This window comes from Methylophilus sp. Leaf414 (assembly GCF_001425425.1).
GTDB lineage: Bacteria > Pseudomonadota > Gammaproteobacteria > Burkholderiales > Methylophilaceae > Methylophilus.
Map to the genome: position 1 here is coordinate 114158 of NZ_LMQQ01000005.1, position 57671 is coordinate 171828.

The window sequence follows — 57671 nt, forward strand, 5'->3', positions numbered from 1 at the left end:
TGGCCAGCTGGTATTTGAACCGGGAGTTTCCGAAGATGCTGTGATGGAAGCTGCCCTGGAAGCCGGTGCTGAAGATGTGATTACCGATGAAGATGGCAGTATTGAAGTCATCACCGCACCGAATGATTTTGTGACGGTAAAGGAAGCATTGGAAGCCGCCGGCCTGAAAGCAGTGATGGCGCAAGTGACCATGAAGCCACTCAATGAAGTGGTATTTACCGGCGAGGATGCGGTGAAAATGCAAAAAATCCTCGATATGCTGGAAGACCTGGATGATGTGCAGGATGTCTATACTTCCGCAGTGATTGAAGAGAGCTAGTTGACTTTTCCAGCGGCACATCTGCCATGACCATGCAGCGTATTCTAGGCATAGATCCCGGCCTGCGCGTCACTGGTTTTGGCGTGATAGAAGCCGTTGGTGGCAAGTTGAGTTATGTCAGCAGCGGCGTGATTAAAACGGCATCTGCCAAAAAGAGTGTCGCTGGCGAAGCAGAAAAAGAAGCTTTGCCGGAGCGCTTGAAGGTAATTCTGGATGGTTTGTTTGAAGTGATCGATACCTATCAGCCCACCCAGGTGGCGATTGAAAAAGTATTTGTAAATGTGAATCCGCAATCGACGTTGTTACTTGGCCAGGCGCGTGGCGCGGCGATTTCAGCAGCGGTCATTAAACAACTGTCTGTTGCGGAATATACCGCATTACAAGTGAAACAATCTGTGGTCGGAAACGGGCACGCCCAAAAAGAGCAGGTGCAGGAAATGGTCAAGCGCCTGTTAAAACTCCCTGCAAACCCAAGCCCGGACTCGGCGGATGCGCTGGCTTGTGCCATCTGCCATGCGCATGGTGGGCAAGGCCTGGGTGCACTGGCAACGACCGGACTCAGGGTCAAAAATGGAAGGTTAGTATGATTGCGCGTCTGAATGGTCGTCTGCTGGAAAAATCACCGCCGCTGATTGTGGTGGATTGTAATGGCGTAGGCTACGAAGTCGAGGTGCCAATGAGCACCTTTTATAACCTGCCTGAGCTCGGCCAGTCGGTGCAATTGCTGACGCATATGGTCGTGCGTGAAGATGCGCAATTGCTATATGGTTTTGGTAGCGAGCAAGAGAAAAACACCTTCAAGCAGTTGCTTAAAGTGAATGGCATAGGCGCCAAATCGGCGCTTTCTATTTTAAGCGGTGTCAGCGTCAATGATTTAATGCTGGCAGTCAGCCAGCAAGAAGTGGCTATGCTCACTCGTGTGCCTGGCATTGGTAAAAAAACCGCGGAGCGCTTGTTGCTGGAATTAAAAGACAAGTTTGTGGTGACCGGCTCCACTTCGGCGCAGCCGGTGGCTAAAGCGGCCACCGACGATATCCTGAATGCGCTGGTGGCGCTAGGTTACAACGAGCGCGAAGCGACAGCGACGATCAAATTGCTCGAGCCGGGTGTCGGTGTCAGTGATGGTATACGCCAGGCACTGAAATATCTTTCCAAATAATCCACAAAAAACCAAACCAAGGCTTGCATCAGCGGGCGCCTGTAATAGTCAGGCGCGCCATGGTATGATGCATAAAAAATAACTTCTTAAATTAGCGGCAATGAAGTCCTGCACTGATTAAATTTGCATTGACACTATGTGTTCCATGACCTCATCACCGACCATCCCATGATAGAAACCGATCGACTTGTCGCTCCTGCCACAATCAGCGTGCAGGAAGAAGCGCTGGAACGTGCGCTTCGGCCGAAAGTGCTCGACGAATACGTCGGCCAGGAAAAAGCACGCGGTCAACTCGAGATTTTCATCAATGCCGCACGCGGCCGCCAGGAAGCACTTGACCACGTGCTGCTGTTCGGCCCGCCGGGGCTAGGTAAAACCACCCTTGCCCATATCATCGCCAAAGAAATGGGCGTTAATCTGCGCATGACTTCTGGCCCGGTGCTTGAGCGCGCGGGCGACCTGGCAGCGTTGCTGACCAACCTCGAACCCAATGATGTGCTTTTCATCGATGAAATCCACCGCCTGAGCCCGGTGGTGGAAGAGATTCTGTATCCGGCGATGGAAGATTACCGTCTGGATATCATGATTGGTGAGGGCCCGGCGGCGCGTAGTGTGCGCCTGGATTTGCCGCCATTTACTTTGGTGGGCGCGACTACCCGTGCCGGCATGCTGACCAATCCGCTGCGGGACCGTTTCGGTATCGTCGCAAGATTAGAGTTTTACAGCCACGACGAACTGGCCAAGATTGTGGCGCGTTCAGCCAATCTGCTGGAAGTTGAAATGCAACAGGCCGGTGCTGTCGAAATAGCGCGCAGAGCGCGTGGTACACCTCGCATAGCCAATCGCCTGTTACGGCGGGTGCGCGATTACGCACAAGTAAAATCCGACGGTATAGTCACCAATGTGATTGCTGATGCTGCCTTGAAAATGCTCGATGTCGACCAGCAAGGACTGGATGTGATGGATCGCAAATTGTTACAAGCGGTGATAGAGAAATTTGGCGGTGGCCCGGTAGGCCTGGATAATCTTGCTGCCGCGATCGGCGAGGAACGCGATACGATTGAGGATGTGCTGGAGCCTTACCTGATTCAGCAAGGCTATATGATGCGCACGCCGCGTGGCCGCGTCGCCACCTTGTTAACCTACCAGCATTTTGGATTAAAAGCGCCTGCCAGCATGGTCAGCGGCGAGTTATGGCAAGATGGCGGACAGTAGACCATTTGAATTTCCCGTGCGGGTCTACTACGAAGATACGGATGCCGGCGGCGTGGTGTACCACAGCCAGTATCTGAACTTTATGGAGCGTGCGCGGACTGAATGGTTGCGCGGCCTGGGTTTTGCCCAGGCCGCGTTGCGACAAAATGAGCAGGTGTTATTTGTTGTGCACAGCATGCAAATACAATTTAAGAAGCCAGCGAGGCTGGATGACGAGTTAACAATTGTTTCGCAGGTCACTGAAATGCGGCTTGGCAGTTTTAGCTGCCAGCAACAGATTATGCGGGACGAATTGGTTTTATTAGAAGCACAGGTGAAAGTTGCCTGTGTAGACGCGGATTCATTTAAACCCACGGGTATTCCGGCCCGTATCAAAATAGCACTGGAGTCTTCATGAATGTAACAAACGATATGTCGATTTTTACCCTGGTGAGCGGGGCGAGTTTGCCCGTCCAGGTGGTCATGCTGATTTTATTGCTGACCTCGCTGGCATCCTGGTGGTATATCTTCATTAAAGTGTTTTCATTAAAGGCCGCCGCTGAAAATGTCGATCAATTTGAAGCACAATTCTGGTCTGGTGGTGACTTGAACGAGTTATATGAGCGCATAGGCTCAGGGCGCAAGGTGCCTCAAGGCATGGCCAGTATTTTCCAGGCCGGTTTAAAAGAATTTATCCGCCACAAACAGCAGAAAGATGCGCAAAAAGACGCAGAAATCAGCGATGTGATGGAAGCGACACGCCGCGCCATGCGCGCAGCGTATAACCGCGAACTCGATTACCTGGATTCGCATTTGCCTTTTCTGGCATCAGTAGGTTCAGTCAGTCCGTACATCGGTTTGTTCGGAACGGTGTGGGGCATCATGAATTCTTTCCGTGGATTATCTAATGTGGCACAAGCTACGCTGAGCCAGGTAGCGCCAGGTATTGCAGAGGCATTAGTGGCGACAGCGATTGGTTTGTTTGCTGCGATTCCAGCGGTGATTGCTTATAACCGTTTTGCAGCTAACGTAGATCGACTGCTGGTCCGTTACGAAAGCTTTATGGAAGAATTTACCAACATTTTGCAACGTAGAGCCTGATTGGAGCGCTTATGAGCAGAACGCGTAAACGGCGCATGATGAACCAGATCAATGTTGTGCCCTACATTGATGTGACGCTGGTATTGCTGGTGATTTTTATGGTGACCGCGCCGATGACTAATCCTGGCATGGTTGAATTGCCAAAAGTCGGGCAGGCGTTGAAACAAAGTGGTGATCCGATTGTGGTGACCGTCTTGAAAGAAGGCACCGTGACCATGGATGGCAAGGAGATGGAGCGGGATGACATGCTGGCATTGATCCGTCAGAAGTTATCCGAATCAGAAAAACCAGTCGTGGTTTCTGCCGATAAAAATACGCCTTATGGTGAAGTGGTTTCTGTGATGGATTTGTTGAAACAGGCACAAGTCAACCAGGTTGGCTTGCTGTTCCAGAACGAAAAATAAGCGGCAGGTCGCATATTTAATGAAAATCTCACATTCACCACAAGATCAGATATTCCGCAGACGTGCAGCGATATTGTCTGTGCTGATGCATATCGCGCTATTTCTGGCGATGGTTTTTATGATCGACTGGAAAGCCGTGCATGTGAATCCTTCGGTAATGGAGGCGACGTTATGGGATAGTTTACCCAGCAAGACGCCGCCTAAGCCTGCGCCAGAACCACCAAAGCCGGAACCGCCTAAGCCTCCTGAGCCAGAACCAGAGCCTAAGCCAAAACCACCAGAAAAAGTCACGCCGCCAGAGCCGCAAGTGAATAAAGCGGAACAAGAAGCGGAAATTGCACTCAAAAAGCGGGAAGACGAGAAAAAACAAAAGTTAGAGGAAGAGAAAAAGAAAGAAGAAGAGAAGAAAAAGCAGGAAGAGAAACTGAAGAAAATTCAGGAAGCTTTACGTAAGGAAGAAGCAGAAGAAAAGCTGAAGAAAGTGCAGGATGCCATGCGGCAGCAGGATCTGGATGCACAAGCTGCCGCGACCGGACCAGTGGATCCTTCTGTTTTAAGCTATTACGTCGGGCTCATGAATCGTAAAATCAGGAGTAACGTCAACCCTGGTCTGTGCCCTGTTTCAAATCCTCAATTGTTGTTTGACATACAATTGACCAATACTGGTGATTTATCCGGTATGCCTAAGATGGTTAAAGGTTCTGGCGACACGGTTTGTGATGATGCTGTTTTCCGCGCCATTGTGGCAGCTAAACCGTTTGATTTACCTGATGACCCGGCAGTGCGTAAAGCATTGCTGGAGTTGTTACATTTGAAATTTAAACCGCGCGGTTAGCGTCGAAATGACGTTGGCCGGGCTTTTCGCTATAATTCTTCATATAACAGGCAATTTAAAGTGAATAATATTGTAACCATGACAAGAGTTAAAAGCCGCCTGATAGATAATCGTTGGGCATTAATCAATGCGTTTTGCGCCAGTATCCTGGTGTGGATGTTTGCAAATCCTGCTCAAGCTGCGCTTGAAATCGAGATTAGCGGTGGTAGCGCCATCCAGATTCCTATTGCAATTTTGCCATTGAACGAGCCTGCCAATGTACAAGGCAAAAGCCGTCTTCATGAAATCATCAGCAATGATTTAAAAGGCAGCGGTATGTTCCGTGTGCTGAACACCAGCGGCGTGCCTTCATTGCCTACGACGGCTGCACAAATCAAATATACCGACTGGACTGCACTCAAGGCACAGGGCTTGAGTATTGGTGAAGTGCAGCAAACAGCCAATGGTAATTTGAAAATCAATGTACAGGTGATGGACGTTTTGCGCCAAACACCTTTGTTGCAATCTACTTATACTGTTTCTCCTAGCCAATACAGGCACGTTGCACATTTAATTGCTGACCAGATTTATGAAAAATTCACCGGCCAGCCAGGCGCTTTTGCCACACGTATCGCGTATGTCACCAAAGCAGGTAAGCGCTTTACGCTGCAAATTGCTGATTACGATGGTTTTAATGCACAAACCCTGGTGTCTTCAAATGAACCGATTATTTCACCAGCATGGGCACCTGACGGCAGCAAAATGGCTTATGTGTCTTTTGAGAAAAAGAAACCTATCGTTTTTGTGCAATCACTTTATACCGGCGAGCGCAAAGTCGTTGCCAACTTCAAGGGTAATAACAGTGCACCAGCGTGGGCCCCGGATGGCAGTAAACTGGCGGTAGTGTTGACGTATGGCGCAAACTCTCAGATTTACACTATCTCGGCTGATGGCTCAAACCTGCAACAAGTAACCAAGAGCAGCTCGATTGATACTGAGCCTGCTTTCTCTCCAGATGGCCAGTTCATTTATTTCAGTTCAGACCGTGGCGGACGCCCGCAGATATATAAAGTGCCTGCTTCTGGTGGTTCAGCTTCACGCGTGACATTTGAAGGGGGTTACAACGTGAGTCCGCGTTTTTCACCTGATGGGAAATACCTGACCTACATCCGCAATGATGGTGGTTCGTTCAAAGTTGCTGTACAAGATCTTGGTTCTGGAGACGTCAAGCTGCTAAGCACTGGCTCACAGGATGAATCTCCAAGCTTTGCACCGAATGCACGCACGATCATGTATGCAACGCGTGTGGGTGGAAAAGGCACGTTGGCGACAGTGACAGTGGATGGCCTGGTAAGGCAGCGTTTATCTGAAGCTGGTGGTGATATTCGTGAACCTGCCTGGGGACCTGCGCAAGCGGCACCCAAGTAGGTATGGATGAATTTTAGTTTTGTAACTCAATTTAAGGAGAAAGTATGAACAATAATATCTGGAAAATCGCAGCTCTCGCATTGGTATTGACAGCTTGTAAAAGCACCCCAATGAACCCGGCAAAAGTTGAAGATTCAAGCGTGACTAAGCCTATTTCAAACTCACAGAACAATGGCAATGATGGTTCTGCTGGTACTAACAAAATTGATATCAAAACGGTTGATGTTGATAGCGGCAAAGATCAGTTAAGCGCGGCTGAACTGGCTAAACGTCAAATCTTCTTTGATTACGATAGCGACGCAATCCGTTCAGAGTACAAAGAACTGGTAGCTAACCACGCCAAATATCTGGCTGCACATCCACAAACCAAAGTAGTACTGCAAGGTAACACTGATGAGCGTGGTACACATGAGTACAACCTGGCACTGGGTCAACGTCGTGCTGTAGCTGTAAAAAATGCCTTGAACGTATTGGGCGTTAGCGATAACCAGATCGAAACTGTTAGCTACGGTGAAGAGCGCTCCAAGCAGAATTGTGGTGACGACGATTGCTTCCAGCATGACCGTCGCGTAGATGTTGTTTATGCAGGCCAATAATTTGCGTAAAGCAATTTCAATTGCCTTACTGGGGCTGACTGTTTCGGCAGTCAGCCATGCGGCGCTGTTTGATGATGCTGAAGCCAGGAAACGTATTCTTGAGTTAGAGAATAAGCAGGCCTCCGAGCATGATGCGCAGCAAAAATCGATTGGTGATTTGACGCGCATTCAGCAATCTCTGGATAAAAGGGTGCAAAGCCTGGAAGCGCTAATCAATGGCAAAGGTCTGCTGGATATGCAGAACCAGCTTGAACAAATCCGGCAGGATGTCGCGCAGTTGAAGGGTGACCTCGAAGTCGTCAACCATCAATTGGAGGATATGCGCACCAAGCAAAATGCGCAGTACACCGATCTGGATGCCCGTGTCAAAGGTCTTGAGTCGCTGGCACAGCAGGTTTCCGGGCAGTTAGGTGTTGCTGTGCCCGGCGCAGCCGGTAGTGATGCCAATAAGCCATCTGATGCATCCCAGCAGGAGGCACGTGCTTTTTCTGAAGCGGAGTCGCTTAACCAGGCAGGTAAATACAAAGAGGCGTTTACTGCATATGACAACTTTTTGAAAACCTACTCTGGCAGTAAATTGGCGCCCGATGCATTGTATGGCATGGGGTATACCCAGTTTGCGCTCAAGAGCTACAAATCTTCAGTGGCAACCCAGCAAAAGTTCCTGGAAAACTATGCTTCGCATCCGCTGGCACCTAATGCCATGCTCAGTCTGGCCAATAGCCAGATTCAGTTAGGCCAGATACCAGCAGCCAAGAAGACATTAAAAGAGTTGATTGCTGCCCACCCTTCAGCGGAAGTAACGCCTAGCGCGCAAAAACGCCTGAAGGTGCTTGAAAGCATTAAATAGTAGTTTGCATGATTGAAATTGCCTTATTTCGGCGATAATAACGGGCAGATAGCAATATCTGCCCGTTTACTTTATTACTCCCATGACCACACTCAGAATTTTCGAAATCTTTTATTCTTTGCAGGGCGAAAGTTCGCGTGTCGGCTTGCCGACGGTCTTCATTCGTCTAACAGGTTGCCCGTTGCGGTGCGTGTATTGCGATACTGAATACGCGTTCAAAGGCGGCAGCAATATGACGCTGGACGAGATCATGCAGCAGGTTGAGCAGTATGGCACGCGCTATGTCTGTGTCACAGGTGGCGAGCCATTGGCGCAAAAAAGCTGCGCTGATTTGCTGACCAGATTATGCGATTCTGGCTATCGGGTTTCCCTGGAAACCAGCGGTGCCATGGATTTGACGCCGGTAGATCAAAGAGTAAAAGTCATTATGGACGTGAAAACTCCGGGTTCCGGCGAAATGCTGAAAAACCGCTGGGAGAATCTGCCGTTGCTTAAAGTCGGCGATGAGGTGAAATGGGTTATCTGTAGCCGTGAAGATTATGATTGGACCAGGCAAATGATGGCCGAACAGCCGTTCCCTGCGGACTGTGATCATTTGTTCTCCCCAAGCTTTAATCAAGTGAGTGGCGAGACCCTTGCCGGCTGGATATTGCAGGACCAGTTGCATGTCAGAATGCAACTGCAATTACATAAAATCCTTTGGGGCGAGAAGCAAGGGGTGTAAGTTGACAGACCTGAATCAACACAACAATTCAACCGGACAAAAACCCAAAGCCGTTATTTTGTTATCTGGCGGGCTGGATTCGACCACCGTGCTGGCGATTGCGCAATCTCAGGGGTACGAGTGCTATTGCCTGAGCCTGGATTATCACCAGCGGCATAATGTCGAATTGCTGGCTGCGCAACGCGTCGCCACAGCGTTAGGCGCAGCCGAACATAAAACCGTGCAACTGGATTTATCCTTATTTGGCGGCTCCGCGCTCACCGATAATGCCATTGCCGTGCCTGAGCAAGAAACGCAAGGTATCCCGGTGACCTATGTGCCGGCGCGCAATACCATCATGCTGTCATTGTCACTGGCCTGGGCAGAGGTGCTGGAAGCGCATGATATTTTTATCGGCGTGAATGCGCTCGATTATTCGGGTTACCCTGATTGCCGCGGAGAGTACGTGAAAGCATTCCAGCAAATGGCTAACCTGGCGACCAAGGCTGCCGTGGAAGGGCAGCCGATCACGGTGCATGCGCCGCTGATCGATATGACTAAAGCGGATATTATCCGCACGGGCCACGCTTTAGGCGTGGATTACGGACTGACGGTTTCATGCTACCAGGCAGATGATGCCGGGGCGGCTTGTGGGGTATGTGATTCCTGCCGGTTCCGCAAAACAGGTTTCGGACAGGCCGGTGTCGAGGATCCCACGCCTTACCGCAATAGCTGATTAAGTAAGTGAAAAACACTTGCCAGTTCGCGTATTCATCAAGTATAATCCGCGCCTTTCTGCTAAGAATTCATTTTTAAGAGAACAAAGATTATGGTCGTTATTCGTTTATCACGCGGTGGTTCTAAGAAGAACCCGTTTTACAGCGTAGTTGTGGCAGATTCCCGCAACCGTCGTGACGGTCGTTTCGTAGAGCGCATCGGTTTCTACAATCCATCAGCGCGTTCTGGTGCAGAAGGCCTGCGTATCAATGAAGAGCGCGCGCAATACTGGATCGGTACCGGTGCTCAAGTGTCTGACACTGTTGCACGTCTGGTTAAATTCCACGCTAAAGGCGTTGATGGTATGGCTGCTGCCAAGGCTAAAGACGCTGCTAAAGCGGATGCTGCCAAGGCGAAAAAAGAAGCGGATGCTGCTGCTAAAGTAAAAGCTGAAGCTGACGCTGCTGCTGCAGAAGCCGCTGCCAAAGAAAAAGCTGAAGCAGCCGCAAAAGCTGAAGCGGATGCCGCTGAAGCCGCAGCTGCTGAAACACCAGCTGCTGAATAATTTTTCTTACGCCTGATCTCATATGGCGTTTGAAGATATGGTTGTAATGGGGCGCATTGTCGCCCCATATGGCGTTTATGGGTGGCTGAAAGTTGTGCCCGATACTGAGTATCTGGATGGCTTGCTGGATTATGAAGCCTGGTGGATAGGCAAAGCGCCAAACTGGCGTGAATGTTCGGTTGAACAAACCAAAATCCACAACGACGTATTGCTGATCAAGCTGGCAGGCGTCGCAGACCGCGATGCTGCATTTAGCCTGAAAGGGCAGCAAATTGCGGTACCACGCGCAGCACTACCAGAACCTGACGAAGGTGAGTATTACTGGTCTGACCTGATAGGCTTGCATGTCACCAATACGCAAGGTGTCGTGTTCGGCAAAGTCACCCAGGTGTTTGAAACCGGTGCCAACGATGTGCTGGTCGTGCGTGAAGACCAGCCTACCAGCGTCAAGGGTAAAGATGGTAAGTTGCATGAGGAATACCGCGAGCGGCTGATTCCTTTTACCAGCGACGCAGTACCGGATGTGAATATAAAAGCCGGTACGGTGCTGGTTGATTGGGATGCAGATTTTTAAAAGGCGTCCGAAATATTGGAAAGCCGGAAATGAAAGGTAGTCTCATGATGCAGATTGAAGTCATCAGTTTGTTTCCTGAGATGTTTACAGCACTGACAGAGCACGGCATTACCAGTCGTGCCAGACAGCGTGGTTTGTATCAGTTAAACCTGAATAATCCACGCGAATATACACATGATGTGCATCATACGGTCGATGACAGGCCGTATGGCGGTGGCCCCGGCATGGTGATGATGGCTGAGCCACTGGCAGCAGCGATTAAAGATGCCAAGGCAAGCTTGCAGGCAAAAGGGTTAACGCCCAGGGTGATTCATCTGTCACCACGAGGAAAGCCACTCACACATGAAAAAGTGATGGCGCTCAAAGATAATCAGGGGCTGGTGTTATTAGCCAGCCGCTATGAGGGAGTGGACCAGCGTGTGCTGGAGTCACTGGTAGATGAGGAAATCTCTATCGGTGATTATGTGTTAAGCGGTGGCGAGTTACCGGCCATGGTATTACTGGATGCGATTATCCGCCAGTTACCAGGTGCGCTAGGGGACGCTGATTCAGCGCAGGAAGATTCGTTTGTGAACGGCCTTCTGGATTACCCGCACTACACACGACCTGAAGTATTTGAAGGATTAGCGGTGCCAGCCATTTTATTGTCTGGTCACCACGCAAAGATTAGACAATGGCGGTTACAACAATCGCTGGTGCTAACAAGGGCTAAACGCCCGGATTTACTTGCCGCAAGGCAGTTGACGAAGGAAGAGGCTAGGCTACTCAAAGATGTGGAGTAGGAACGAGCTCTTTACAATTAAAAGGAACGAAAGGAAGTAACATGGCAGACATTATCAAAATGTTAGAGCAGGAAGAAATTGCCCGCTTGAACAAAACGATCCCTAGCTTTGCACCAGGCGACACAGTCATCGTAGGTGTGAACGTGGTTGAAGGTACACGTAAACGTGTGCAGGCTTACGAAGGCGTAGTCATCGCCAAGCGTAACAGAGGCCTGAATTCTTCATTTATCGTACGTAAAATCTCATCAGGTGAAGGTGTAGAGCGTACATTCCAGACTTACTCCCCACAAATCGCTTCTATCGAAGTGAAACGCCGTGGTGACGTTCGTCGTGCTAAACTGTACTACCTGCGTGAACGTTCAGGTAAATCCGCACGTATTAAAGAGAAACTGGTTGCACGCGAGAAAGAAATCGCGGCAGACAACTCCTAATTCAAGCGTTGCAGAAAAAGCCCTTCTTTTGAAGGGCTTTTTTATTGCCATATTCTTGCTATAGCTGGTTGCGCCAGGTTCAAGATTAACGTTAAATACATGCATGAAAAGTCTTGTTGATGAACTTGATGCTTTAATCCCTGCACCATTTGGTTTTGTGGGTGTACGTAGTGATGAGAAGGGCGAGATACTTCAATTCCTGCTGCATGCCTTGCCGGTGAAATTCAACCCTAATCCGCGTGCGCAAGCAGTTGCCGATCAAGTGGCGGCTTATCTTGAAAATCCGCACATGGCCTGGCAGCCCATTCAGTCCAGTCATGGTACCCCTTTCCAGCAGCGAGTCTGGCAAGCCATGCGTACGATTCCTGTGGGTGAAACCTGGACCTATAGCCAATTGGCTGCAGCTGTTGGTTCCGGGCCGCGTGCCGTTGCCAACGCCTGTGGGGCCAACCCGTTGCCTTTGTTTAATCCATGCCATCGTATTGTTGCCAGTAATGGCCTGGGTGGGTTCATGCAGGGTATAGACGGAGGCCTGGAAATCAAGCGCTGGCTGTTAACGCATGAACAGCGCGCAAAAAAATAACAATGCGGCAAAAAAAACAAAGTATGGCAATAACAGCTTTTCCTGAAGTTGATAGCTTCATTGATCAATTATGGCTGGAAGATGGCCTGTCACCCAACACGCTTGCAAGTTACCGCAATGACCTCAAAGGCTTTGCCGAGTGGGTCAGCAAACGCACATTGACGTTATGGGAGGTGCAATCACACCAGGTGCAGGAGTATCTGGCACATCGTTTCCCGCTGGTCAAAGTCAGGAGTATCAACCGGCTGATTGCCACCTTGCGCCGGTTTTACCGCTATGCCTTGCTGGCAAACCTGATTAAACAAGACCCGACGCTACATATAGAAGCGCCAAAAATGCCCAGGCAGTTACCCAAAACCATGAGTGAATCGCAAGTGGAAGATTTGCTGCATGCCCCGGATGTGAATACACCATTGGGTATCCGTGATCGGGCAATGCTGGAATTGTTATATGCCAGCGGCTTGCGGGTTTCTGAATTGGTCAATGTCAGTGTGGCGGAAATCAGCACACAGGATGGCGTCGTGCGTGTCACAGGTAAAGGTAGCAAGACCAGGTTGGTGCCTATGGGGCAAGAAGCTGCGGAGTGGATTGATAGATATCTGGAATATGCGCGGGCAGAAATCCTGGGGAACCGTCTCAGTGATGCCATGTTTGTCACTAATCGCGGCGCTGCAATGACACGGCACGCTTTTTGGCATTTGATCCAGCGTTATGCTTTACAGGCGGGTATTACCCAGCATATCAGCCCGCATGTATTGCGTCATGCGTTTGCGACGCATTTGCTGAATCATGGTGCGGATTTGCGGGTGGTGCAGATGTTGCTGGGGCATGCGGATATTTCTACTACGCAGATTTATACGCATGTGGCGAGGGAGAGGTTGCAGCAGTTGCATAAGATGCACCATCCGAGAGGGTAGACGAGTTCTGATCAGGATTGTGGTTAGATCTGGGTGTTAATCTTCCGGAAGAGTTTAAATAGGTATTCTTCAGATACTCAACATTCTTTTTCCGCCTAAAAGCGACATAAAACGTTTAGAAATGCTTAGATAATCAAGATTTAAGCTGTCCGATAAAGCGTCACCCCCAACGCCTTCAGCCCCGGCAATATTCCCGGCTTGCTCACCTTTAGCTTCACATTCTGCGCCTTAAACTCTTGCAAAACCAACTGGCAAACATGCTCCCCCAGTGCTTCCACTAACTTAAAGCTACGCTCTGCTAAAGTCTCGCGAATACGCCCTACCACCTGCCCATAATCAATGGTGTCTTCAATCGCATCACTCTGGCAGGCCTTACTAAAGTCATAACCAATTTCAATATCCAGAATCACGGTCTGTGGTACGGCACGCTCCCACTCGGGTACGCCAAGTTTGGTTTGTACTTTGACTTGTTCAAGAAAAATCGTGTCCATCACTATGCGTCCTTTGTTATTTCCGCGCGGGCCGGAATCCAGTATGATTCGGCATCATACAACATCACGCAGTGGCTGGCACAAAGCGCACTGCGCATCTCCTGAGAGTTTTAAATATGAGCGAATTTGGTTTTGGGTTTGAGCTGGAAGCAATCATCTGGGTAGTAGCGGCCTACTTAATCGGTTCGATTGCTTTTGGCATTATTGTCAGCAAATTATATAAGTTACCGGACCCGCGTTCAGTAGGTAGCGGCAATATCGGCGCGACTAATGTGGCCCGTAGCGGAAAGAAATCAGCGGCTATTTTGACCTTGTTGGGCGATGTGTTTAAGGGCTGGTTGCCGGTCTGGCTGGCGTTACATGCAGGTATGCTGATGGATGTGGTGGCCTTGGTTGGCCTGGCCGTATTCTTGGGGCATCTATACCCGATTTACCATAAATTCAAAGGCGGTAAAGGTGTGGCCACAGCGTTGGGTGTGATGATTGCGTTTTCAGGCTGGTTGGCGTTAAGTGTTGTCGCCGTGTGGTTGGCGGTGTTTTTAATCAGCAGAATTTCTTCATTGTCAGCCTTGGTGGCAGCCGTATTATCGCCAATTATTGCCTGGCAGTTTTTGTCGCCTTATCCGGTCTATGTGGCTGTAGTGGTGGTAATGGCGGCGTTTTTACTGATTCGCCATCAATCCAATATTGAGAAATTACTGGCGGGTACTGAAACACGCTTTGGTAAAAAGTAATTTAAGCAGGTGCTTTGAGTTCTGCTAAATCCCAGCGGGGCCGCACGCTAAAGCTATAATCTGCTGTCTTTTGTTGCATGGCATGCAGGCGCATGGCACCGGCAAAGGCGATCATGGCGCCGTTATCAGTACAGAATTCCAGTCTTGGGTAGCTGACACTCGCACCACGTTTCAATGCTGCCTCGTTCAGGCGCTCACGCAGGCGTTTGTTGGCACCTACACCGCCTGAAACCACCAGTCTTTTCAGCTTGGTCTGCTTGAGCGCTTTCATGCATTTAAGCGTCAAAATCTCGGTCACTGATTCCTGGAACTCCCAGGCAATATCTTGCACGGTTTCCGCATCCAGTTGTGGCTGGTTATTAACTAATGTGAGCACTGCCGTTTTCAGGCCGCTGAAACTGAAGTTCAAATCAGGGCTGGTAAGCATAGGCCTTGGCAGCTGGAAGCGAGGCTTTCCCAGCTCGGCAAGTCTCGATAACGCTGGTCCGCCTGGATAGCCCAGCTTCATTAATTTTGCTGTCTTATCAAATGCTTCACCGGCAGCATCATCTAGGGTATCGCCCAGCAATTCATATTCCCCGACGCCATCTACGCGCATCAATTGGCTATGGCCACCAGAGACCAGTAAGGCAACAAAGGGGAAAGCTGGCGGATTTTCCTCCAGTAACGGGGCAAGCAAATGGCCTTCCAGATGGTGTACGCCGACTGACGGCACATTCAAGGCAAACGCCAGTGATTGCGCAATGCTGGTGCCAACCAGTAAAGCGCCGGCCAGACCTGGGCCTTGCGTATAGGCAATGCCTTGAATGTCCTGCAAAGTTTTGTCTGCCTGCGCGAGGACCTGCTGTGTCAACGGTAGAGCACGGCGGATGTGGTCGCGCGAAGCCAGCTCAGGCACTACGCCGCCGTAAGCGGCATGCATATCAATTTGCGAGTGCAGCGCATGGGCCAGCAAGCCGTGACGTGTATCGTACAAAGCGACGCCGGTTTCGTCACAAGAGGATTCAATGCCTAACACCAACATTAAAAAGGAACTCGCATATGATTTTTTACAGAAAAGATTGATAAATCCAGATAAGCGCGATAGAATACGCGGTTTTCAGTGCTGCATCAATCCGCAAGCACCTTAGTCTAACCAATAATTGTAAGGATAGGGATTTACATGACCGCTATTCGTGTGAAAGAGAACGAACCGTTTGACGTTGCATTGCGCCGCTTTAAGCGTTTGATTGAAAAAACTGGTTTGTTGAACGACTTGCGTGCACGCGAGTTCTACGAAAAACCAACCTGGGAACGTAAACGTAAAGCTGCTGCTGCGGTTAAACGTCAGTACCGTCGTCTGCGCAACCAACAGTTGCCAACAAAACTCTATTAATTTCTAGGGTATGTTTTGCGGTTAACCAGTGGCTGGGGTTAACTGAATATTGCAAAGGTTGTGGCGTGCCACAACCTTTAGCTATTTCTGTAGCCGGTATTTTTCGTCAGTCTGTTTAATGGAAACGCATATGAGCTTGAAAGCACAAATCACCGAAGATATGAAAACCGCCATGCGTGCCAAGGATACGGCCAAGCTGGGTGTGATTCGTCTGATACTGGCGGCCATCAAGCAACGCGAGGTTGATGAGCGTATCGAGATGGATGATGCAGCTGTGATTACCGCGATTGAGAAGATGCTTAAACAGCGCCGCGATTCAATTGCGGCTTTTGAGAGTGCTGAGCGTCACGATTTAGCTGACCAGGAGAAGTTTGAAGTCACCGTGTTGCAAACGTATTTGCCGGCGCAGATGAGTGAAGAAGAAATTAAGGCCATTATCGCTAAGGTAGTGGCTGACACCGGCGCCGCTGGCGCCAAAGATATGGGCAAAGTGGTCGGTGCTGTGAAACCGCTGGTTGCAGGTAAAGCGGATATGGCGAAAGTATCCGGCTTGATTAAAGCTGCTTTAGGCTAAGTTTGCAGCCGGTTGCAAAAGAGTTAGAGGGCGCATTGGCGCCCTTTGTTTTTTGCTCCGCATAAGCGATACTTCCATTTATGATCCCCGAAAGTTTTATTCAAGAACTGCTCAATCGCGTAGACGTTGTCGAGGTCATCGATAAGGCGGTTCCATTGAAAAAAGCCGGGGCGAATTACTCGGCATGTTGCCCGTTTCATAACGAAAAATCCCCTAGTTTTACTGTAAGCCCAACCAAGCAGTTTTATCACTGCTTTGGCTGCGGTGCCCATGGGTCTGCACTAAGCTTTCTGATGGAATACAACGGGCTGAGTTTCATTGAAGCGATTCATGATTTGGCCAGGCAAGTCGGCATGATTGTGCCGCAAGAGCAACGCGATCCTAGCCAACCAGAGCCCCCCAGCAAAGCAGTGATGCTGAGCTTGCAAGAGACTTTGCAACAAGCTGCCGTCTTTTATAAAGCTGAGCTTAAAAAATCACCACGCGCAATTGAGTATTTAAAAGGACGTGGCTTGAGCGGGCAGGTGGCAGCCAAATTCCAGGTGGGTTACGCACCTGCCGGTTGGCAAAATCTGCAAACGATATTCCCAAATTATGAGGCAGAAGCACTCGAAATTGCCGGGTTGGTCGTGCAGAACGAGCAGGGGCGTCGTTATGATCGTTTCCGCGACCGAATTATGTTTCCGATTCATAATCAGAAAGGTGAAGTCATCGGTTTTGGCGGGCGTGTGATTAACCCTGAAGATACACCTAAATATTACAACTCCCCGGAAACGCCTTTGTTCCAAAAAGGCCATGAGCTATATGGCTTGTTTATGGCGAGGCGCGCCATTCGTGATGCAGGTCGTGTGCTGGTTGTAGAGGGCTACATGGATGTGGTGGCGCTGGCGCAATACGGTATTGAATATGCAGTGGCAGCGCTGGGCACAGCGACTACACCGTTTCATATCGCCAAATTAATGCGGCAGACCGACGAAATAGTTTTCAGTTTTGATGGCGATAAAGCCGGGCGCACAGCGGCCTGGCGCGCGGTGATGAATGCCTTGTCTGCGATTAAAGATGGCCTGAAATTGCGCTTCCTGTTTCTGCCTGCCGAACATGACCCCGATAGTTTTGTGCGTGAATTTGGCAAAGAGGCATTTGAGGCAGAAATGGATAAAGCGATGCCGCTTTCGCAATATATTATCCAGCATTTGAGTGAGCACAATCCGATGGCGTCGCAGGAGGATAAAGTGCAATTCCTGAATGAGGCCGAGCCTATTCTCAAACAGATCCAGGCACCGCGGTTTTCCATGTTGTTACGTAAAAAAGTCGCCGAAATGACCGGCTTAGGTCAAGCTGAAATGCAGCGCATGCTCAAGTTGCCGAATCCGACAAAGAAACAGGAAAAAGCACCGCGACAGCGTTCAAGAACGCCATTGTCATTGCATTTGCGACTGGCGTTGATATTGCTCATGCGTCCGCAATGGGCGCGGCACGATTTGCTCGATCAGGTGTTGGGCGAGAGTGATGAGGAGCATATGTTGCGTGAAGTCGTCAAAGCATCGATCGCGCACTCTCAGTCACACCCGGTCGTATTGTTGCAAATAGTGAGTCAGGGTATTTCAGAAGTCTTGCGCAATCAGTTACATAGAGAATTGTCTTTGCTGGATGAAAGCCTGGACTTCACACTTGAATTTGAGGGGGCGTGTACCCAATTATCCGATATGGCGCTAGCTGCGAGAGACAAATCGCTGCTTGGTAAACTCACAGAAAAACCGTTTTCTACACTCTCAGACGCTGAACGAGAGTCCTTACGGCAGTTAACCAGCAAGCGCTAACCTGTTTTTCCTAATACCCACAAAAACAGTCATGGGTATGCTTAAAGAAAATGCAAAAATCAGGTAAAATGTAGGGTTTCCCGTAATGTTATAGCGAGCGACGTGTCAGAAGGTGTGGTCGGCGCTCGACAACAATCATTTTAGAGGTGGAATCGGCCATGGCCAGACCAAAAGCAGATAAAAGTTTAGACAAAGAGCTCGGAATCAAAGAAGCCGAATCCCCTAAAGACCCGGCCACGCAGGCCATGGATGCAGAAGCGCGCCGTACCCGACTGAAAACCCTGATTGTTCTGGGTAAAGAGCGCGGTTACCTCACCTACGCCGAAATTAATGACCACTTGCCGGATGATGTGCAAGACTCCGAGCAGATCGAGAGCATTATCGGCATGATCAACGACATGGGTATCCAGGTGTATGAAGAAGCGCCTGATGCCGAAGTGTTGCTGATGTCAGACGCACCGCCAGCCGTGACTGATGAAGATGCTGCTGAAGAAGCTGAACAAGCTTTGGCAACGGTTGATTCAGAGTTTGGCCGTACTACCGACCCGGTGCGTATGTATATGCGCGAAATGGGTACGGTTGACCTGCTGACACGTGAGGGCGAGATTGAAATTGCCAAGCGTATCGAAGATGGCCTCAAGCATATGGTGCATGCGATCGCCGCCTGTCCAACCACCATCGCCCAGTTGCTGGAGATGGTAGATAAAGTTGAAAAAGACGAAATGAGCGTCGACGACCTGGTCGATGGTTTGATTGATAGCGATTTGGGCCTGGATGACGCGCTGGCTGCTGTTGAAGCAGAGGAAGAAGAAGGCGAAGAAGAGGAAGACGAAGAAGAGGAAGATGATGAAGCCAAGGCTTCTTCCATGTCTGCCGAATTGCTGGCAAAACTCAAAGAAGAGGTGCTCAACCGCTTCGCCGTAATTCGTTCTCACAATGCCAAGATGAATGAAATCCGTCAGGCTAAAGGGACACAAAACGACGAGTATAAAACCCTGCATCAGCAAGTGCTTGATGAGCTGACCACGTTCCGTTTCTCAGCTAAGCAAGTTGAAGCCTTGTGTGACCAGGTGCGTAACATGGTTGAAGAAGTGCGCTCTCACGAACGCAAGATCATGGAGTTCTGTGTAGACAGAGCGGGCATGCCGCGTCAGCAATTTATCAAGAGTTTCGTTGGTAACGAAATCAACATGAACTGGCTGGATGGCGAGTTGGCCGGTAATCCTGCTTACGCAGAGCGCCTTACACGCTTTACCCATTCAATTCTGGATCAGCAAGAGCGTTTGCAAAACCTGCAAATTCGTGTTGGGTTGCCGATCAAAGAGCTGCGCGACATTAACAAACAGATGACCACCGGCGAAGCACGTGCCCGTCGCGCCAAGCGTGAAATGATCGAGGCTAACTTGCGCCTAGTGATTTCGATTGCCAAAAAGTACACCAACCGTGGTTTGCAGTTCCTCGATTTGATTCAAGAGGGCAACATCGGGTTGATGAAGGCGGTAGATAAGTTTGAATATCGTCGCGGTTACAAATTCTCGACCTATGCAACATGGTGGATCCGTCAGGCGATTACGCGTTCTATCGCTGACCAGGCGCGTACGATTCGTATCCCGGTACACATGATCGAAACCATCAACAAGATGAACCGCATCAGCCGTCAGATTCTGCAAGAGACTGGCCTGGAACCTGATCCGGCGACCCTGGCTGAGAAAATGGAAATGCCGGAAGAAAAAATCCGCAAAATCCTGAAGATCAGCAAAGAACCGATCTCGATGGAAACGCCGATTGGCGACGACGAAGACTCCCATTTGGGCGACTTTATCGAAGACAACACCACACTGGCACCAATGGATGCTGCGGTGTACGCCAGCCTGCGTGATGCAACAAGCGAAGTGCTGGAGTCACTGACTCCGCGCGAAGCCAAAGTGTTACGCATGCGTTTTGGTATCGAAATGAACACCGACCACACGCTAGAAGAAGTGGGCAAACAGTTTGACGTGACCCGTGAACGTATCCGTCAGATCGAAGCAAAAGCGCTGCGTAAATTGCGTCATCCAACACGCTCCGAGCGCCTGCGCAGCTTCTTAGAAAACGGACAAGATTAGTTTATAATCACTCGCTTTCCGGCCCCTTAGCTCATGCTTGGTTAGAGCAGCGGACTCATAATCCGTTGGTGCTGTGTTCGACTCACAGAGGGGCCACCAATAAAATCAAAGGGTTACGTTAATTCGTAACCCTTTTTTATATTTGCAGTTCAACAAAAGTTCAACGGACTTATAACTTGGATAGCGGGTTAAGGGTTAATGTTTCTTGCAAATGCTCTGGAGAAAGATGAGCGTAGCGCATTGTCATTACAAGACTGGAGTGGCCAAGAATCTTTTGTAGTGCGATTATATTTCCGCCATTTATCATGAAGTGACTGGCGAAACTGTGTCTTAGAATATGAGTCAGTTGACCTTCGGAAAGCTTTAGATTCGTCTCCTCTAATGCCTCTCTAAAAGCTGAGTAAGCTGAAGAAAAAATTCTATTCTCAAGTTTATAAGTTTTATGATGTTCAAGGAGTTGTGATTCGAGTCCCTTGGAAATAGGAATGGATCTAGCTTTGGAGGATTTTGTATTCACATACTGTATGAGACCTTTCTTCACTTGAGATATACGTAAAGCCTCTGCCTCTCCCCATCTGCTGCCTGTTGCTAAGCAAACTTTAGTGATTAGTAATACATGTGGGTTCTTGGATAATTCTAAGCGTCTTAATAGTTGTTGGATTTGTGGAAGCGTCAAATATGAGAGCTCTTGTTCTTGAATTTTAAAAGCTCTGAGCTGAGCAAGAGGATTGTCCTTCTTCCAGTTGCCCAAGCGAATGTTCTCATTGAAAACGGCCCTTAAGTAGGCATGTTCTCTATTTATTGTGTTTGGTGTGATGCCAGCGTCAATTCGTTTAATTCTGTATTGTGCAAATTGTTCAGTGGAAAAGGTTTCTGCTTTGGGATGACCCATTGAGCTACACATAGTTAACAACAGAGTTTTTCGTCTAAAACCGTCATTCAACTCAATACCATGGTACTGATACCAGGTTTCAACTAGGTCTTTTAAATATCTAGTGTCTTTCTTTTGGGGAGTCCAATCAGATGACTCTTGAATCTTAGCTTGAACAAAACGCTCCCAAGCAATGGCTTTTGCTTTTGTTCTAAATGTTTTTTTAACTCGCTTGCCAGATCTGCCGCCTGGTTGGATGTCTACTTGCCATCCAGTCTTTACTTGATTGATCGCCATAATTTTTGCCGGATTAAAGTACTCATTGATCAACAATATCTTACTGTGAGTAACTTCATAAAATCGGACAAATAAATATATATAAAAATATTTAATGCAAAATAATTAGTGTTTGATAGGACATTTATTGTTGTTTAGCATGACTTCAAGTAGTCGTTAACTAACTATGCGAGGTAATTTATGAACAATGTTGGCACTAAGAACGAGGTTAATGAAGTTCCGGAGTTCGGAATTCAGCAGAGCATAACCCATCCATTAATTTCTAGAGAAAGGTTTGCCGATTTAACGGGATTGCCGCTAGGTGTAGTAGTAGGGTTTATCAATAAAGGTTATTTACCTACATACTCTATCGGAAAATACAGCCTGGTTAATATAGAGCTTCTAAGAAAGCGATGCTTAGAGACTGAGCGTTCTTAAACTATTTCTGCAATGCCAGACAATTCAAATGAAAGAACCAAACCGAATGGTTCTCGCAATGGTGGGCTAAATTACAGCCTTCATGCATTCCCCAACATAGCGAAACAGGCATGTGAGGCAAAGGCATGCAAGGCAATTGGCTGGTCAATAGATGGCAAGAGCTATACGCGTCTACGGGTCTGTCTGGATAGAATGCAAGCTACATCATTGTCTATTTATTCACCACGATTGAAAGAAGGTGTGAGTCTTTCAATGATTCCAATGTTTAAGTGGTGTGACGAAGCGGGTGCAGCATTGACTAAATATCAAGTCAGGATCGCACCAGAGCTGGTAACTCTGTTCGGTGAAATTCACTATACAAGAGTTGAGTGGTCTCAACGTCGTGCGCTACCTGTAGGCGTAGCAACGTGGCTGCATACTTACTATGCAAGTCACGCCCACCCATTTCCTGTAAAGATTGGTACATTGAAGTTTGGTGCAGGAATTGAAACTGAAAGGAAAGCCGATGTTCGAGCAGGGATTGAGAGGGCGTTAATTAAATTAGTGGAAGTCGGTTTTTTGCAATCATGGGAAATTGTTGGAGAGCTAGTCCATGTAAAAAGGAAAAATTAAACACCTTACATATTGGGTTATGACTCACAAATTAAATATTAAGTATTGGGTTTAGACTCACCATGTATTGGGTTATGACTCACTAACTATTGTGTTTAGACTCACTATGAAAAACCAACAAATCCAGATTTAATAAGGCTTACAGACTGAATTTTGAATCAACTAACCGTTTATAACCATTATTTAACCTAACTGCTTGTGGATAACTAAAGACATTGTTTTTTATAGGTGAGACTTTTCGTAACTCGCAATCATGTAGTTTTTAGAGGGTGGATATGCTTACAACTTAGACGAAATCTCCGGAAAAATAGAACTCCTCGCGCCTCTTAAGCCCGATTTCTATCGTTTTTTTAAATTATTTCCACTTGCTCTGTTTGAGAAGTACTCTAAGGTGAGAACTTTCGGATACATGGGTTCTACTGAGAGTGCAAAATGTAGACACTTCTAAAAGAATTTTTCGAATCATGAAGTTATAGACTTTACCAAGATACCATCCACTGCTTTATCCACAGAATTTGTGGAAACGAACAACAAAAAGCATTCTCTCTGAGTCATTTATTTTTATTGTTACAATAAATTTGATTATTGTTACAATAATAGCCATGCAGCAACCTATCCCGATTAGATCCAATCCATCGATCATTCTGATCCCTTTCTTTGAGGGCAAAGTGCGCGCTGGCCAGTCACGTTTTGCGTCGGCTGCACAAGACTATGAAATGAAGGAACTGGATCTTAACGAGCTACTAGTGACCGATCCGCCAGCCACCTTCATGGTTAAAGTAGCTAAAGATGCTGACTCAATGATTGATATTGGTATCTTTCCGGACTCTAAGCTGATTGTAAACAGAGCATTGGGACCGAAAGCCAAGTCTTCCAATATCGTTGTTGCCATTGTAGATGGTGAGTATGTTGTTAAGCGTTTGTACAAACGATTGAAAGTAGTACGCCTATTGTCGGAGAATAAGGCTAAAGAGTATCCACCGATTGAGATTTCTGAAGGCCAGGAACTCATTATCTGGGGTGTGGTGCAGCATGTTATTACTTCCTTCAATTAAACGCGTCCTGCGGCGCGTATTTGCCCTCGCTGACGTTAATTCAATGTATGCCTCCTGTGAAGAAGTATTCCGCCCAGATATCCGTGGTAAACCAGTTGTAGTTTTGTCCAATAACGACGGATGCGTTATTGCACAGAATAAGCTAGCCAAAGAGATACTAGATATCTACATGGCGCGTCCTTTTTTTGAAATCAAAGAAATCGCAGAAAAGCTAGGTACCATTGTTTTCTCATCAAACTATGAACTGTACGCAAATATGAGCAATCGGTTTGCAAAAGTGCTATCCAGATACTCTCCACGCATGGAGAAGTATTCGATTGATGAGGTGTTCCTCGAGATGACTGGCATCCACGTCAATTACACTGACTATGGGCAGAAAATTAAACAAGATGTCGTCGACTCTACCGGCTTACCTATCTGTGTAGGGTTTGGCTACACCAAAACCCTTGCGAAGTTAGCGAATCATTGCGCCAAAAAGCAAGATCAGTGGAATGGTGTGTGTGACTTCACCGTAATGTCTGAAACAGAGATTGATACCATTTTGGCAGCTCTTCCTGTGTCCAAGGTATGGGGCGTGGGTAGAAGGCTTGAAGAAAAGCTAAATAAGCTTGGCGTACTCACAGTGCTTCGCCTGAAAAATGCAGACCCTAAACGGATTCGAGATGAGTTTGGTGTATTGCTTGAGCGTACAGTCAGAGAACTAAATGGCGAAGTTTGGATTGAAATGGAAGATGAGATTCCTGAAGCCAAACAGGTAATGAGTTCTCGATCTTTTGCCAGTCGCGTTTCTTCGATTGAACAGATGCGTGAGGTAATAACTTATCACGCTTCAATGGCCGCTGACCGAATGCGTAAAAAGGATTTATACGCCAATGGTGTGTACGTGTTTATGATGAATAGTCCTTATGACAAAGCAGCACGGCCTACTGATCAGTGGTCGATTGGATTTCCAGCACCTACAAATTCGACCCTGAAAATTAATAAGGCTGCACAGTACATTCTTAACCGAATTTTCCACCCTGGCGTCTATTATCAGAAAGCTGGTGTCATGTTGCTCGATACCGTTCCCGCAGGTGGTTTGCAAACAGATCTCTTCGGTTATTCTCAGCGTGATGAGAAGGCAGACTCTCTGATGGATGTAATGGATAGGATCAATAACAAATACTCAAGGGGCACCATTTGGCTGGCATCTGAAGGTACTGAAGAAAGCAAACAGTGGGCGATGCAACGCAACTTTAAGAGTCCCAATTACACAGGGAGCTGGGATGAGTTGATGTTAGTTAAGTAATAAACTATTACTCTCATTTAGACATGGGAGTGAACAATCCTTATATTGACTCAATCATCCTCTAACCCACGGTGCCGAACCTTAGAGTTTTTTACGACATCACGAGGTATCAGAAACATATTTTCTTGGGTGCAATTCCATCTTTGATTAACTGACGATCACGGGCCTGTTGTTCGCGTTTTATGCGTAGGATTTCTGCTTCATTAAGCTTTATTTTCTTAACGGTTTTCATTTTCAGTCACTGGATGATTCCCAAAGTCATCTGGCAGTTCTTCAAGCAATTCTGCCGAATGAAACTCAAGTTTTATTTCACCTTTTGTTAATCTTTCTGTCCAATATCTGCCTACGAGCTTTAACTCTGGTTTTTCGATTATCTTGAATACTGCCGTTCCATCATGAGGAGTACTTCTATCACTCAAGCTTATTCTAGGTTTACTACAATATGAATATGCAATGTTTTTGATTTGCCGGTCAGGATCGATAATGAAGCCCTCAGAATACGAAGAGCTTTCCATTTCTGCTGTACGCATCATGCAGCTAATGTGGGAGAATGACTGATTTACAGTAAGCATTACTGGTATAGGAGGCGGCTTTTCTCCCGTATTTGGATTTTTCCAATCCGAATATATAAAACCCACCCAGCTACCATTCAAATTGGGGAAAGGTACAAGCCACCCTCTAAATACCTTGAGCTTCCATCCCCATTTGACGAAAATTGCCATTATTAGTAAATCAATAGTCACTACCTTTGGGATAAGCCCAAAGAAGTCTTTAAACTTTGACAAATCCAAATCGCTAAAATACGCGAGAGAAAACCAAGCTATCGCTGATATGCCAACCAGCACATAAAGCGAACTTTTAATAGTTATATTGCGCATTATTTGAATCCACAGTAGTTCCAGGCCGCAATAGCAAATTCGCGACCATCGGCGCGATTCCATTTTTGGCCCGGATGAAAAAGGAAAAAGCATTCATTCACTTCAAGCCAGCGGCCCTCGCTAGGCTCATCTCCTTGGAGATTACTCCAAATATGAGAAAGCATGGCACGTAAGCAATAAGTCCATGTTGAATGTGAAAACACATGATTTGGGCAGTTGTAGGCCAAGCATTCCATAAAGAACGATGGAAGCTCTCGGAATGTTCCATCTGCTGCCATTGCGTTTTCAATTCTCTTCAGTAATCGAACTCCTTTTTTAAACGCATAATTCGTTGCATTATTTTTTGCGATACCATTTTCCAATTGTTGTACAGGATAGTTAACAATGCTGCTGCCATCCTTTTTAAATATTTTGGTTCCATTTCTCGATTCATATTTCATGTCATAGCGAAAGCTAAAACATGGAACTACATCTGCATTCACTCGCGAAATGCTTGAATTTATCTGTATTGCAGTAGAACCCGACGAATCTACTTGCCCAGGAAACTTCGCCACCATTGCAGCTAGAAGTTCAGCCCGCAATTTTGCTGGTGTCCAAATACCTTCGTAGGGATTTCCAGGTTCATGATTGCCTTTCTCTGACTCTTCCCAATATTGTACGTCCGTGCACTCCACAGCGATATCTACGTCACTATCTGAACGCACGTTTGTGTTGTTCGCATAAGAGCCTTTTGCAAAAACATTCAACGAACAATTCTCGAATGGTGTGTGCGTATTTATCGCTTCACGAACCATTCGTTCAGTTCGGTCCTGCTTATCTCTCTCCGAATCACTAGAAGGTCCAGTCCAGCTAGATAGCTTTTCTTCCAAAGTCATTGGTTATCTTTCAAACTGCTAACAGTAATTATAGCGATGATCATTTTACGGCGCTTGAATCTAGCTATTAGGGAAAAGCCAAGGCTCGTTTGAGAGTAACGTCAAAATCCTCTATATCGAACTTTGGATGCCTTTGCTACTTCAGGAGATATCAGAAACATGCTTTCTTGAGTGCGAACTCCTTCTTTGACCAACCGACGTGATTTAGCTTGGCCTTCGCGTTTGATGCGTAGGATCTCTTCCTCCCTAAGTTTCACTGTCTCAACGGTTTTCATAATCAATCATGCTATCAGGAGTTAGATATAAAAAAAACCGCTCAAAAGCGGTTTTTGATTTTCAACCTGTCACTCAGAATTTTTAACTAAATCCCCACCTACAGTCGCCTGATCGTTTGGTATCGCAGACTCAAAGCTTTTCATACTATCCTGTACACGTTCGCTTAATCTTTTTTGTTGCTGTTGTTCTGCAAAACGTTCAATAGCCTTACCTGTATTCTGCCCTTGGGAGCCAGTACCACTGATACTTGCACCTTTGGCATCACCGCCTGGTGAATTTGAAGTGCTTATCGTACTGCCATCACCTTTTGGAGCTGGGCCAGTCGGATCAGGTACTGGTACATTAGATGACATTGGTTCGATCGAGGGGGCACGTAGATTTGATAAACCATTACCCATAGCACCTAAACCTTTATCTAATACCGTACCAACACCATTTGCAGTTGTTTCTGCGGCCTTAGTTCCTAAAGCTGCAGCGCCTGCCATGCCTGCTATAGCTGCTGCAGTAATTTGTAAAGCTTCGCCTGCAGACAAACTAGCCGTTCCAGATAAAGCGTCCGCTGCTATTTTTGGAATTTTCCAGGTAAGCACACCGGTAGCGACAGCGGAAAATGCGACATACCAGAGCGGACTCCAATCAGTCATTGTCCAGTTTGCTGCAGTTTTTGCCCACAACGGAGCAAGCTGTAACGAAATGGAAAGTATCAAATAAAGTATCGTGATCTTCAGGCCAACGGCAATCATAGAGTTGAACGGTTTTGTGGCTATGTCCTTCGTCCATCTTGATCCGCCAAAAGCGAATAAAATTGGAGCAACAGCCATGAGTAAATATGCTTCAACGACAGTCAAAAACATTAAGAGAGCCATGGCGGCAAACGATATCAGGATAATGATGCAAATAAAGGTCATCAAAAGAGCTGGAAAAATATTTTGCAATGCGCCTATTGGCGAGTCAGAGCCAGTTTCTTGAGTAAAAGAAGACACCATCGCGTTTTGAAGTGTGACACCCATATCAAAGATTCTCAGAGGGTCAAGTTCTTTATCAAACCCTGTACCAACAGTGCCAAACATTTTAAATCCATCAACTATGGCAGGTAGCCATTCAGATCCTTTATGTACCAATAATGTGTAGAAAGCGGGGAAAAAGGCGATTTTGAACAGTAAGCCAATAAGCTTCTCAAATGGTTGTTGTTCAAGTACGTGTTTTACAGTTCCCCAGGCAGTCTCTAGCGCTGCTAACCCCCATAAAAGCTTGAGGGCTAGTGAGCTGATGTTGTTAGAAAAAGTGAACGCCACTTTCTTGAATTCGTTTTGTACTTCCATCGGCGTTCCAGTGCTCATTGCCATAGCGATATCTGGCACCATTAGAACGACGATTGCAGCAATTAGGAACCATTTACTTTTTGAGGAAGTCAGGTACACGGCATTCCCCTTCAGTGTGAGTTTCACGATTTTTTGCAAGACAATCCTGATAGGAAAATTTTTGTTCTGTTTGCTCATAGGTCAATACTGTTGAATATTTTTGGTTATAGAAAGAGGCTGGTTTTTGTTCGCTTTCCTTTTCGCAGCCAGTCAGTGCTGCCAAGGTTGCCAAAGTAAGTAATGTCATCTTTTTCATTTAAATTTCCTTGCTGTTTCGTCGTAGCTCTTTACGACATTGTTTTTTTGGTTGAGGAAGGTTTTCAATCCATTGGTCGTATCATCTTTTTGTTGCGCAGCACCTAATAGAAAGGCATTCTGTGCTTGGTTTTGCGCAGTATTAAGCTGCCTGAGTTTGCGCATCTCATCCAGCATTTCAGAAGATACGGCATTACCTATCTGGATCGCTTGCAATTGACCTGCAGGTGTCTGATTCATGGTTCTTAAGGTGTCAGCGGTGGCGGATTCTGTTTCAAAATTACCCATCTGCATACCTGCAGCCATCAGTGCAGATTTGATCGAGTCAGAGGTGGATTGTGACCATTTCTGGTAAGTATCAAAATAATTACCCTGGCGCTTTCCAAATTCTGGGTACTGGTTTTCAAATCTGCGAGTAATGCTGCTTATGTCGTGCCCCAGTGCTTGTCCTTGATTAACAACCTTCATTAAATTGGACAAAAGAGAAGAAGTTTGAGAAAAGGGGGTTGCCGTTGTCAGTCTTGCTGCCTGTGCTCTCATTACTTCTAATTGAGCAATAAGGTTTGAGGTTTGTTGAGTGTATTGTGCAATGTTCTGTGCTTGGCGGGCCATTTCCATAACTTCATTCGTACAGTTCACGCAAAACACTGTATCTGGGTGTGCAGATCCAGCGGACAGAGCCAATACCAAACCGATTGCTTGAGAAGTAAGTTTCATGCTGCACATCCAAGCTTAACTTTTTTGAAATAAGCATTCAAAGCAACTAATACAAGAAAGCCACCAAATCCAACTATTTCATATTTGGTATACCAAACCAGGTACATTGAGGTCGCCGCCCAACCAAAGAGAGCGGATGCAACCAGAGCGCGTGTTTTTCGGTTCATGTTTAACTCCTAATTAATTTTTTGAGATCAAGTTTTTTGGAAGGGGGGGTGTTACAAACATGGGTTCAGGCAAGCCTGCCAATTCTGCATCGGCCATGGCATGCAACTGATCCCAATAAATATTAAGCAAGCGGTTAAGCTTTCGATTTTCAGTTACGAATGGATCGCATTTTTTTAAGAGGGTGATAGAATGGTTTTGCATTTTCTTCTTTCGAGATTATTTGAGAATGTTGGTGAGGCTGCCGTCAGAAAGTAACCTCACCATTTATTTCAGTAGCAGGTAAGCCAAAGTACTCATAAATATGGCTATACCTGTACCTAATAGAGCGCCAATAACGCTATGAAGCATGTGGTTCCACTTGTTTGCTTCAATTTTTTCCGCTTCAGTCTCTACATCTTTTTTCAGTTTTTTGATGCTACTGTTCAAGTTGTTGATCGCGTTATTCATCGCAGTTTCAGACGTGATTTGGATATTTTCAGAAACCAGTCTTAGCTCTTCCAAAATACTCCTAGCATCGTTATTTGCCTGAATCAGAGTAGGCTGCAGCTCATTTTTAATAAGGGTATTTAAAGAGTCTTCGGCTGCTTGGCTAAAGTCTAATTTGGCAATGTCAGCGGCATTTTTTGCAGAAGCCTGCACATACGCCTCGATCCTGCTTACAATATCCTGTGAGCCAGCATTTAACTTGTCTGCAGATAAAGTAATGTTTTTGTGTTCGATTTGTATTAAGGCAATTGCCCCATCAAAAACATTAGGCAGGTCGACTTTTAACTGGTCCATGCGATCAAGCACTTCTTTCACATCACCCAAGACCTCTTGATAGAGAATATCTAGTTTTGTACGGGCGTCAGACATAGCTTTTCCTAAGAGGTCACTGTGAAAAATACTTGATCAAGGTTGCGATTTACGCTCTTGGCCAAGGCTTTCATGAAGTGCATGTCTGCATAATGTGAGGCCATCTTTTTGTCCCCGTCCTTGCCCAGTTGCGTCAGCATTGTTTTGTAGTCATTTGCATCCGCTAGAATTGCTGAGATCGTGACCTTTTTTACTGCAGCCATATCGAACAACTCATTTTCAAAAATTGCTGCCTCTGAAAGAGCAACGCATTTGTTTTCTTTTTTTGTATACGTGAATAGCCGAGCAAATTCTTGTTCTGCGTCCTCTTCAACTCGATTGAATATGAGTTTGATTTTTTCGTTTGGAATACCTAAGCTGGAAAGTGTGTTGATAAACTTAATGGTTTCTGCTTGTTCTTTAGATCCACTAGTCACGGGTACTAAGTACAAATCAATCTCCAAATGGGAGTCTTCTGCTTTGATCATGCCATTCAAAAAAGCTTCAACATTTGATGCGCCTACATCAATGATTGCGTCAGTTAAACTGAGAAGCTTTTTGAACAGATCTTTAAATTTTTCTCCTCTGATCGTTTCTACTTCTAGTCCCAAACCACTCGCAGTTTCATTGATTGATTCGATTGCAAAAACTTCTGCATGTGGCATTCGTGGAGATAATAAATGAGCAGCAATTGTTGTTTTCCCGACAGTGCCTGTGTAGTTCAAAACTGCAATTTTCATTATGATTTTCCTATTCTTCGTAATCGTCTAAATTAATCTCTTGTGATCTGGCTTTCTTTAGATCTGCAGGATTCGAGATCCTTTGGTTTTCGCTTGCTGTAATTTGATTTGTGATGCTATTGACTCGAGCTGCTGAAGTCTCTGGAGCCGGGGCATTTGTAAGGCTCGTATTGTTGAATTGGCTCTCTAATGGATTAACATACTCATTTGTTGATCGCTTATAACCGTTTTCCTTATCTAGATCTCGTAAATAGACCCGGAACAAGTCGACGCTAACTGGTAATCCACGAGAATTGAACCAAGTGACGACATCTTTTGCGGACCAGCCTCCCTCTCTCAACTTACGGTCAATTTCTGAATAGAGTTTTCTCATTTCTCCTTTAATGGTGGTTTTATTAATGTCCCCCGCGTTAGCGAATTCATTCGGATCGATCTCCTTAAGTTTTCTATTCATATTTTTGGCTCAAATGGGTTTATTAATGACTAATGACATGCTAATTAGTATTAAAAGTCCTTTTAATGCATTGAAAATACATTTAAAATAAAATTTAATATATTTATTTGTCCGAATTAAAGGGGTCTAAATGAGTTTTGTCACATTTGATAAATTTGCAAAAACTATTGGATCAGAATGGCTGGAACATATGGATACTGAGCCACCTAGATTGTTCAGAGTTACAGCCTATTTGAGGGGGAATGTAGCAAGCTTGCTACCCGAACATTTCCAAAGGCAGACTTTTTTAAAAAGTGAATTGAAAGCCACATGTGAGTCATTGAGTATCGATTGCAGGATCGCTGTTCAACTTTTGGCACTTCGTAACGCATGGCGGGGCGTATTCGAAAATCATGTAAATTGGAAATTTCAAAATGAAGTTAGTAAAACATCAGTCAGTAAACAAAATGAGGAAGCTGTTTCCGACTATCTAATTCTGAACTCTTCATTTTGGACTAAGCATCCATATATAAATGAGTTAGCTACTTTCTTAAATAGAGAGGAGATTCTTATGAATGCGAAAAGCGAGGAAGCTAGAAAGGGAAACATTGCATATTTTTCTAATCCAGAAGTCATAGCTTCGCTTGCTAAGCAAAGAGAAAAGAATTTACAAGATATTGAGTTTTGTATCGATGAATTTGTATCTGAGAAAAATAACTTTCGATCATCTGAGGAATACGATGTCTGGGATGCACAGGAGGAAATAATTGTAGCTCAGCGCAAAATTGCCGAATTAAAGGTTGAGATTGAAAAGAGGGAAGCCGTAATTCTTCGATCTGAAAAAGTCATTCGGAAATGCAAGATCATCAGTAAGAAAAATGGTGCCGCTAAAGGGAAGGGTAGACCTGTAAATGATGAGTTTAGGGTGAGTATTGGTAAAAGATTCGTTTCAAAATGGGTTCAATCTTTGATGGAGATTCTCCAGGTAAAAAGTTGTCAGAAATTGGAACAGCTAATGAGTCCGCACGCAACGAAATTAGAAACAGATAAAGTTAATGGGGTTCTACAAGAAATTACTGTTCTCTCAAAAGCAACCGAGCGGAATTGGAGGAGATGGCTTAAAGGTGACGCTATACCGAATTACAACACTTTCGTAATATTGATGAATACTAAAATTGAGTTTGGGATGTACAGCGGAAAATTGTTACAAGAGATTGCAACTACTCCTGACCCTAGCAAACTTCAAGCATTATTGAGATTCATTTAAAATGAAATCATTTTATACTGGTAGTTAAGTCTCTAATTATTAACTAATAAGCAACTTATTAGTCACTAGCTTTACACACTTCTACGACCTTCATATAGTTTGCTTACTTTTCTAAAGTAAGCGCGATTCCCCGTTTCTCACTACGTGAGCAAACGACGCGTAAGGGATCATCCAGAGCAAAGGATAACTATATGGCCAGTCGGCATTTCAGCGTTAAACATGGCAAAGTTGGCCAAGGCGGTAAGCATGCTTTATATGTTGCTGGCCAAGGTAAATATGCAGATAAAGATGACGTCATTTATTTGCTTGATGTAAACATGCCCAGTTGGGCACGTGACGGGGCAGACTTCTTTGCTGCAGCCGACAAAATGGAAAGAGCAAATGGCCGAACTTATACTGAGTTCGAATTTGCTATTCCAAGGGAAATAGCAGATCCGATTACTTACGCAAAAGAATTTGCGTACACGACTCTAGGTAATAGTCATCCGTATCGATTGGCAGTTCATGACAAATTGGCCTCTGACGGGGGGCGAAATATACATGCACATTTAATGTTTACAGAACGCCGGTTGGACGGAATTGAGCGTGACGCTAGCAAATTCTTTTTGCGTGCTAATCCCAAAGCTCCAGAAAAGGGAGGTGCTGCTAAAGATCGAAAATGGCATGAAAAGCAGATGGTGAAGGATTTACGCCAGGTGTACTCAGATTTCGCCAAATCCTATGGTGTTGAACTAGATTTAAGAAGTAACATCGAGCAGGGATTGGATGAAGCCGAACCAAAAATTGGGCCAGTGCATGATCGATCAGTGCAGAATAAAAATCGCGCCAATCTAATCATGAAAGTTGAATCGCTCCGGGAGGGGCGTTTTGTCGAGGACGTTGTTAACTCATCTGATAGAAGACTTCAGTTCGATTTACAGAAACAGGCAAAGGAGAGAAGAAAGCAACTTTGGACTAATTTCCATGGACAGCGCAGATCTAATTATTCTAGATTGGCTGATGAATTCAGAGTGACCCAGGTTCACCAGAAAGCAAAACTCGCACTGATTAAATCAACATATCTTACCAAGCGAGAGGCACTAAATAATAACCGCAGTCTGAAATATGGTGAACGTAGAGCAGCTATTTCCATCGCCAATATGGAACGTATCACTCAAGAGCTGAAAATCAAGGCTGGGTTTGAAGCCATACGGCAAGCAATCAAAACAGAGCAAAGCGAGCATTATTTTGAGAAGTATCGCTTTTACCTAGAGAGCCAGTCGCAATTAGGTGATGAGGTCGCTCAGGCAGAATTGGATCGTTTACTCGCCAATAATCGCAAAACACCTAAAGAGCAAAACAGTATTGTGGCTATCCAGGGAGTGTATAAATTTGACCCAGCTAGATTAAACCTCAAATACGAAGTCAGAAAGGGTGGGGAAGTAACCTACAAAATGCATGATATCGACGTCATCAAAGACGTGGGTAAGCGTGTGGATCTGCTTCAAACAGACGATTTAACCATAGAAACTGCTTTGCGATTGGCACAGGCAAAGTTTGGGTTCAAGTTGACGCTGGCAGGTTCCCGCGAGTTTCAGGAGCGTGTTGCACGGATTGCAGTAGAACGAGGCCTTAAAGTTGAGTTTGCAGATCCAGCTATCAATACAATCATGCGGAAACATAAGCAAGAATTGGCTACACAACGCGACATGCGAATCATTGAGAGAAATCTCGGAGATGCAAACAAAAAGCTACAAAAAATAGAATTCCTAAATTCAGCTGCCCAAGAGTTAATCCGGTCGAATGTTGCTAATCTATCTGAAAACAAACAGATGACAACAATGATTGTTAATCATATGAAAGAGAGTTTAGCCGAAGCAGAATTGATAGCCAGAACCAAAGGCTTTGATGTCGTTAAGTCTGGCAGTAACAAGTATAGAGGTAGCGTAATCGAGATAACTTCGCACCATGTAATTCAGAATATTGGTAATGGCAAAGTTGTAGTTCACGAGCTCGCAAAATTTGAGACTAGAGACAATTTACGAAATGGAGCTCTGTACGAATTTAGCTATCAAACATCGATCCCAAAAGCCACACTAATATTGGAGATGGATATTCAGAAACCACGAACAAGGTAGATAAAATGGAAATTAAAAAAGATAGATTGCTACTATTCTTTGATACCGAGTTTACCGACTTTGTTGATATGAGTCTCATCAGTATAGGAATAGTATCAGAACACATGCATGAGTTTTACGCTGAGAATTCAGAATTCAACAAAGCCAGGTGTTGTGATTTTGTGAATTCTGAAGTCTTGCCTAAGCTGAAGGGTGGTGTATGTGCCATGCCTTACAATCATCTCAAAGAAAAGTTACAAATATGGATCTCTGATCTGCTTGAGGACTATTCAACGGTATTGTTAGTTTATGATTATTCTGGCGACTGGGATTTAATGAATGCCTTGTTAAACGACTACCCACAGATAGGCAAGGTCAAAAGTAGAAAAGATGACTTCGAAGCGGGAATAGAGTTGTTTTTTATGCATAACCTAACTAATCAACATCACGCATTATTCGATGCTAAAGCTTTATTTAATGGTTTCAAGGTTAAGTATGCAGGTAAAGACTTAGAATACTAAAAACTAGTGATTAATGCTGGTGTGGCGAAGGGGCGGCTTGTAAAGGAAGTCCATCTTGTTAAGATGAATATGGAAACAGAGAGGGATTCTTAAACTCTCCAAATTGTGCAATTTCAATGAGCATTAGTGCTAAGGATGGTTTTTACTCGATTGGTTGCTTAAATGGCTACTTTAGATACTTTTGCAAAGTCGAATCTATTTGACCAGGAATTTCAGTGAGCTGGTTTTCTAATGTATTAACTTCAATCTCAATAGAAGAGATTTGGTTCTCAATGTCACTAAGACGTTCAAGCTCTGGAAACGATATTTTAATATTCAAAAATGTGTCGGGTTTGATGCGTGGTAAATTAATACCACTCATCAAATTACGAGTTTGTTGAAGCACACCTTGCGATAGCAGAATATATTTTAGTATTTTAGGATTTGCTGTTTTCAAAACCAAAATATCTGTTGAACAAATCCCATCAAAATCGACTGCAGCAACTTTGTTAAGATATGGTCGAAGTTTCCCATAAAGTACATCACCTTTGGTGAAGGTGTTTTTTACAGATAAAATTTCTTTCCCTAAAGACTGTACTTTGCTTATTAACTTGCCAGTATCGCTTTCAATATTTTCCAACCCAATATTGATAAATTTCTCGCCTGGAGATTGAAGAGTATTTATTTTTTCATTTGATATGACGCATAGATCTGAAATCCTGCCCGAACATGAACCTTCAACCAATCTGAAAATTTGTAATTTTAATACTGCCACAGCAGATTCAATTTCTTGCTCTTTTGCTTCAAGTTTAGCTATTTCATTTATAATTTTTTTTTGAATTTCAATTGGAGGTAGTGGAATTTTGTAATCAGATATTAATGACTTAGATATTTCCGGATAAGTCATACCAGAAGCTAAACTAGCTATATTGTTCTTTTGATTTTTTAAAATATAGTACAAATATTCGTGATGAATTTTATTTTCGTCACAAACAAAGTTTTTGTAACCTTGGTTGGTGCAAATTTCGGTTTTTGCTATCGAAATGTCACCAATAGTAGCTCTTGAAGAGAAAATAACAGTATTTATCGGAAGCAAAACTGCGTTGCAACTTTTGACGCCTTCCTTTGTAATTTTCCTTAGCGTTTCATGTACATATTTATGTTTAGTGTCTACCAGTGTGGCCCAGTTTATCTCACCATCCCAGTATGCAGGATTCTTAGTATCGGGTGTTCCGCCATTAAGAATTTGAGTAACATCGCCAAGTTTTACTAAACTCCATTTAGTATCAATTGTTACTTTTTTTTTAATATTTGTAGTAATGGTTTTTTCAAACACTGAGCGATCAAAAGTCAACATGTCAACCAAATCAAAGCGAGTGATATTTTCAGACAATGACTCATCTATTGGTGTCTTAAAGTCACCTAGAAATGCTTGATAAACATAAGTACTCGCCTTTTCAGGGTTATTAAATACTTCTGTATCAAACAATCTGGTGCATTCATCAATAGACTTACCCCGCTGCGTCGGGTGGATGCCTTCATCGCCTCGGCGGTTGCTAAATTCATAACCTAAAAACTGTTTCTCATCGTTCTTCTCACCCGTTTTTATCAACACTATCTTTTGCGGATATGCGAGTACAAAATAAAATAACTTTTCTGTTTCTAACGAAATAACTTTATCCCACCACGCGGACTCATGAGGTTTTTTATCAGATTTCAATTTTAAGTATTCTTGATAAATCTCATGTTGTACCACTGCTTGGCTTGGCTGTCTTTGAAGTAAGGATTGATAGTCGGTATATGTTATTCCGTCCCATACATGCTCAACATATTTGCTTGTGGCTTTTTCAATACCATTGAGCGTTACGTCTTTGCAATCAGCCACAGCTTTGGTGACAGATGCACGGATATTAATGCTGTCATAGTTGTTACGACGGCGCAAAAATAATACAACTGTATTTGTACCCGTTGCCATAAACGTATTGCTACCTAGCTCAGCAATGGCAATAATCTCAAAATACTGCAAAATAATTTCGCGAGTTGCCGTATATATGCCCGAGTTGCTTAAGATGCTGCTTGGTAAAATAACGCCAGCTAATCCGCCATTTTTTAATAACTGCTGCATGCGCTCTATGAATAAACATTCAATTTCACTGCTTTGGTCTGTGAGCTTGTCATAAAGCGTGAAATCAGACTCGGTATAATATTTACGCGCGTTGTTCTTAAAAGCAGAGACAGAGTAGGGTGGGTTCGATACTAGGACATCAAACTGTTTGTTCTCTTTAGGGAAGTCTTTATCGCTCTTTTTTAGCAGGCCTTTGTAATCGATAGCATTAGTGAAGTTTGCCAAACCATCACCATGAATTACTTGCGCAAGGCCATCACCATGCAGGTAGCAACCCACTTTGCCTACTTTAACAAGACGGTAATCTTTCTCTATGCCATAAACATATTGGAATGCCCAGTCAAAATGATCTTCCTTCCAGTTTTTTATCTTTTTGGCAGTGCTTTCGATGAAGTCATCTGGTGCAGTTTTATCAATAATGCGTTGGATTTCATGCATGCTTTCAGTGATGAAGTGACCACTGCCTGCAGCATAATCTATGATCGTAGGTAGTAGACTGTCTTTCTCACCTGCATTCAATTTAGCTTCAACAATCTTATCTAGTGGCAAACTTTTAATAATAAATTGAGCGATAGGCACTGGTGTGAAAAACTGACCAGACTCTTGTTTTAAGCCTGTCGTGAGTAATAACTCAAAAAAGTCGCTGAGGTATTGCTGCTTTTTGGTATACCGAATTTTGAAGCCTTGTAAAAGCTCTACCACCTCTTTGACGACTTTGGCATTTTCATTAAAAGAGTCATCATCAAATACCTCTTTGATTGCAAACTCATTATTTTTCTTGAGGCGAATTTCAGTAAGCTCATTTAAAACTAAGCCACGTACTTTTTCATCCAAGGCAGCATATTTCTTTTCAAATTCAGCATCTGAAATATCAGTAACGTCTTTTTCCAAGAATGCCTTCATGCCCTTTTTATAAAGGTCGGTTAAGCGCTTTTGGAAAGAAATATTATCATCTGGTGGGTAAGATATACCCTCATATTTATAAGGTGTGTAAAACCATTGAAACGCTAACTCATCGCTAGGCTTAGTTGTTTTTTCATCGTAGATTTTACAAAGAAATAAGGTGAATATCTTGTTAAACGCATTTGGTTTATCGCTAACTACGTTGTGACGTAGTATTTCTAAAAACTGATTGAATATAAAACCACTGTCATCTTGTGTGATGTCTTTCAAGTTTTTTGGTGTAAGCGCTTTGCTTTGGAAGTCGTATGGTTTGACCCAGTTATCAAATACACCATTGTTTTTGCTAAGCTTGCTCCAGCGATCGTGAAAGTCCTTAACATTACTGGTTTCGCGATAGTCCTCTTCAATTTTTATAATTTCATTGCGGTAGATGAGCACATTCTTATTGTTAAGTTCAGATGCGTATAGCATTAAAACGTCCGCATGCTTATCTTGCTGGAAGTAGGTGAATAATTGACCACCACTAACTAGAATTTTTTTGAATTCTTTATCAAATTCTGAACCATAAGTTTTGCATTCAATCATCATGTAGGCTGAGCCATCATCATGAGTAACAAAAATATCCAGTCTGCCACTTGTTCCATGGCCAGTTGCCCACGTTTTTTCAAGTTTAATGTTCTTAGGTTGATAACCTTTTTCTAACAAACGGTTAACGCATTCTAAAATTACCCAATTCTCTGCTTGGGAAAAATTTTGCGTAGTTTTGTTTTCACAAACGACTAAATCGCCATAGTTTATTTTTTCTTGAGTAAAATCTACCTCAATAACATAGCCACCTGCACTGGAATATTTTTTGTAAAATATACCAGTAACGTTTTCTTTAGGAGTAAATCCAAGATGTTGTAATAATGTTCTATGTTGCATTAAGTTTTGCTTATAAACTATTGATAATTAAAGGGTGGTGGCTTTTGCTCGCAACCTCCCTATCGTAGCGTGATTGTGGGCTAGAGTTGAGGCCTCGTCAATATAAAAGGTGAGTATTTACGCGCTTTTAAGCACCATCGGCATCCACAATCGGGGTTACGTGTCGCCGAATTCTCCACTCCATATTTTTGGAAGAATTAGGTTCTCGGGGTACCCGATTTTTCACCAAAGCTATTATAGTTGCTAAACCCTAACCCATCAGTCAGGCGGATCGGGGAAAATGAGCTCTGAAACAACAATTTTTCAATAACGAGGATTGAGCCACCATTGTCGCTAACCCCCTACTTCAACCGTTAGGTGTTTACTTTATGAGCTTTTCTTATCAAGACAAATGGCAACAACTTGCCTCTGGCATTGTTTCATCAATGTCATCGTCTGGCGCTCTTGCGTCACACGTCGACACATGGCTAACACCGATAGACCCCATGAAAACCACTAAAGACCTAATCGCAGAAATTCGTCTCGAGTACAGTTTAAATATTGCTACAGAAACTAGCTTTGATTCGAATAGGAAAAATCAAGCAATAGTTGTAGAAATTAAAACTAGATTTGTAGAGAAATAGTATGCTAATCATCCTAACCCATCATTCAAGCGGGACGCCTAACAGCGCCGCTTAATTCAAACGTTATGCCTTTCGGAGCGCCCATGAAGATTTGCGGAATTGAAATTAAAGGTAGCGAGGCTCTAATTGCCGTAGCCGAACTTAATGGAGACGAAATTTCACACGTCGAACTTGAAACGAAACGAGTGGCTTTGCAGGATGACGAAGACGCTGACCATATAAGGTCATTTAGTGCGTTGATAAATGGTCTAGTTCGTGACAACGGAATTCACTCAATAGCTATAAAGAAACGCAACAAGAAAGGGGAGTTCGCTGGCGGTCCCGTCACATTCAAGATTGAGGGAATCATTCAGCTTACTAGTAACTGCTCAGTTAAGCTGATCTCTCCGCCAACAATTAGCGCCACAAAAAAGAGCCACGGCTTTGCCATTCCAGACTCACTAAATAAATACCAGCACGAGGCTTTCTTAACTGCTTGTACGATGATCGTAAAGTTCGCGAAATGACCAGCTTGTATATAAATGGCGTTAGTGCTCCAGCAGAAATTAAGGCCGCATTACAAAATTTATCCAAGAGCATCCACTTCACGAAGGAAGACGCCAAAGCAGCAAATGGCTACGTCTTTTTTGGTGTGAATAAAATCACAAATAAATCGGTGGCTGTTAAATTTTATTACTGGGGAGGGAAGGCAGAATTCCACGCAGAACCAAATCAACTTGCATCAATTGAATCCGAGTTTGTGTTGTCGATTCAAGACGCAGGCCTTATCGATGGCACTTGGGCCTATTTTCAAACGGCGGCCTGCACCAACGGAGACCTGGACGATATTCTTGAACAAACGTCGATCGGCAATCTCGAAGCCATCGACTTCACATATCAGATTCTGGATGGCATAAGCCATCTTCATGCTAAGCGTTTTTTGCACCGCGATCTAAAGCCATCAAATATCTACGTAACAGAGCACTATAAAGCGGTCATTGGCGACTTCGGATCGGTAAAGCGTTTACCTGAAGGCCGCTCTGTAATACCCGCATCGAGTCATTCACTTCTTTACCGTCCACCAGAGACGATAAGCGGCAATGTTTACGGCATAACCGGAGATATTTACCAAGCGGGTATGATGTTGTACCAACTCCTTGGCGGCTACCTTCCGTACGATGGAATGGCTTGGTTATCTAAGAAAGAGCTTTTGCAGTTTCAGGCTCTCGGTACGCCTGCTGACGGAGATGCGTTCGTTGATCAGTGCATAAAGGGGCGAATTTGTTCCGGGAGGCTCTTGGACTTTTCTGCGCTGCCGCCTTGGGTCCCTAATAGCGTTATTAAAATTATTAAGAAAGCGTGCCATCTGGACTCGGCGAAGCGATTCCAGACAGCGTCTTCGTTCATGGCAAAGCTGCACGAAGTTCGCCCTGATGTACTTGATTGGAAAATTGAGGGCGGCTGTCCAGTCTTGCGTGGAACACCAAGCTACAGAATTGTCGAAGATGGAGATCATCTTCGTGTTCATAAGAGTAGTGGGACCACCACCTGGAGAAATGACAATAGTTTTACCTCAACTGAATTAAGCGAGCTTGTAGGAGAAATCTCTGCCAAGGCATAACCAATCATTCCACCGGACCTTGCTCATAAAGCCGCACAAGACCGGTGAATTCAAACGTTAGATGTCTTAGTCGTTATCTAGACCAACTCGTACGAAGGAACAACAAAAGTTCAACGCTATAGTTAGATGATAAATCTACTTAGTTGTGTAACGTAATCTAAGTGTATGTATTATTGCGTAATGAATAGCATAGTGCCTCAACAATGTGGACTCATATCCGTTGGTGCTGTGTTCGACTCACAGAGGGGTCACCAAAAATTGCTGTAAATCAAAGGGTTACGTTAATTCGTAGCCCTTTGTTTTTTGTCATCTATGCAAAAGGCTTAACCGAGGATCTGTAATCACTATTGTCCAGCCCATATTTATTGGACTATCCACAGTTTTGTAGACACCTAGCCTTGTTTGTTTACCTGATCCATTAGACGCGGTGGGGTAGGTGGATTTTGACCCCATAAATGTAGCTCCTAAACAGGGGGTGAAAATGATGAAGCTTACCTAAATTAAAAGTGGTTGCGTCCGCAATTGCTCTTAATTACTATACGGACAGGTTTCCTTCTAAACATAAGAAGTAATTGGAACGACGCATGAGAGTTGCCCTTTTAAGAATATTATTATGCGGACAGATGCGTCCGGTTAATAACTGTTGAGCATCACATATTTTATGAGCACATTCGTTCGAAACTTCACTATTGTTCTGACCGCACTAAGTATGAGCGCCGGAATTTTCGCTGAGTCACTTTTGTCTTTCTTAAAGGTTGAAATCTCAAGTGTCGCGGAGCTCCGCTGGACGTTGATAATCGGAATGCCAATTCTTCTCTTTGTGTTGTTTATATGGCTCAATCAGCAACATGCCAACACAGTGCTAACTAAAACTCTGCAATCATTCAGTCTGCTTGCAATTTTTCTCGCACCTTACTTGTGGGTCTTAAATCATGCTCAATAAACTCACAACACTGACCCATCATTCAAGCGGGACGCCTAACGGCGCCCCTTAATTCAAACGTTAGGAGAACAAAATGGGCGATGACGCAGAATACTATATTGAGCAACAGGAAGAAGAAGCTCGTTTTAAACAGAGCATCAAAGACGAGCAAGAACGAGAAATGACACGCAAACGCATTTTAAGAGAAAAAAAGATTGAATCTGAACAGAAAAAACAGCCTGTTAAAAAATAAATCACCTAGGTTACATTGGTTTTTTTCATCTTTTTATTTGTTGGGGTTCGGTATGTTGTAGCCTTAGCAAGCTTGGTCCTAACCCATCCATCAAGCGGGACGCGCTAAAGTGCGCCCCTTATGTCAAACGTTAGCAAATAAAACCCATGGATCCGACAACAATACTCTCAGCAATAAACGCTGCAAAAGTAGCAATCGACACTGCGGTCAAGGTCAAAGACAATTTTTTTGGTCCTACAGCTTCAAGCAAGTCTAGCTCGACCACTGCTGCTAAAGCATCAGCCACAGTTGACGCCCTACAATCCGAAATAGAGTTGCACAAAAAACGCTTTGATGAGTTAGCTGCATTTGTAGAAGAGAACAGAACTATCGTCCAAGAGCAAAACGAAATCATTATTGGGTTAAGCAACGCACTCAAAGTAACTGCTGAAACAGTACAAAGGCAAAGAGTCATCACGTTTGTGATGGCTTTAATATCAACAGTAGCCATATTGGTCTCGGTATATGCGTTGGTTCACTAACACATCCATCAAGCGGGCCGCGCTAAAGCGGGCCCTTCTGTCATACGTTAAAGCATATAAAAAATGAATGCCAAGATTCAAAAAGTGTTTCAAATTATTCTAGGGCTTTCGCTAGTTGGTGGCATTGTGTATGGAGCATGGCTTCTCCTAAACGCATTTGTTGCTGCTGTCACAGCAGCTAGTCCAGAGGTGGTTGCTGCCATCGTTGGTGCCATGGCTACAGTCTTAGTCGGCATATCAGCTGTTTTAATTAGTCAGGCACATGAGCGCAAGCGCTCATCAGAAGAAGCACACCGCCTTAAAAAGGTAGAAATATATCAAAGCTTTATCGACATGATTTCTCGAATGATTGGTTCGTCAAATCAAAATCTCGCTCTAAAGCAGCCTGATACCCAAGAGCTGGTTCATTATTTATTCAAGTTCAAGGCAGACATCTTACTTTGGGGGTCTCCAAAAGTTATAAAAGCTCAAATTGAATTTGAAAACGTGTCAGAAAGCGGAGACACAAAAAAACTGTTCATGTCAGTTAATGCCTTATATCTCGCAATACGAGAGGACATAGGTCTTAGCAATTCTGGTTTGAACAAAATGGAACTAGTAAAGTTGTATCTTAATAATGATGCCAGAAAAGAATTGAGCTGATGCCCATATGCTCTAACCCATCATTCAAGCGGGACGCCTAACAGCGCCCCTTAATTCAAACGTTAGATGTTTGATGCCATTATCTAGCACCACTCGTACAAAGGTACAACAAAAGTTCAACGATATAGTTAGATGACAAGTTTACTTAGTTGTATAACGTAATCTAAGTGTATGTATTGTTGCGTAATGGTAGGCATAGTTCATCAACGTTGTGGACTCATAATCCGTTGGTGCTGTGTTCGACTCACAGAGGGGTCACCATAAAATCACTATAAATCAAAGGGTTACGTTAATTCGTAGCCTTTTGTTTTTATGTCAGCTTAACAAAAAGTTCAACCGAGTGCTTCAGTCACTCTTGTTCGAGTATGTCCAGGCTAGTAATTCATGGCAGAACTTACCTCATGGACGACATAAAATCATTCCGTGTGTCGAAAAAAACAATATCTCCAGCTTAGGGATATTATGTATGTTAATAGGCATGCTTTTATTACTTCAGGAAGGCTCACTCTTTGCCGTGGGTGGCTTCTAATGTATGCTGGCGCTTTTATATGTTCTGCTCGTGACCCTGCTTATGAACTCCTAATAACTACAAAAGTTGGGGAGAAATCCGTTTTGGCTTCTAAAGATATTCTTTACTTAACTAAGATTTTGAAAGCCTTAGAGGTTTCAAAATCTCTGTATCGGCAACAATTGAATGGACTTGCAAAATCTTTTGAAAGCCATTGGATAATAGTCAAGTTCTCACATCCTAATCTCAACGTAAGTGACCTTTTTCATATTGTCTGGGCGTAGCCTTTAGACAAATCCCTGATTTAAATTCTCCTTGTTGAAGCGCCAATTACAGTAATAGCATTGCCTTAATCTTGAATTGTTAGGTTTAATTTTTAATTTGCATTTAAAATGCATATTAATTAAACTAATCCCATGCAATTAACTCAGTACTCAGATATTGGCTTACGCCTTTTAATGTATCTCTCGAAAGAGAGATCAACAATTCCAGCAGTTACTTTAGCTGAAGTTTCGGACCAATTTAATATCCCCCGAAATCACCTTGCTAAAGTGGCTGCCAAACTAGTTAAGTATGGATGGATTGAGTCGATTCGAGGAAGGTCTGGCGGAATTAGGTTGGCAATTGAACCGTCCGAAATTGTATTAGGTAAGGTACTTAGAGTTCTAGAAGGCCATGTTGAGGTTATAGATTGCAATAAGCTGCAATGCCGACTCAAAAATGTATGTGCCCTAAAGCAAATATTGGAAAGTGCTTATGCAGGATTCTTCATTGTATTGGATCAATACACATTAGCTGATGTCACAGATGGTTTGGCGGCTAATGAGATCGGCAATATGCATAGAGGATTTATAGAAATATTTTTGAATAATTCAGCAGTTCACTAGTTACGGTATTGGACACAGCACTGTCACAAGTGGCCTTGAATTACATATTAGATGGAGAAAATCATGTTGAGTGATCAAACAATAGCAACTGTAAAATCTACAGCGCCTATCTTGCAAGAGCACGCGGAAACCTTAACAAAGCATTTTTATAAACGAATGTTTTCCAATAACCCTGAAGTTGCGCCATTCTTCAATCCGGCGAATCAAGAAGCTGGCCTGCAACAAAAAGCTTTGGCAGGTGCAATATGTGCTTATGCGGCAAATATCGACAATCTTGAAGTTTTAGGCGGCGCAGTTGAGTTAATTGCGCAAAAGCACGTTTCATTACAAATTAAGCCAGAACATTATCCAATTGTTGGTGAAAATTTACTTGCTTCAATCCGTGAAGTACTTGGAGAAGGTGCAAGTGATGAAGTTATTAAGGCCTGGGGTGAAGCTTACGGGTTTTTAGCGGAAATAATGATCGGTCGAGAAAAACAAATCTACACCGAACATAAAAATATGCCGGGGGGATGGGAAAGTTTCAAGTCATTTTTAGTGACTAAAAAAGAAAAAGAAAGTGATTTAATTACTTCTTTTTATCTCGTGCCAGAAGATGGCAGTGACCTCCCGAAATTCAAACCTGGTCAATACATTACTGTAAGAGTAAAAACTGCTAATGGCCAAACAACTATGCGGAATTACAGCTTATCGGATAAACCAGGTCAACCATGGTTTCGGATAAGTGTTAAAAGAGAAGTTGGTCTGAAGGCGGATACTCCCGAAGGTTACGTATCAAACTTTTTGCATAACGATATAGACGTAGGTGCGACACTTCAGATAGCCCCGCCGTGCGGAGAGTTTTTCCTTGATGTTACTGAAAAACACGAACGGCCATTAGTTTTGTTGGCAGCTGGGGTAGGAATCACGCCGATACTCAGTATGTTGCTGAGCGCTATAGAGACAATGCCCAACAGAGAAATAATATTAATTCACGGGAATGTGAATGAAAACACTCAAGCTTTCAAAAAAACCATAGATAGCTTGGCTGAAGAGCATTCCAATTTCAAAAATCATTACCGCTATAGTAAGCCCATAAATACTGATCTGCTTTCACAAGGGAATGTAGATGAAGGTTTTATCGACGCTATCCTAATTGAATCTTTCGTCCCGACTCGTGACGCAGATTATTATTTCTGCGGCCCACAGCCCTTCATGGTAGGTATTTATCATGAACTATTGAGTTGGGGTATACCTGCGGCACAAGTGCATTTCGAATTTTTCGGTCCCCGGCAAGATTTATCACCTCCGTCGGCAATAAAAAAATGCCCAGTTTAAGACTTGCTATAGATTGAAAATTTTGTCATCACGAGTTCATTAAAATCAGCCTGATTTTAGAATTCAAATCGAAATTCATTATCCCAGGGGATTTTATGGACGTTACGAAAAGGTTGTGGATTTATCTCGGAACACTATTAGTTCTTTCTTTTAGTGCTTTGCTCTGGACAGGTTCCGAAATCTATCGTGAAGCGCCCCCAATGCCCGAGAAAGTGTTGAGTGAAAGTGGATCGATAATTTACACCTTGGAAGATATTCAAAAAGGTCGTCAGGTCTGGCAGTCTTTTGGAGGTATGCAGTTAGGATCAATTTGGGGGCACGGTAGTTATGTGGCCCCAGATTGGAGTGCAGACTGGCTTCATCGGGAAGCAATTGCATTGCTGAACATCTGGGCAAAAAGCAGTGGTGACAATTTAAATTATGCACAATTGTCTGAAGAAAATCAGGCAAAACTTCAAGGCAGACTGCAAAGCCGAATACGTCTAAATACATTCAATGAAAAAACCAAAATTATTACATTCGATAAGGATCGAGCCAGGGCAATCTTGAAGGTTCAAGCTCACTTCCAAAAATTATTTGGAGACGAGAGTAGTACAGCTTCATTACGAGAATCATACGCAATGCGAAATAACACTGTGCCTAATGCAGCAAATCGCCATGCTCTCACAGCCTTTTTCTGGTGGACATCTTGGGCGACGGTAACAAACAGACCTGGCAGTCAAATTAGTTATACTAATAATTGGCCTTCCGAGCCATTAGTTGGAAATAAACCTCCAGCAAGCACCTTTGTCTGGTCTGCTTTCAGCGTAATTTTTTTAATAGCAGGTATTGCTTTATTAGGGTGGCACCACGCAATTTCACAACATCATTCCAGAGAACAATTAGTTTTACCTATAAATGATCCTTTGAGATCTATCGTTGTGACTCCTTCGATGAGAGCGACTGCAAAATACTTTTGGTTATTACTTAGCTTATTCCTGATACAAATACTACTCGGTAGTATCACGGCACATTATCAAATAGAAGGTCAGCAACAATACGGGTTCAATTTATCCGAAATTCTACCCTATGCTTTGACTCGTACATGGCATACGCAATTGGCCGTGTTATGGATTGCAACAGCTTGGTTAGCTACCGGATTATATATTGCGCCAGCAATTTCTGGTTATGAGCCAAAATACCAGCGTATGGGAGTCAATTTCCTATGGATATCATTAATTGCAATTGTCATTGGCTCTTTCACAGGGCAATGGTTTGCTGTTATGCAAAAGATGGGTTTGAAGTATAACTTCTGGTTTGGTCATCAAGGCTGGGAATATTCCGATATGGGCCGGTTTTGGCAATGGTACTTATTTGTTGGGTTGATTCTTTGGCTAGTTTTAATCGCTAGATCTCTATGGCCTGTTTTACGAGTTAAAAGTGAACCACGTTCGATAGTTGCATTATTAATGCTCTCTACAATAGCGATTGGATTATTTTACGGCGCAGCCCTGATTTCAAACGAACATAGTCATATATCTACGATTGAGTATTGGCGTTGGTGGCTGGTCCATCTTTGGGTTGAAGGTTTTTTTGAAGTTTTTGCTACTGCTGTATTAGCCATAATATTCACCCGGCTGGGTTTGTTGCCTACTAAAACAGCGACAGTAGCAGTGTTATTTGCCACCATCATTTTCATGGCTGGTGGCGTGCTAGGAACATTACATCATCTATATTTTAGTGGAACACCCATGGCTGTTCTTGCACTAGGTGCCAGTTTTTCCGCTTTAGAAGTTGTCCCTTTAGCTTATATTGGATTTGAAGCTTATCACTATTATCAACTTGGTCACGCTACAGCTTGGATGCAGCGTTACCGTTGGCCGATTATGTTTTTCCTTGCAGTTTCTTTCTGGAATATCGTGGGCGCAGGACTATTGGGATTTCTCGTGAATCCTCCTTTATCTTTGTACTACATGCAGGGTCTAAATTTAACTCCACTGCATGGCCACGCTGCTTTATTCGGTGTTTATGGAATGCTAGGGATAGGTTTGGTGTTGTATTGCATTCGAGGAATAAAGCCAGACTTAATATGGAACGAAAAAATGTTAAAAGTCAGTTTCTGGTCACTCAATATAGGGCTCGCATTAATGGCTATTTTGACGCTTTTACCTATTGGGACTTTGCAACTTTTGGCAGCGATTGATCATGGATATTGGTATGCTCGCTCTGCTGATTTCATGCAAAAACCTATCATTGATACTTTAGTATGGATGAGAGTGCCTGGAGACATCATTTTTAGCATTGGAGCCTTATCTCTTTGTTGGTTTATTTTAGAGTTGTGGTTGAATCCAAAAACTGAAGAAGATAGCTCCAAGCAAAACGTAGGTGAGATCAATTAGCATTTTTTTCCAGGTAAGTCTCAAAATTACTTGCTGATAGTGCTTTAGAAAATAGCCAACCTTGTACGTATTTCACCCCTTTTTCAGAGAGAAGTTTCGCCTGTATTTCAGTTTCAACGCCTTCAGCAACCATACCAAGATTTAATGATTTTGCCATTTCAATAATATGAAAAGCGACATGTCTGGTTACCGCTTCGGTTCCAACTGAATCTACAAATGATTTGTCAATCTTAATGTAATCCAGTTCGAATTTTGTGAGATAAGATAAGTTAGAATAACCTGTTCCAAAATCGTCTATGGCTATTTTGGCTCCTTGACGACGTATTTCCTTCATGACTTGTAACGACTTAGCATCATTTACAAGACCTCGTTCGGTTGCTTCTAAGACAAGTTGGCTACTTTTAGCTCCTCCAACTGTTTTGAACTCTTCGATTAATTCTAAAAGGTTACCTGATAATAAGTCTTGAGCAGTAATGTTTATGCCTATTTGAATATCAGGATACTGTTGGAATACAGTCTGCATGTCCATGGCCACAAGCTTAAACACGTGCGCTGTAATTTGACACATAAGACCGGTAGCTTCTGCCACTGGAATGAAAAAATCAGGCATTATTACTTTGCCTTCATAAGATTTCCAGCGGATTAAAGCTTATGCCCCTACACACGCATTCGTATCCAAATCAAGAATTGGTTGGTATTCCATATAAAACTCATCATTGATTAATGCTTTCAAGATGATATTTTTCGGAGAAACACGTTTTTTTGCTAACAGGATGAACGCAAAACTAAGCACCAATCCAATTGAAATCCCAATTGGGAGGAATAATTTAGCGAATTCTTTATTCGCTTTCTGAATTTCTTCCAATGGTAACGCAGCAATAATTGCGGAACGACCCAATTCAGCAGGAGTTAGATAAACCAGTTTATTATTAACCGAGTCGATGAAAGTTTGAGACTCTTCTTTTTTATATCGATTTAGCCATTCGGAATAAACTTTCCCTCGTGCAGTAAAAATAGTGTGAGAGCGTATTCCGAATATACCTACTGTAACCTTTGGATCTCCAAGTGCTACGATGGCATGTTGTGGATCTATTAATACAGTCCAACCTAATCGTTCATAAAAAACAAAATTGCTTTTCTTCCAATGAGGAATATCAACGTTAATCCAGACTCTAGTCCCGTCCTCTTCTGTATTAATAGGCGAACCAAGATTAAGTCCATCCATCGTTGGTGAGTACGATGAACATTGGATGACGGGTTATATAAAGATTTTGATATCTTAACGATAAATATCCTAACGGCTGTAAGATATAGGCATCGAAAAAACTAATTTCAGAAGAGGAAATGGCCTAGGCCATTGGAGTAAATAACAAAACGGCCTGCAAATGTGCAAGCCGTTTGTCTTAGTTAAGAGCAATATCCAAAGTCTAAGCCACAACGATACTAATGACCAGAATGGTTAATTGGTTTTCTGACATTCACTTCCAACTCACCTTCAGCATGTGGCTTTTGACGCTCCACTTTGGTTAAATCCACTTCAACTGCGTGCGCTACAGTGCCGCTGGGATTTTTATAATCACCTGGATTTTTATAGTCATTTTTAGCGAGTCCATCTCGGACTTTCACGGTAGTAAACATTCCGCCCATCTCAAGTGATCCAAACTGTCCGTTGCCCATCATCATTGGCAATGTATTTTTGGGTAATGGCATATCCATCATCTCTGACATATCTGTCATCTCAGACATGCCCGTTTCACCCATAGGCATGTAGTCAGGTACGAGGTTAGTGATTTTCTTCATCAAATCCCCCTGTTTCACACCTATCATGGTGGGGAAACTGTGCCCCATGGCATTCATGGTGTGATGGCTTTTATGACAATGGAAAGCCCAATCCCCGGGTTCATTAGCAATAAACTCAATAGCACGCATTTGCCCTACGGCAATGTCGGTCGTCACTTCAGGCCAGCGTGCAGTTTTGGGCACCCATCCACCATCAGTGCCTGTGACTTCAAACTCATGGCCGTGAATGTGAATTGGATGATTTGTCATTGTGAGGTTTCCAATCCGTATGCGCACACGGTCATCCTTACGAACCACAATGGGGTCGATACCTGGGAAGGCTCGGCTATTCCATGTCCATAAATTGAAATCCAGCATGGTGTTAACTTTAGGGGTGAAGCTGCCAGGCTCGATGTCATAGGCGTTAAGCAAAAATACAAAATCACGATCCACCGGCATGAACTTAGGGTTCTTGGGATGCGTGATCCAACTGCCCATCATCCCCATGGCCATTTGCATCATTTCATCGGCATGTGGGTGATACATGAAAGTTCCGGGGCGTCTGGCTTCAAACTCATAAACAAAGGTTTTACCAGGCTCAATGGCTGGCTGCGTCAAACCACTGACGCCATCCATACCGTTGGGCAAACGTTGACCATGCCAGTGCACACTGGTTTTCTCGGGCAGGCGATTGGTCACAAAAATACGTACACGATCACCTTCAACAACTTCAATCGTAGGACCAGGACTTTGACCATTGTAGCCCCAGAGATTTGCTTTCATACCCGGTGCAATCTCTCTGACGACAGGCTCCGCAACGAGGTGAAACTCTTTGACACCATTGTTCATCTTCCAAGGCAAACTCCAGCCATTCAATGTGACTACAGGCTGATAAGGCCGTCCAGTGTTCGGGTGCAAAGGTTCCTGAGTATTGGCTACTTCGGAGGTAATGATTTCCGGGATGGCTGCCAATGCCACCTTGCTGACAGCACTGACTGCAACGCCAGCCATGCCTAATCCAGCATATTTAAAAAAGTTTCTTCTATCCATAGTTGTCATTTTATTGACCTTCCATCAAACGAGGACTAGCGACTAAAGCAGCTTGTAATTCAGCATCAGCTAACCAGAAGTCGCGTAATGATTCGATATAGCCTTTTACGCTTTGTACTTGTGCTCTGGCATCGCCAAATAATTCAAATGGGCTTGTGAGCATGCCGTTATAACGTAGCTGATCTTCGTACAATATGCGTTTACGTAATGGCACAATCTCATCGCGAATGTGACGAGTGACATCATGCCTGGTGCGGTAGGTGTTGTACCGCTCACGTATCTCAGATTGCGCATTGGTCACCAACTGAGCAGTTTCCTGTACAGACTGCATATAAATGGACTCTGCCCGTGGCACCTTGGCTTGGCCCCAGTCAAACAACGGGATTTCAAAAGCGATATCGATACCTTTTTTATAGGGCTCGCTTCTTCTGCCTTCCAATACACGTGCAGGGCCTAACTCGATCACATTGATGAATCGCGTTGTTTTGGTCAGTCCTAGCTGTTTAGCCAAGGCATCCATTTCAGAGCGCTTAACCAGCAGATCCAATCGTTGTTCATAGGCATTTTGTTCAAAGGCCTGTAACTCCGAAAGAGACTTTGGCAGATCAGGTAGCCGAGATTGGATTTTGAGTTGTGAAGCTTTTACGCCTAATTGCCTGGCTAAAGCCTCATATGCCCTCACTTCAGCATTTTTCGCATTCGCATATTCCAGTGCGGCATCTGCATAGAAGCTTTGCTCGCGTGACTGCTCCAGTCGATTCCAGTTGCCGGTTTCATGCAGTCGTTTAGCCAACTCAGCACTAGCTTCTGCAGACTCTTTTACTTGCGCGCTATATCTGGCCAGTTCAGTAGCGGCTACCGCATTAAAATAAGCGATACGTGTCTGATAGGCGAGCTTCAGGACTTCAATAGCGGTAGATGCTTGTGTCTGGGCAAAACGTCTTTTTTCAATCTCAACAGCTTTAGGCATAGTGATCAAGGAGAAGACGTTGAACGTGAATGCCTGCTCAATCTTATACTCACCAGCATCACGCGCATAAAGCATAGAGAAACGTGGATTAGGCAATCGGCCAGCCTGTACCAAGTCTGCTTCTGAGATGCCCAGTTCGTAGAATGAGGCCTGTAGTCCTTTGTTGTTAAAAAGCGCCACCTGTACTGCACCCTCTACATCCAAAGGTTGTGCGAGCAATGCCTGAGTCTTGTCCTGCAGGGACTTTTTAGACTCTTCAGTCTTAGCCCATTCATACTCTTGCGTCAGGTGCGGTTGAGTTTGCTTTTGTACCTCATCCATGCCGCCATCTTTTGAGAAGGTCGCGCATCCACCTAATAACAAGCTTACGGCAACAAGAATGACGCTGCGTGCCCTGAAGGTTCCAATATTAGTGCGCATGTGAATCTCCTTCAGATGATGATTCATGTTGATGACCTGAATGGTTGTCTTGAGCTGGTATTGCTGATTCACTTGCTTCACCATGGTGATGTCCAACGTGGTGATGACCACCAGATGCAGGTAAAGATAGAACACCAATGCCATGGCGATAAACCACTTCACCGCCCAGCCATGCCGTTGTCGTTACAGCCATGGATAAACCAGCCAGGCAAACTAATACAGGAATGGACATCGGCATGTCCTGACGCGACTTCAACGAGTGCCAGACTGCAACGAGCACCAATCCAACAGCAGTAGGGATTGCCCAGGCACGATGCAATAACATGGCAGCATGGCCGGCATCATCGTGATTCATGGTTGAGTTGAATGCCAGCCAACCAAAACCAACGGCAGCTACAGCACTCACAGCAGCTAGGATCAATACGTGATATGCTGCGGCATCCAATGAAGTGGATGATGCAGATTGGCGGCGCAAGCGAGCAGCTAGGCCTAAAATAAATGCCACCATCGTCAACGCAATTGGAAAGTGCACGATTGCCGGATGCAAATTTGGAACAATCTGGAAACCGGTGTGTTCTGAGGGCACTTCTGATTTAAGAGCTTCTGAAGACTCATGGATATGGCTTGAGAAATCCTCTTCCGCAAGCTCACTCTCCGAATTTCCATGCGCATGGGCCATTGATAAAGCCTCTTCACTCTCACTTCCCGAATGATTCATATTTTGCATGGAGTGATGACCCATTTCAGCATGCATTCCATGGTCGTGCGTGTGTGCCGACATTTCAGATGAAGATGATTTGTGATCCATGCTTGCCATGCTGTGGTCCATGTCCTCAGCCTGACTATTCATCTCATGCATTTTGCTATGGTCCATCCCCGGCATGCTGTTATGGTCCATGGGTGGCATCTGAGATTTTGAGCCGTGGGAAGCATGCGTATCGCCATGAGACATACTATGTCCCATCGCTTCATGATTCATTGGTTGGTCCGAGGCGTGCTGCATCCCCGACATTTGATGTCCTTGGTCTGCAATCGAAGAATCTAGTGATTTCCAATTTTTTTGATTGTCACTATTGGTCGCCTTGTAATCTTCAAACGTGGACTGGTATGGCGCGGGAATTTCTTCCGCAAATGATACGCCAATCCCCAATGCCATTGAAAGACATAGTAAGTATTGATGAAGAGGAGCTATCCAAGCTCTCTTTCGGGTAGGAAATTTCATATTAACCTCTCATTTAGAATTCCCAAACATCCATTGGAAACGCATTCTTTCGCCTGCCGCGAGCATGCAAAAGCATAAGTGTGGTGGCTAAAGACCTGATAGGACTTCAGCCAATAACAAACTAAATGAGGATAAAACGCGGAGGTCGCTCAGGGCCGGAGGATATGTGGCTAGTGAAATCTGGGACGATAAAACCTATTGCCGTACCTGCAACAATCAAATGATGCTTTAGATCACCACCCGAGGCTGCAAAGGCGAAGCCTGAACAGCAGACTGAACATTTGGAACAATGGTTACAAGCGTGCTTAGTATCATCTTGATGTTTGTGAGCATGACTATCCACAGCACCCTCGTGGTGTTCATGGCTATGACCACTGACACTTTCATGGTTGTGCTGGTTTTGTGGCTTTTCACAATTCATCATGCTAATCGCTGCAAATCCCTGCACCGGTAGAATGATTGTTATGAGCCAAATAGCGAAGATCTGGATGAGTTTTCTCACGATGAGATTATGATAACCCTAAATTAAAAATGATTCAGTGCCAAACTGAAATTTTCCTGTTATGAAATATCCTATGTTTGATTAAGCGCAAGTTGCTCCAGAATGGGGCACTCTGGGCGATCATCCCCATGACAGCAATGCACAAGCTTTTGGAGCTCCGACTTAATCGACATCAGGCTTTGAATCTTCTGGTTTAAGGCCTCAACATGGGCAGTTGCTAACTCTTTCACTTTGCTGCTTGGCCGATGCGGGTCTTGCCATAAGCTTAATAACTCCTCAATTTGCTTGATAGAAAAGCCTAAATCGCGGGAGTGTCTGATAAAGCTCAGCGTGTGGATGTCTTTTTCAGAATATTGACGATATCCCGCAAAAGTTCTTGAAGCAGCAGGCAACAACCCGACGCTTTCGTAATGCCGGATCATTTTGGTCGATATACCCGACGCCTTTGCAGCTTGCCCAATATTAAATAAACTCATCGTTCATGCCCAAGTGATAGGTAAGAAGCCTGCTGATATTGCTCAGCAGGCAGATAGAAATTACTTAGTTTCAGGTGGAAAACCAGCATCTATAAGCGCTGAAACGATCTCGTCTTTTGCAATACTGCTTTCAACGTTGACCGTTCTGGTTGGAGGATCCGTAGTAATGCTTGCTTCTGGGTCTATGGCTTTAATGGCACTTGTCACACCTCTTGCACATCCACCGCAGGTCATATTTTCAATATGAAATTCCATCATCAACTCCTTAAAGAATAATTGGTAGTAATTTAAGCTTAAAGGTTCCAATAATGGTAAGGTCAAGCATTATTATTCAAAGGTTTTGTGGATTGTTGAATTCCACTAGAGGTGGTTTGAATGTCCGTAAGCGCAAAGCATTCCCTAAAACGAACACGCTCGATAAAGCCATTGCGCCGGCAGCAAATACTGGTGAAAGTAGTAAGCCCCAGGCAGGATAAAGTGCACCAGCCGCTACCGGAATCAACGCCGTGTTATAAGCAAATGCCCAGAACAGGTTTTGATGAATATTTCCTATCGTTGCTTTGGATAAAGCAATCGCATTCGGCACTCCTTGCAGATTGCCAGACATCAAGACAACATCTGCTGATTCTACAGCGATATCTGTACCGGTCCCGATTGCCAGGCCCACATCTGCTTCTGCCAGCGCGGGGGCATCATTAATGCCATCCCCCACAAAAGCAATCTGCCCGTAAGTAGATTTCAAGCGACGTACAGCCTCCACTTTACCCTCAGGCATGACCTCAGCAATGACTTCATCAATGCCTAGCTGGCGGGCGACTGCATGTGCGGTCTTGGCATTATCTCCAGTAATCATAGCCACTTTCAGACCTAACTGATGCAGTGTAGCAATTGCACCTGGTGTTGAAGTTTTTATAGGGTCAGCCACTGCAATAATACCAGCCAACTGACCATCAATAGCGGCATATAAGGGTGACTTACCTTCTTTACTCAACCGCTCAGCAGTTTGCGCAAAGACGTTCAAATCTAACCCCAGTTGTCGCATGAAGCGATCAGCCCCCACTTCCACAAGAACACCTTCAACACCTGCTCTTACGCCCATACCAGTTACAGATTCAAAGTCTGTTAAAGACGGTAGCGATTGTCCATTTTCAGTGGCAGCGGCTACAATAGCGCGGGCGATTGGATGCTCGGATTTAGATTCAACCGCCCCGATTTTTGCAAGAAGACTTTTACGCTCGAAGCCCTCTGTAACTTCAAGGTCGGTCAGCACTGGCCGTCCTTCTGTGAGCGTACCGGTTTTGTCAACTGCGACAACTTTGGCATCCTTGAGTAACTGTAATGCTTCGCCTTTTCTGAACAAAACGCCTAGCTCGGCGCCTCGCCCGGTTCCTACCATGATTGACGTTGGCGTGGCCAATCCCATGGCACATGGACACGCAATGATCAACACGGAGACTGCATTCACAAGTGCGAAAGTCAACGCAGGCGAAGGCCCAAAAATCATCCAGCTTGTAAATGTGATCAATGCAGCACCCATGACAGCTGGGACAAACCACATGGTCACTTTGTCGACGAGCGCCTGTATTGGTAGCTTAGATCCTTGTGCCTGTTCCACCATACGTATGATCTGAGCCAGCATGGTTTGGTTACCAACGGCTGTCGCACGCATCTCCAAAACACCTTTCTGATTGATGGTGCCCCCGACTACGGAACTACCCAGGCTCTTCTCGACAGGCATGGGTTCACCAGTGATCATGGATTCATCAACGAAACTTTTACCATTGGTAACTTCACCGTCTACCGGCACTCTCTCACCCGGTCGCACTTCGAGCACATCATTCAGCACCACTTCATTGATATGCACATCCAAAAAGCGATGATTGCGCATGACATGCGCTTCTTTGACCTGCATTTTTGCCAGGCGCTTGATTGCTTCGGAAGTGTGCCCCTTGGCACGCGCCTCCAGAAATCGGCCAAGTAAGATCAAAACCACAATGACTGCAGCCGCTTCATAATAGACATTGACCGTTCCTTCCGGTAACAGTCCTGAAGCAAAGGTCGCGACTATTGAATATCCGAAAGCCGCAGCTGTACCTACTGCTACGAGCGAGTTCATGTCTGGAGCAAGCCTAAACAGTGCAGGAAAGCCTTTCTGGTAAAAGCGTCTACCAGGAAAAGCCAATACCAGAGCCGTCAACATAAACTGCACGTACCAACTGGTGTTTATGCCAATGGTATCCATGATTAATTCATGAACACCTGATATCAAATGCGCACCCATTTCCATTACAAACACTGGTAACGATAGTGCTGCTGCCAGAATGAGGTCCCGCTTCAACTTGAGTAATTCAATCTCTTTTTGACTCTCTGCTACATCCTGTACCGGGGAATCAATGACCTTAGCTTCGTAACCAATACGCTCGATCGCGGAAATCAAATCTTCTGAACTGGCAGAGCCATCAACGGAGGCACG

60 protein-coding genes and 1 tRNA gene (2 of these 61 running past the window's edge) are annotated in these 57671 nt (G+C 44.5%); 39 read left to right on the plus strand and 22 right to left on the minus strand.

Translation table 11 applies throughout. The features are described from left to right. From ASG24_RS13135 to xerD, 19 genes are all read left to right on the plus strand, one after another. Positions 1-319, plus strand: partial view of a YebC/PmpR family DNA-binding transcriptional regulator gene (locus ASG24_RS13135; protein ID WP_055872135.1) — the end only. 410 nt of this gene lie to the left of the window's left edge; the window shows 319 of its 729 coding nt (coding positions 411-729); its start codon lies off the left edge, out of view; the stop codon is at positions 317-319. Positions 320-345: 26 nt separating this feature from the next. Beyond that, positions 346-906: a crossover junction endodeoxyribonuclease RuvC gene (ruvC, locus tag ASG24_RS13140; RefSeq protein WP_055828745.1), complete on the plus strand. Its 561-nt coding sequence runs from the start codon at positions 346-348 to the stop codon at positions 904-906. After that, positions 903-1478 carry a Holliday junction branch migration protein RuvA gene (ruvA, locus tag ASG24_RS13145; RefSeq protein ID WP_055872136.1) on the plus strand — a complete coding sequence of 192 codons (576 nt, stop codon included), beginning with the start codon at positions 903-905 and terminating at the stop codon, positions 1476-1478. The genes ruvC and ruvA overlap by 4 nt, the downstream gene beginning before the upstream one ends. 168 nt (positions 1479-1646) lie before the next feature. Further along, positions 1647-2693, plus strand: coding sequence for a Holliday junction branch migration DNA helicase RuvB (gene ruvB, locus ASG24_RS13150; RefSeq protein WP_055872187.1), 1047 nt, complete (start codon positions 1647-1649; stop codon positions 2691-2693). Further along, positions 2680-3090 carry a tol-pal system-associated acyl-CoA thioesterase gene (ybgC, locus tag ASG24_RS13155; protein WP_055872137.1) on the plus strand — a complete coding sequence of 137 codons (411 nt, stop codon included), beginning with the start codon at positions 2680-2682 and terminating at the stop codon, positions 3088-3090. The genes ruvB and ybgC overlap by 14 nt, the downstream gene beginning before the upstream one ends. Continuing rightward, positions 3087-3773 (plus strand): protein TolQ, encoded by a 687-nt coding sequence (gene tolQ, locus ASG24_RS13160; RefSeq protein WP_055828737.1) that lies wholly within the window; start codon positions 3087-3089, stop codon positions 3771-3773. Before ybgC ends, tolQ begins: the two co-directional genes overlap by 4 nt. Before the next feature lie 11 nt (positions 3774-3784). Then, the gene (locus tag ASG24_RS13165) at positions 3785-4177 is read left to right on the plus strand and encodes an ExbD/TolR family protein (RefSeq protein WP_055828735.1); all 393 of its coding nucleotides are present in this window, start codon (positions 3785-3787) and stop codon (positions 4175-4177) included. 19 nt (positions 4178-4196) lie between these two features. Continuing rightward, entirely contained in the window at positions 4197-5012 is an 816-nt protein-coding gene (locus ASG24_RS13170; RefSeq protein ID WP_055828732.1) for a TonB C-terminal domain-containing protein, read from the plus strand. Between the two features lie 60 nt (positions 5013-5072). After that, positions 5073-6419 carry a Tol-Pal system beta propeller repeat protein TolB gene (gene tolB, locus ASG24_RS13175; protein ID WP_055872138.1) on the plus strand — a complete coding sequence of 449 codons (1347 nt, stop codon included), beginning with the start codon at positions 5073-5075 and terminating at the stop codon, positions 6417-6419. A 44-nt stretch (positions 6420-6463) separates the two neighbouring features. Then, positions 6464-7015 (plus strand): peptidoglycan-associated lipoprotein Pal, encoded by a 552-nt coding sequence (gene pal, locus ASG24_RS13180; RefSeq protein WP_055872139.1) that lies wholly within the window; start codon positions 6464-6466, stop codon positions 7013-7015. 1 nt (position 7016) lies between these two features. Next, the gene (locus ASG24_RS13185) at positions 7017-7865 is read left to right on the plus strand and encodes a YbgF trimerization domain-containing protein (RefSeq protein WP_235562425.1); all 849 of its coding nucleotides are present in this window, start codon (positions 7017-7019) and stop codon (positions 7863-7865) included. 82 nt (positions 7866-7947) lie between these two features. Next, on the plus strand, positions 7948-8589 hold the full coding sequence (gene queE, locus ASG24_RS13190; RefSeq protein ID WP_055872140.1) for a 7-carboxy-7-deazaguanine synthase QueE: 642 nt from the start codon (positions 7948-7950) through the stop codon (positions 8587-8589). Position 8590: 1 nt separating this feature from the next. Continuing rightward, positions 8591-9304, plus strand: coding sequence for a 7-cyano-7-deazaguanine synthase QueC (queC, locus tag ASG24_RS13195; protein ID WP_235562426.1), 714 nt, complete (start codon positions 8591-8593; stop codon positions 9302-9304). A 93-nt stretch (positions 9305-9397) separates the two neighbouring features. Continuing rightward, complete coding sequence (rpsP, locus tag ASG24_RS13200) at positions 9398-9850, plus strand: 30S ribosomal protein S16 (protein ID WP_055872141.1); 453 nt, start codon at positions 9398-9400, stop codon at positions 9848-9850. Between the two features lie 22 nt (positions 9851-9872). Beyond that, positions 9873-10424, plus strand: a complete 552-nt coding sequence (rimM, locus tag ASG24_RS13205) for a ribosome maturation factor RimM (RefSeq protein ID WP_055872142.1) — start codon at positions 9873-9875, stop codon at positions 10422-10424. A 47-nt stretch (positions 10425-10471) separates the two neighbouring features. Next, positions 10472-11206, plus strand: coding sequence for a tRNA (guanosine(37)-N1)-methyltransferase TrmD (trmD, locus tag ASG24_RS13210; RefSeq protein ID WP_200937019.1), 735 nt, complete (start codon positions 10472-10474; stop codon positions 11204-11206). 41 nt (positions 11207-11247) lie between these two features. Further along, positions 11248-11637: a 50S ribosomal protein L19 gene (rplS, locus tag ASG24_RS13215; protein WP_055872143.1), complete on the plus strand. Its 390-nt coding sequence runs from the start codon at positions 11248-11250 to the stop codon at positions 11635-11637. Between the two features lie 103 nt (positions 11638-11740). Further along, positions 11741-12220 (plus strand): methylated-DNA--[protein]-cysteine S-methyltransferase, encoded by a 480-nt coding sequence (locus ASG24_RS13220; RefSeq protein ID WP_055872144.1) that lies wholly within the window; start codon positions 11741-11743, stop codon positions 12218-12220. A gap of 2 nt (positions 12221-12222) precedes the next feature. Next, a complete protein-coding gene (gene xerD, locus ASG24_RS13225; RefSeq protein WP_055872145.1) occupies positions 12223-13137 on the plus strand; it encodes a site-specific tyrosine recombinase XerD in 915 nt (304 codons plus the stop codon). Between the two features lie 140 nt (positions 13138-13277). On the opposite strand, the gene folB is transcribed toward xerD, so the two are convergent. Next, the gene (gene folB / locus ASG24_RS13230; RefSeq protein WP_055872146.1) at positions 13278-13628 is read right to left on the minus strand and encodes a dihydroneopterin aldolase; all 351 of its coding nucleotides are present in this window, start codon (positions 13626-13628) and stop codon (positions 13278-13280) included. A gap of 116 nt (positions 13629-13744) precedes the next feature. Here folB and plsY point away from each other — a divergent pair, with 116 nt between their 5' ends. Next, positions 13745-14362, plus strand: a complete 618-nt coding sequence (gene plsY, locus ASG24_RS13235; protein WP_055872147.1) for a glycerol-3-phosphate 1-O-acyltransferase PlsY — start codon at positions 13745-13747, stop codon at positions 14360-14362. A gap of 1 nt (position 14363) precedes the next feature. Here plsY and tsaD read toward each other — a convergent pair whose 3' ends face one another. Next, positions 14364-15386, minus strand: a complete 1023-nt coding sequence (tsaD, locus tag ASG24_RS13240; protein WP_055872148.1) for a tRNA (adenosine(37)-N6)-threonylcarbamoyltransferase complex transferase subunit TsaD — start codon at positions 15384-15386, stop codon at positions 14364-14366. Between the two features lie 138 nt (positions 15387-15524). Between tsaD and rpsU the strand changes: the two genes are divergently transcribed. The 5 genes from rpsU to ASG24_RS13265 all read left to right on the plus strand — a co-directional run bounded on the left by rpsU (position 15525) and on the right by ASG24_RS13265 (position 20335). Beyond that, positions 15525-15737 carry a 30S ribosomal protein S21 gene (gene rpsU / locus ASG24_RS13245; RefSeq protein WP_055828694.1) on the plus strand — a complete coding sequence of 71 codons (213 nt, stop codon included), beginning with the start codon at positions 15525-15527 and terminating at the stop codon, positions 15735-15737. A gap of 130 nt (positions 15738-15867) precedes the next feature. Then, entirely contained in the window at positions 15868-16311 is a 444-nt protein-coding gene (locus tag ASG24_RS13250) for a GatB/YqeY domain-containing protein (RefSeq protein ID WP_055828692.1), read from the plus strand. Between the two features lie 80 nt (positions 16312-16391). Continuing rightward, entirely contained in the window at positions 16392-18131 is a 1740-nt protein-coding gene (gene dnaG / locus ASG24_RS13255; protein WP_055872149.1) for a DNA primase, read from the plus strand. A 158-nt stretch (positions 18132-18289) separates the two neighbouring features. After that, positions 18290-20236, plus strand: a complete 1947-nt coding sequence (gene rpoD / locus ASG24_RS13260) for an RNA polymerase sigma factor RpoD (RefSeq protein ID WP_055828686.1) — start codon at positions 18290-18292, stop codon at positions 20234-20236. Between the two features lie 20 nt (positions 20237-20256). After that, positions 20257-20335 (plus strand) — tRNA-Ile (locus ASG24_RS13265). 70 nt (positions 20336-20405) lie between these two features. Here ASG24_RS13265 and ASG24_RS13270 read toward each other — a convergent pair. Further along, the gene (locus ASG24_RS13270; RefSeq protein ID WP_055872150.1) at positions 20406-21404 is read right to left on the minus strand and encodes a tyrosine-type recombinase/integrase; all 999 of its coding nucleotides are present in this window, start codon (positions 21402-21404) and stop codon (positions 20406-20408) included. A 429-nt stretch (positions 21405-21833) separates the two neighbouring features. On the opposite strand from ASG24_RS13270, the gene trfA reads away from it, so the two are divergent. From trfA to umuC, 3 genes are all read left to right on the plus strand, one after another. Then, positions 21834-22433 (plus strand): plasmid replication initiator TrfA, encoded by a 600-nt coding sequence (trfA, locus tag ASG24_RS14495; protein ID WP_082488113.1) that lies wholly within the window; start codon positions 21834-21836, stop codon positions 22431-22433. Positions 22434-23035: 602 nt separating this feature from the next. After that, complete coding sequence (locus tag ASG24_RS13280) at positions 23036-23488, plus strand: LexA family transcriptional regulator (RefSeq protein WP_055872152.1); 453 nt, start codon at positions 23036-23038, stop codon at positions 23486-23488. Next, positions 23466-24776, plus strand: a complete 1311-nt coding sequence (gene umuC, locus ASG24_RS13285; RefSeq protein WP_082488114.1) for a translesion error-prone DNA polymerase V subunit UmuC — start codon at positions 23466-23468, stop codon at positions 24774-24776. The genes ASG24_RS13280 and umuC overlap by 23 nt, the downstream gene beginning before the upstream one ends. A 218-nt stretch (positions 24777-24994) precedes the next feature. On the opposite strand, the gene ASG24_RS13290 is transcribed toward umuC, so the two are convergent. The 10 genes from ASG24_RS13290 to ASG24_RS13330 form a co-directional block, all read right to left on the minus strand. Further along, on the minus strand, positions 24995-25654 hold the full coding sequence (locus ASG24_RS13290) for a hypothetical protein (RefSeq protein ID WP_055872153.1): 660 nt from the start codon (positions 25652-25654) through the stop codon (positions 24995-24997). Further along, on the minus strand, positions 25654-26529 hold the full coding sequence (locus ASG24_RS13295; RefSeq protein WP_055872154.1) for a nucleotidyltransferase: 876 nt from the start codon (positions 26527-26529) through the stop codon (positions 25654-25656). The genes ASG24_RS13290 and ASG24_RS13295 overlap by 1 nt, the downstream gene beginning before the upstream one ends. A 344-nt stretch (positions 26530-26873) precedes the next feature. Then, positions 26874-28226 carry a P-type conjugative transfer protein TrbL gene (gene trbL, locus ASG24_RS13300; RefSeq protein ID WP_162241170.1) on the minus strand — a complete coding sequence of 451 codons (1353 nt, stop codon included), beginning with the start codon at positions 28224-28226 and terminating at the stop codon, positions 26874-26876. Then, the gene (locus ASG24_RS14720; protein WP_055872156.1) at positions 28201-28422 is read right to left on the minus strand and encodes a hypothetical protein; all 222 of its coding nucleotides are present in this window, start codon (positions 28420-28422) and stop codon (positions 28201-28203) included. The genes trbL and ASG24_RS14720 overlap by 26 nt, the downstream gene beginning before the upstream one ends. Continuing rightward, on the minus strand, positions 28419-29138 hold the full coding sequence (gene trbJ, locus ASG24_RS13310; RefSeq protein WP_055872157.1) for a P-type conjugative transfer protein TrbJ: 720 nt from the start codon (positions 29136-29138) through the stop codon (positions 28419-28421). Before trbJ ends, ASG24_RS14720 begins: the two co-directional genes overlap by 4 nt. Then, complete coding sequence (locus ASG24_RS14690) at positions 29135-29305, minus strand: hypothetical protein (protein ID WP_156376578.1); 171 nt, start codon at positions 29303-29305, stop codon at positions 29135-29137. The genes trbJ and ASG24_RS14690 overlap by 4 nt, the downstream gene beginning before the upstream one ends. 13 nt (positions 29306-29318) lie before the next feature. After that, positions 29319-29507: a hypothetical protein gene (locus ASG24_RS13315; RefSeq protein WP_055872158.1), complete on the minus strand. Its 189-nt coding sequence runs from the start codon at positions 29505-29507 to the stop codon at positions 29319-29321. 63 nt (positions 29508-29570) lie between these two features. Further along, positions 29571-30161 (minus strand): hypothetical protein, encoded by a 591-nt coding sequence (locus ASG24_RS13320; RefSeq protein WP_055872159.1) that lies wholly within the window; start codon positions 30159-30161, stop codon positions 29571-29573. Positions 30162-30169: 8 nt separating this feature from the next. Next, positions 30170-30880 carry a StbB family protein gene (gene stbB, locus ASG24_RS13325; RefSeq protein ID WP_055872160.1) on the minus strand — a complete coding sequence of 237 codons (711 nt, stop codon included), beginning with the start codon at positions 30878-30880 and terminating at the stop codon, positions 30170-30172. Between the two features lie 10 nt (positions 30881-30890). Beyond that, positions 30891-31334 carry a hypothetical protein gene (locus ASG24_RS13330; protein ID WP_055872161.1) on the minus strand — a complete coding sequence of 148 codons (444 nt, stop codon included), beginning with the start codon at positions 31332-31334 and terminating at the stop codon, positions 30891-30893. A gap of 130 nt (positions 31335-31464) precedes the next feature. On the opposite strand from ASG24_RS13330, the gene ASG24_RS13335 reads away from it, so the two are divergent. The 3 genes from ASG24_RS13335 (at position 31465) to ASG24_RS13345 (ending at position 35197) form a co-directional block, all read left to right on the plus strand. Continuing rightward, positions 31465-32580 (plus strand): hypothetical protein, encoded by a 1116-nt coding sequence (locus ASG24_RS13335; RefSeq protein ID WP_055872162.1) that lies wholly within the window; start codon positions 31465-31467, stop codon positions 32578-32580. Positions 32581-32771: 191 nt separating this feature from the next. Next, complete coding sequence (locus tag ASG24_RS13340; RefSeq protein ID WP_055872163.1) at positions 32772-34697, plus strand: LPD7 domain-containing protein; 1926 nt, start codon at positions 32772-32774, stop codon at positions 34695-34697. Positions 34698-34702: 5 nt separating this feature from the next. Further along, positions 34703-35197, plus strand: coding sequence for a hypothetical protein (locus ASG24_RS13345; RefSeq protein WP_055872164.1), 495 nt, complete (start codon positions 34703-34705; stop codon positions 35195-35197). A 166-nt stretch (positions 35198-35363) separates the two neighbouring features. On the opposite strand, the gene ASG24_RS13350 is transcribed toward ASG24_RS13345, so the two are convergent. After that, complete coding sequence (locus ASG24_RS13350) at positions 35364-39128, minus strand: restriction endonuclease subunit S (protein WP_055872165.1); 3765 nt, start codon at positions 39126-39128, stop codon at positions 35364-35366. Positions 39129-39834: 706 nt separating this feature from the next. Here ASG24_RS13350 and ASG24_RS13360 point away from each other — a divergent pair. The 8 genes from ASG24_RS13360 to ASG24_RS13400 all read left to right on the plus strand — a co-directional run bounded on the left by ASG24_RS13360 (position 39835) and on the right by ASG24_RS13400 (position 48779). Further along, positions 39835-40257, plus strand: a complete 423-nt coding sequence (locus ASG24_RS13360) for a DUF3010 family protein (RefSeq protein WP_055872192.1) — start codon at positions 39835-39837, stop codon at positions 40255-40257. Beyond that, positions 40254-41351 (plus strand): protein kinase, encoded by a 1098-nt coding sequence (locus ASG24_RS13365; protein ID WP_055872167.1) that lies wholly within the window; start codon positions 40254-40256, stop codon positions 41349-41351. The genes ASG24_RS13360 and ASG24_RS13365 overlap by 4 nt, the downstream gene beginning before the upstream one ends. A 1016-nt stretch (positions 41352-42367) precedes the next feature. Then, the gene (locus ASG24_RS14695; RefSeq protein WP_156376580.1) at positions 42368-42526 is read left to right on the plus strand and encodes a hypothetical protein; all 159 of its coding nucleotides are present in this window, start codon (positions 42368-42370) and stop codon (positions 42524-42526) included. 146 nt (positions 42527-42672) lie between these two features. Then, on the plus strand, positions 42673-43047 hold the full coding sequence (locus ASG24_RS13375) for a hypothetical protein (protein ID WP_055872168.1): 375 nt from the start codon (positions 42673-42675) through the stop codon (positions 43045-43047). 63 nt (positions 43048-43110) lie between these two features. Continuing rightward, complete coding sequence (locus tag ASG24_RS13380; protein WP_055872169.1) at positions 43111-43689, plus strand: hypothetical protein; 579 nt, start codon at positions 43111-43113, stop codon at positions 43687-43689. Positions 43690-44613: 924 nt separating this feature from the next. Next, positions 44614-45084 carry an Rrf2 family transcriptional regulator gene (locus tag ASG24_RS13390; RefSeq protein ID WP_082488117.1) on the plus strand — a complete coding sequence of 157 codons (471 nt, stop codon included), beginning with the start codon at positions 44614-44616 and terminating at the stop codon, positions 45082-45084. 63 nt (positions 45085-45147) lie between these two features. Further along, positions 45148-46401, plus strand: a complete 1254-nt coding sequence (hmpA, locus tag ASG24_RS13395) for an NO-inducible flavohemoprotein (RefSeq protein WP_055828610.1) — start codon at positions 45148-45150, stop codon at positions 46399-46401. Between the two features lie 95 nt (positions 46402-46496). Then, positions 46497-48779, plus strand: coding sequence for a nitric-oxide reductase large subunit (locus tag ASG24_RS13400; RefSeq protein ID WP_055872170.1), 2283 nt, complete (start codon positions 46497-46499; stop codon positions 48777-48779). Here ASG24_RS13400 and ASG24_RS13405 read toward each other — a convergent pair. From ASG24_RS13405 to ASG24_RS13440, 8 genes are all read right to left on the minus strand, one after another. Beyond that, entirely contained in the window at positions 48772-49422 is a 651-nt protein-coding gene (locus ASG24_RS13405) for an EAL domain-containing protein (RefSeq protein ID WP_255352572.1), read from the minus strand. The genes ASG24_RS13400 and ASG24_RS13405 overlap by 8 nt on opposite strands. 6 nt (positions 49423-49428) lie before the next feature. Further along, entirely contained in the window at positions 49429-50004 is a 576-nt protein-coding gene (locus ASG24_RS13410; RefSeq protein ID WP_055872172.1) for a hypothetical protein, read from the minus strand. Between the two features lie 218 nt (positions 50005-50222). Continuing rightward, positions 50223-51569: a multicopper oxidase family protein gene (locus tag ASG24_RS13415; protein ID WP_369814187.1), complete on the minus strand. Its 1347-nt coding sequence runs from the start codon at positions 51567-51569 to the stop codon at positions 50223-50225. Between the two features lie 49 nt (positions 51570-51618). After that, a complete protein-coding gene (locus ASG24_RS13420) occupies positions 51619-53082 on the minus strand; it encodes a TolC family protein (RefSeq protein WP_369814190.1) in 1464 nt (487 codons plus the stop codon). Beyond that, positions 52988-54220 (minus strand): DUF2231 domain-containing protein, encoded by a 1233-nt coding sequence (locus ASG24_RS13425; RefSeq protein WP_156376467.1) that lies wholly within the window; start codon positions 54218-54220, stop codon positions 52988-52990. The genes ASG24_RS13420 and ASG24_RS13425 overlap by 95 nt, the downstream gene beginning before the upstream one ends. Positions 54221-54793: 573 nt before the next feature. Then, the gene (gene cueR / locus ASG24_RS13430; protein WP_055828674.1) at positions 54794-55198 is read right to left on the minus strand and encodes a Cu(I)-responsive transcriptional regulator; all 405 of its coding nucleotides are present in this window, start codon (positions 55196-55198) and stop codon (positions 54794-54796) included. A gap of 60 nt (positions 55199-55258) precedes the next feature. After that, positions 55259-55456, minus strand: coding sequence for a heavy-metal-associated domain-containing protein (locus ASG24_RS13435; RefSeq protein ID WP_235559697.1), 198 nt, complete (start codon positions 55454-55456; stop codon positions 55259-55261). Between the two features lie 73 nt (positions 55457-55529). Continuing rightward, positions 55530-57671 carry the 3' portion of a copper-translocating P-type ATPase gene (locus ASG24_RS13440; RefSeq protein ID WP_369814188.1) on the minus strand. The gene runs 354 nt beyond the window's last position, so only the last 2142 of its 2496 coding nucleotides appear in the window; the start codon falls outside the window, past its right edge — the gene reads right to left on this strand; its stop codon occupies positions 55530-55532.

Bases quoted from the DNA above. Each gene is read 5' to 3' on its own strand.
- ruvC (WP_055828745.1), top strand. From the start codon at position 346: ATGACCATGCAGCGTATTCTAGGCATAGATCCCGGCCTGCGCGTCACT.
- ruvA (WP_055872136.1), top strand. From the start codon at position 903: ATGATTGCGCGTCTGAATGGTCGTCTGCTGGAAAAATCACCGCCGCTG.
- ruvB (WP_055872187.1), top strand. From the start codon at position 1,647: ATGATAGAAACCGATCGACTTGTCGCTCCTGCCACAATCAGCGTGCAG.
- ybgC (WP_055872137.1), top strand. From the start codon at position 2,680: ATGGCGGACAGTAGACCATTTGAATTTCCCGTGCGGGTCTACTACGAA.
- tolQ (WP_055828737.1), top strand. From the start codon at position 3,087: ATGAATGTAACAAACGATATGTCGATTTTTACCCTGGTGAGCGGGGCG.
- ASG24_RS13165 (WP_055828735.1), top strand. From the start codon at position 3,785: ATGAGCAGAACGCGTAAACGGCGCATGATGAACCAGATCAATGTTGTG.
- ASG24_RS13170 (WP_055828732.1), top strand. From the start codon at position 4,197: ATGAAAATCTCACATTCACCACAAGATCAGATATTCCGCAGACGTGCA.
- pal (WP_055872139.1), top strand. From the start codon at position 6,464: ATGAACAATAATATCTGGAAAATCGCAGCTCTCGCATTGGTATTGACA.
- queE (WP_055872140.1), top strand. From the start codon at position 7,948: ATGACCACACTCAGAATTTTCGAAATCTTTTATTCTTTGCAGGGCGAA.
- rpsP (WP_055872141.1), top strand. From the start codon at position 9,398: ATGGTCGTTATTCGTTTATCACGCGGTGGTTCTAAGAAGAACCCGTTT.
- rimM (WP_055872142.1), top strand. From the start codon at position 9,873: ATGGCGTTTGAAGATATGGTTGTAATGGGGCGCATTGTCGCCCCATAT.
- trmD (WP_200937019.1), top strand. From the start codon at position 10,472: ATGCAGATTGAAGTCATCAGTTTGTTTCCTGAGATGTTTACAGCACTG.
- rplS (WP_055872143.1), top strand. From the start codon at position 11,248: ATGGCAGACATTATCAAAATGTTAGAGCAGGAAGAAATTGCCCGCTTG.
- ASG24_RS13220 (WP_055872144.1), top strand. From the start codon at position 11,741: ATGAAAAGTCTTGTTGATGAACTTGATGCTTTAATCCCTGCACCATTT.
- xerD (WP_055872145.1), top strand. From the start codon at position 12,223: ATGCGGCAAAAAAAACAAAGTATGGCAATAACAGCTTTTCCTGAAGTT.
- folB (WP_055872146.1), bottom strand. From the start codon at position 13,628: ATGGACACGATTTTTCTTGAACAAGTCAAAGTACAAACCAAACTTGGC.
- plsY (WP_055872147.1), top strand. From the start codon at position 13,745: ATGAGCGAATTTGGTTTTGGGTTTGAGCTGGAAGCAATCATCTGGGTA.
- tsaD (WP_055872148.1), bottom strand. From the start codon at position 15,386: ATGTTGGTGTTAGGCATTGAATCCTCTTGTGACGAAACCGGCGTCGCT.
- rpsU (WP_055828694.1), top strand. From the start codon at position 15,525: ATGACCGCTATTCGTGTGAAAGAGAACGAACCGTTTGACGTTGCATTG.
- ASG24_RS13250 (WP_055828692.1), top strand. From the start codon at position 15,868: ATGAGCTTGAAAGCACAAATCACCGAAGATATGAAAACCGCCATGCGT.
- dnaG (WP_055872149.1), top strand. From the start codon at position 16,392: ATGATCCCCGAAAGTTTTATTCAAGAACTGCTCAATCGCGTAGACGTT.
- rpoD (WP_055828686.1), top strand. From the start codon at position 18,290: ATGGCCAGACCAAAAGCAGATAAAAGTTTAGACAAAGAGCTCGGAATC.
- ASG24_RS13270 (WP_055872150.1), bottom strand. From the start codon at position 21,404: ATGGCGATCAATCAAGTAAAGACTGGATGGCAAGTAGACATCCAACCA.
- trfA (WP_082488113.1), top strand. From the start codon at position 21,834: ATGCCAGACAATTCAAATGAAAGAACCAAACCGAATGGTTCTCGCAAT.
- ASG24_RS13280 (WP_055872152.1), top strand. From the start codon at position 23,036: ATGCAGCAACCTATCCCGATTAGATCCAATCCATCGATCATTCTGATC.
- umuC (WP_082488114.1), top strand. From the start codon at position 23,466: ATGTTATTACTTCCTTCAATTAAACGCGTCCTGCGGCGCGTATTTGCC.
- ASG24_RS13290 (WP_055872153.1), bottom strand. From the start codon at position 25,654: ATGCGCAATATAACTATTAAAAGTTCGCTTTATGTGCTGGTTGGCATA.
- ASG24_RS13295 (WP_055872154.1), bottom strand. From the start codon at position 26,529: ATGACTTTGGAAGAAAAGCTATCTAGCTGGACTGGACCTTCTAGTGAT.
- ASG24_RS14720 (WP_055872156.1), bottom strand. From the start codon at position 28,422: ATGAAAAAGATGACATTACTTACTTTGGCAACCTTGGCAGCACTGACT.
- trbJ (WP_055872157.1), bottom strand. From the start codon at position 29,138: ATGAAACTTACTTCTCAAGCAATCGGTTTGGTATTGGCTCTGTCCGCT.
- ASG24_RS14690 (WP_156376578.1), bottom strand. From the start codon at position 29,305: ATGAACCGAAAAACACGCGCTCTGGTTGCATCCGCTCTCTTTGGTTGG.
- ASG24_RS13315 (WP_055872158.1), bottom strand. From the start codon at position 29,507: ATGCAAAACCATTCTATCACCCTCTTAAAAAAATGCGATCCATTCGTA.
- ASG24_RS13320 (WP_055872159.1), bottom strand. From the start codon at position 30,161: ATGTCTGACGCCCGTACAAAACTAGATATTCTCTATCAAGAGGTCTTG.
- stbB (WP_055872160.1), bottom strand. From the start codon at position 30,880: ATGAAAATTGCAGTTTTGAACTACACAGGCACTGTCGGGAAAACAACA.
- ASG24_RS13330 (WP_055872161.1), bottom strand. From the start codon at position 31,334: ATGAATAGAAAACTTAAGGAGATCGATCCGAATGAATTCGCTAACGCG.
- ASG24_RS13335 (WP_055872162.1), top strand. From the start codon at position 31,465: ATGAGTTTTGTCACATTTGATAAATTTGCAAAAACTATTGGATCAGAA.
- ASG24_RS13340 (WP_055872163.1), top strand. From the start codon at position 32,772: ATGGCCAGTCGGCATTTCAGCGTTAAACATGGCAAAGTTGGCCAAGGC.
- ASG24_RS13345 (WP_055872164.1), top strand. From the start codon at position 34,703: ATGGAAATTAAAAAAGATAGATTGCTACTATTCTTTGATACCGAGTTT.
- ASG24_RS13350 (WP_055872165.1), bottom strand. From the start codon at position 39,128: ATGCAACATAGAACATTATTACAACATCTTGGATTTACTCCTAAAGAA.
- ASG24_RS13360 (WP_055872192.1), top strand. From the start codon at position 39,835: ATGAAGATTTGCGGAATTGAAATTAAAGGTAGCGAGGCTCTAATTGCC.
- ASG24_RS13365 (WP_055872167.1), top strand. From the start codon at position 40,254: ATGACCAGCTTGTATATAAATGGCGTTAGTGCTCCAGCAGAAATTAAG.
- ASG24_RS14695 (WP_156376580.1), top strand. From the start codon at position 42,368: ATGGGCGATGACGCAGAATACTATATTGAGCAACAGGAAGAAGAAGCT.
- ASG24_RS13375 (WP_055872168.1), top strand. From the start codon at position 42,673: ATGGATCCGACAACAATACTCTCAGCAATAAACGCTGCAAAAGTAGCA.
- ASG24_RS13380 (WP_055872169.1), top strand. From the start codon at position 43,111: ATGAATGCCAAGATTCAAAAAGTGTTTCAAATTATTCTAGGGCTTTCG.
- ASG24_RS13390 (WP_082488117.1), top strand. From the start codon at position 44,614: ATGCAATTAACTCAGTACTCAGATATTGGCTTACGCCTTTTAATGTAT.
- hmpA (WP_055828610.1), top strand. From the start codon at position 45,148: ATGTTGAGTGATCAAACAATAGCAACTGTAAAATCTACAGCGCCTATC.
- ASG24_RS13400 (WP_055872170.1), top strand. From the start codon at position 46,497: ATGGACGTTACGAAAAGGTTGTGGATTTATCTCGGAACACTATTAGTT.
- ASG24_RS13410 (WP_055872172.1), bottom strand. From the start codon at position 50,004: ATGGATGGACTTAATCTTGGTTCGCCTATTAATACAGAAGAGGACGGG.
- ASG24_RS13415 (WP_369814187.1), bottom strand. From the start codon at position 51,569: ATGGCTGGCGTTGCAGTCAGTGCTGTCAGCAAGGTGGCATTGGCAGCC.
- ASG24_RS13420 (WP_369814190.1), bottom strand. From the start codon at position 53,082: ATGGTGAAGCAAGTGAATCAGCAATACCAGCTCAAGACAACCATTCAG.
- ASG24_RS13425 (WP_156376467.1), bottom strand. From the start codon at position 54,220: ATGAAATTTCCTACCCGAAAGAGAGCTTGGATAGCTCCTCTTCATCAA.
- cueR (WP_055828674.1), bottom strand. From the start codon at position 55,198: ATGAGTTTATTTAATATTGGGCAAGCTGCAAAGGCGTCGGGTATATCG.
- ASG24_RS13435 (WP_235559697.1), bottom strand. From the start codon at position 55,456: ATGATGGAATTTCATATTGAAAATATGACCTGCGGTGGATGTGCAAGA.